Consider the following 57,481-nt stretch of genomic DNA (forward strand, 5'->3'; position numbering starts at 1 on the left):
GGGGTATATTACTGCCCCCCTAACCCCCCTTTGTTCCGGCGGGGGCCCATTCCCCCCCCCCCCACGGCGTGTGCCGCCTTACTTCACGTACTTGCGGAACTCGGGCTTGCGCTTCTCGCGGAAGGCGTTGCCGCCCTCGGCAGATTCCGGGGTCTCGTAGTACAGCTTGAGGGCGTGCATGGCCAGGCCGCCCATGCCGCGGATCATCTCGGTATCCACGTTGAAGGATTTCTTGGCCAGCGCGATGGCGGTCGGGCTCTTCTCGACGATCTCGTCGCACCATTTCTTCACTTCGGCGTCGAGCTGGTCCTGGGGCACCACGGCGTTGACCAAGCCCATCTGCAGGGCTTCCTGGGCGGTGTAGCGGCGGCACAGGTACCAGATCTCGCGGGCCTTCTTCTCGCCGACCACGCGGGCGAGCAGGGCGGTGCCGAAGCCGGGATCGACGGAGCCGACGCGTGGGCCGGCCTGGCCGAGCTGGGCGTTGTCGGAGGCTATGGCCAGGTCACAGATGGTGACCAGCACGTTGCCGCCACCGATGGCGTAGCCATTGACGCGGGCGATGACCGGCTTGTTGCAGTCGCGGATCGCGCTCTGCACTTCCTCAATGGGCAGGCCGATGGTGCCGCGGCCGCCGTAGCCGCCATCCTGGGTGCCCTGGTCGCCGCCGGTGCAGAAGGCTTTCTCACCCGCGCCGGTGAGGACAACCACGCCGATGCTGCGGTCGTAGTCGGCGTCCTTGAAGGCGTGGATCATCTCCTCGCAGGTGTTGGCGGTGAAGGCGTTGAACTGCTTCGGCCGGTTGATGGTGATGGTCGCGATGCCGTCGGCCTTGGTGTAGAGGATGTCGCGGTATTCCATGTCGTGTCTCCTGATGTGTGGAATGTGGATTCGTATTTCTGTTGGGATTGGAGGGGGCGAAGAAATCGTTGCGAGCAGGCCTGAGGTCGCGACGAGGACCGGAATCGCGAGATCAGGACGCGCAGTAGATTTATTCGCGCCTCCTAGCCGGCCATCGTCAGGCCGCCGGACACGCTGATGACCTGGCCGGTGATGAAGGTCGCGTCCTCGCTGGCGAGGAACAGCACTGCGCCGGGCAGGTCTTCCGGCTGGCCGAGGCGGCCGAAGGGGATCGCCTTGGCCAGCGCGCCCTTGAGCTTCTCGCCCTGTTCGCCTTCGCCGGCGAAGTCGCGGAACAGCGCGGTGTCGGTGGGGCCGGGGCACACCACGTTGACGTTGATCTGCTTGCGGGCCAGCTCGCGGGCCATGGTCTTGGAGTAGGACAGCAGGCCGCCCTTGCAGTATGCGTACACCGCTTCGCCGGAGGAGCCGACGCGGGCGGCGTCGGAGGCCACGTTCACCACCTTGCCGGCGCCGCGTTCGTACATCCCCGGCAGCACCGCGTGATGCATGTAGAGCGGACCGTAGAGATTCACGGCGACGATCTTGTCCCACAGGGCCTTGTCGGTCTTCAGGAAGGGCGCGGCGTGGTCCCAGCCAGCGTTGTTCACCAGGATGTGGGTTGGGCCGAGTTGCTGCTCGGCGGCCTTGACGGCGGCGACCACCGACTCCTGGCTGGTCAGATCCACCCCGAAGGCCGCTGCGCTGCCGCCCTTGGCGCGGATGTCGGCGACCAGCGTCTCGGCGGCGTCCTTGTTGATGTCGAACACCGCCACCAGCGCGCCTTCTTCCGCGAAGCGCCGGCAGATTGCGGCGCCGATGCCGCCCGCGCCGCCGGTGACGATGGTGACTTTCCCTTTGATGCCTCGCATGTTGTTCTCCTTTGTTGAATGTGTGTCTTGGGTGTTTGTGTTTCGGGGGCGCCCCCGTTGCGTTTTCGTGCTGCTTTGCGCTTCAATGCGGCATCCACCGCACCGTCTTGCATCGATGACCGACCTCACCACCGAAAAGAGCCTTGCCGGCATTGAGATCAACAACCGCTTGTTTTTCCGGCTTTTTCAGGCTGCCAACACGCTGCACACCAAGGGCACGCAAGCCCTTGAGGACTTCGGCGTGACGACGCAGCAGTGGTCGGTGCTGGGCGCGCTGTCGCGTCCGCAGGCGGCGGAAGGGATGAGCGTCAATGAGTTGTCCCGCTACCTGTTGGTGAGCCGACAGAACCTCACTGGCCTGCTCAACCGCCTCGAGCGCGACGGCCTGATCGAGCGAATTACCGGCGCCGAAGACCGGCGTGAGCGGAAGGTGCGCCTGAGCGCCAAGGGCACCGAGCTGTGGAAGTCCCTCGCCGACCCCATCCATACCTTCTACGACGAGGCTCTGAAGGGTTTTTCCTTCGACGATCGGTTGGCGTTCATCCATTACATCAACCTCCTGCAGCGCAACATGTCTCAGCTCTGAGACTGTAGGGGGTCAGATCGCGTATTGGGCGGTCTTCTGGCGCGCGATGATCATCTTCATGATGTTCGCGGTGCCGTCGCCGATCTGCAGGCCGAGTACGTCCCGGTAGCGCTGGCCGAAGTGGTAGTCGGCGCCGTAGCCGCCGTGGCCATGGGTGAGCAGGCACTGGTGGATGATTTCGCAGGCCAGCTTCGGCGCCCACCACTTGCACATCGCCGCTTCGGCGGTGTGGGGCAGGTGCTGGTCCTTCAGCCACAGGGTGCGCAGGCACAGGTTGCGGCAGGCTTCGTAGTAGGTTTCCGCCTCGGCCAGCGGGAAGCTGACACCCTGGAATTCACCGATCGGCTTGCCGAAGGCCTCCCGTTCCTGGCTGTAGCGCCAGGCCTCATCGAGTGAGGCGCGGGCCACGCCCATGCATTGCAGGCCGATCAGCGCGCGGCTGTAGTCGAAGCCCTGCATCACCTGAATGAAGCCCTGGCCTTCATCGCCGAGCATCATGTCTTCCGACACGCGCACCCCGTCGAAGAAGATCGAGCCGCGCCCGACCGGGCGGGTGCCGATGTCGTCGAAAGTGGTGCGGGATACGCCGGGCAGGTCCATCGGCACCAGGAAGGCGCTGATCCCGCGGGCCTTGTCGGCCTCGCTGCCGGTGCGGGCGAAGACCACCGCCACGTCGGCCTGGGTGGCCATCGAGATCGAGGTCTTCTCGCCGCTGAGGATGAAGTCCTTGCCGTCGCGCACCGCCTTCAGCTTGAGGCGGGCCGCGTCGGAGCCGGCGCTGGGCTCGGTGAGGGCGATGGCAATGAGCTTCTTGCCGGTGACGACCAGGTCCATCCATTCCTTCGCCACTGCCGGCCTGGCGTGGGACGACACAATCTGCCCACACAGGGACGTGAGCAGATTGACGTAGGACACGTTGAAGTCGCCGTAGGCGATCTGCTCCAGCAGCAGGCCGCTGGTAACGCAATCGACGCCGAGCCCGCCGAACTGTTCCGGTAGCTCAGGGCCGAGAAAGCCCAGTTCCCCCATCTCCACGACGAGCTCCCGCTCGACACATTCGGCTTTTTCCCGCGCCCGGTAATCCGGTGCCAGGCGATTGCGGGCGAACCGGCTGGCCGATTCGACGAGCGCCTTCTGTTCTTCGCTGAGGCTGAAGTCCATCTTCTCCGTCCTTTGTTGTGGGTCTGGACGGATTCTAAAAATCCGCCGCTCAATCTGTCAATATATTTACACAAATAGCAGATTGAATTTTTGGATTGAATTTCAATGTGCAATAGCGAAACATGAAAAACCCACAAATAAAGCCGATTTAATGGGTTTTAATTGTGCGGCGCATGAAAGCAGAACCCGATGGGTAACTTGTAAAAAGTAAATATGTTGACTTAAATCTGTCGTATCGATACGTTTCACGCCATCGAGCAGCAAGTAGTTCCGCAAAAGATCACAACAGCGACACACCACTCAAGGAGCGAGACATGCAGGAGAGGATTAAGGGCGCACCAAGCGCCGTCGGCCTGGATCAGCAAGGGAAGCCGCAGGCGATCCGGGGAGGACGCCAATGAAGTTCGACCCGGTACTGCTGGCCCCCAGGATGGAGCCGATGAAGGCCGCCGGGTTGTGGCGGGACGAGACCGTGGATGTGTACCTGCAGCGGGCGCTGCGGGACTGCCCGGACAAAGCCGCGGTGGTGGCCTACGCGGCGGAGCGGGGTGCGCCGCAGCGGCTCAGCTATCGGGAGCTCGACGCGCGCGTCGACCGCATCGCCCGCGGGCTGGTCCGGCTGGGCGTCGGACGGCAGGACGTGGTGAGTTTCCAGCTGCCCAACTGCTGGGAGTTCATCGCGCTGTCCCTGGCCTGCGTGCGCATTGGCGCGGTGGCCAACCCGCTGATGCCGATCTTCCGTCAGCACGAGCTCAACTTCATGCTCGGCTTTGGCGAGTCCAAGGTCTTCGTCGTGCCCAAGCTGTTCCGCGGCTTCGACTATGAGGCGATGGCCCGCGGCCTGACCGGCAGCCGGCAGCTCGTGGTAATTGGTGGCGACGGGCCCGACAGCTTCGACACGCTGCTGCTGCGCGACGACACGCCGCCGCTGCAGGGCTCAGGTCTAGAACCGGACGACGTGCTGTTGCTGATGTACACCTCCGGCACCACCGGTGAGCCGAAGGGGGTGATGCACACCTCCAACACCTTGTTCTCCAACCTGCACGCCTACATCGAGCGCATGGAGCTGGGGCCGGACGACATCGTGCTGGGCGCGTCGCCGATGGCACACCTGACCGGTTACGGCTACCTGGCGATGCTGCCGATCATCCTCAACTCGACGACCGTGCTGCAGGACATCTGGGACGCACGGCGGGCGCTGCAGATCGTCCGTGACGAGGGCGTCACCTTCAGCATGGCGTCCACGCCCTTTGTCGCCGATCTCTGCAACGCGGTGGATGCGGGTGATACCACGACGCAGGCCTTCAACAAATTCTGCTGCGCCGGCGCGCCGATTCCGCCGGTGCTGATCGAGCGTGCCCAGGTGCTGCTCGGCATGCGCCTGTGTTCCGCGTGGGGCATGACCGAGAACGGTGCGGTGACGGTCACCGAGCCGGCGCGGGCGCTGGAGATGTCCGGCATCTCCGACGGCCGCCCGCTGCCGGGCATGGAGCTCAAGGTAGTGGACGCCAACGGGCAGGCGCTGCCGGCCGGCGAGTGCGGCTCACTGCTGGTGCGCGGCGCGTCCCTGTTCGGCGGCTACCTGAAGCGGCCGCAGCTCAACAGCGTGTCCGCCGACGGCTGGTTCGATACCGGCGATGTGGCGACCATCGACGCGGACGGCTACATCCGCATCACCGGGCGCACCAAGGACGTGGTGATCCGCGGTGGCGAGAACATCCCCGTCGTGGAGATCGAGAACCTGCTCTACAAGCACCCGGCAATCTCTGCGGTGGCCATCGTCGGCTATCCGGACAAGCGCCTCGGCGAACGGGTATGCGCCTTCGTGTCGGTGAAGCCCGGTGCGCATTTCGACTTTGCCGGGATGACCGCCTATCTCGAGCACCAGCAGATGGCCAAACAGTACTTCCCCGAGCGCCTCGAGATCGTCGAGGACCTGCCACGCACGCCCAGCGGCAAGCTGCAGAAGTTCAAGCTGCGCAACGTCGCCAAGGCCTTTGGCGACGCCGACTGACCCACAGCGGAGAACCCTATGAGTGACGTCATTCTGGCCGAGGTGCTCGGCAACGTCGGCCTGATCCGCCTGTGCCGGCCGCAGGTTTACAACGCTCTCAACGACGAGGTGATGGACGCCCTTGGCGCCGCGCTGGACCTCTTCGAGGCCAACGAGGAGGTCCGCTGTGTCGTGCTGACCGGCTCCGAGAAGGCCTTTGCCGCCGGTGCCGACATCACGGCGATCCGTGCCATGGACTACATGGACGCCTACAAGGGCAACTTCATCACCCGCAACTGGGAGCGCCTGAAGACCTTCCGCAAGCCAGTCATCGCCGCGGTGTCGGGGCTGGCCCTGGGCGGCGGCTGCGAGCTGGCGATGATGTGCGACATCGTGCTGGCTGCGGAAACCGCGCGCTTCGCGCTGCCCGAAATCAAGATCGGCACCATTCCGGGGGCCGGTGGCACCCAGCGCCTGCCACGGGCGGTGGGCAAGGCCAAGGCGATGGACCTGTGCCTGAGCGGACGCATGATGGACGCCCAGGAGGCCGAGCGCTGCGGTCTGGTGTCCCGCGTGATTCCCGCCGAGCGCCTGCTCGACGAGGCGCTGGAGACTGCCCGCGTTATCGCCGGTTATTCCCTGCCGGTGCTGATGATGATGAAGGAGGCAGTCAGCCGTGCCTTCGAGAGCCCGCTCAACGAAGGCCTCCTCTTCGAGCGACGCACCCTGCACGCCACCTTCGCGCTGGCCGACCAGAAGGAAGGCATGGCGGCCTTCGCCGAGAAACGCCAACCCGTCTTCCGGGACTGCTGAACGCCGCCTGCGCGTAGTCCATTTCCTGCAACACCCATAACAAACATCCACATGATGGAGGAGCACCCATGACCACGACGTCCACAAACCTGCGCCGCAGCGGCCTGGCCTGCCTGATCGCCAGCCTGTTCGCCGCCGCACCGGCTTTCGCCGAAAGCGAGATCGACGCGCTCAAGCGTGAGCTGGCCGAACAGCGCCAGCTGATCCAGCAACTGCTGAAGAACCAGGAAGAACAGAAGAAGACCGAGATCCAGACCGGCGGTCCGGCCCGTGGCGCCGGCCTGCAGATGGGGGTGCCGACGGGGCCGTCTGGCACGCTGACGATCTACGGGGTGGCCGATGTCAGCGCCTCGACGGTGAACAGCGGCTACGGGCAGAAATCGACGATCGGCTCCGGCGGCATGACGTCCTCCCGCCTCGGTTTCAAGGGTGAGAAGGAGCTGGGCGATGAGGTGAAAGCGGTCTACCTGATGGAGGCCGGCATCCTCTTCGACACCGGCTCGGTCGGCACCGGCGCGATCACGCCGGGCATCAACAACACGGCCGTCTCCAGTGGCGGCCAGACCAGCAACGGCAGCCAGATCTTCTCGCGGCAGATCTACGCCGGTCTCTCGACCCGCTTTGGTACCGTGACGGCTGGCCGTCAGTACGCCGGTTCCTACACTTCGTCGGTGATGTCCGCAGCGATGGGCGCCGGCTTCTTCGGTTCCTCGGCGGGATTCCTGCCGGTGATCGGCGGCATGCCGACCCGGCTCAACAACTCGCTGGTCTATGCCTCACCGAAAGTCGCCGGCTTCTCTGGCCAGCTGACGCTGACCAGCGGTAGCGAGAACAACGTGAACATGGTCACCCCGACGGCGGCCGGCGCAACGACGGTCACCACCGACAAGGCCGGTCGTGGCGGCGATCTGGCGCTGTATTACGCGGGTGGCCCGGTAAATGCGACCTTCACCGCCTGGAGCCTGGATAACGGCAGCTACGTCGCCCAGGCGACCGGCGCGCAGGAGACCGGTCTCGCCAAGCGGCGCGGCTGGCAGGTCGGCGGCAGCTACAACCTGGGCTTTGCGACCCTGTACGGCAACTATGTGGCGGGCCGGATCAGCGGCGGCAACTACGAGAACGTGACGGGCACCCTGTCCAAGGCCGAAGGCTGGAGCGTCAGCGCCGGCATTCCGGTGTGGCGTGGCAAGGCTTTCGTGAGCTACAGCCAGCTCGACGACAAGTCGATCAAGAACCGCGACGCCAACCTGCTGGGCCTTGCCTACGCCTACAAGCTGCAGGACAGCACGACGCTGTACGGCACCTGGGGCAAGGTGCTCAACAAGGCCAACGGCACCTACAGCCTGACCGACGGCGGCAACCTGGTCGGCACCGTCGCCAAGCCGGGCTACGACCCGAACGGCTACATGGTCGGTGTGAACCACGTGTTCTAAGCCGGAGCATCCCTGCGGGGCCAGGCTGGGAAACCGCCTGACCTGCAGGGGCTTGTACCTGTGGGGGCGAATTCATTCGCCCGCGGACTTCGTTTAGCCGACTGAGGGCGAATGAACTCGCCCCCACGGCCGCTCTTCAGCGATGTCTTTTCATCTGCTGGAATAGGGGAGAAAACCCCCGCATTGTCGGCGACATGGCGATACCGGCCAATGCTAAGGTAACGCCATGAGTACGCTGACCAACCCTGCCGCGCCGCTGAGCCTGTTGCAGCCCAATCCTACGCCGATTACCGGGCGGAGCATGGCGGGTAGCGACGAGGCGGGCTCGTCATTTGCCGAGTTGGTGTCCCAGAACATCAAACGGACTACGGTCAATGGCCTGCGCACGGATTCCCGCCACATGGCCTTGCCGCCGCCGGGCAGCACCGACGAAGATTACGACGAGCGGGTGTTCAACATCCTGTCGGAGCGCCAGCAGGTGATCGCCTCCAATATCGCCAACGCCGACACCCCCAACTTCAAGGCCCGCGATGTGGACCTGCGCGATGCGCTGCAGGCGGCGCTGACGCCACCGGTGGCGCAGCTCAAGATGGCGTCCACCACGGGCGGGCATCTGCCCGGCCGCACAGAACGCATGGCCCAGGCACTCGCTCTCAAATACCAGGTGCCGGGCCAGGGCGCGGTGGACGGCAACACCGTCGAGATGGATTCCGAACGGGCCAAGTTCGCGGAGAATGTGCTGCGGCTGGAATTCTCTCTGAACCAGGTGCAGGGAGAATTCCGGGACAAGACCAAGCTGTTGAACAGCCTGAAGGACTGAGTGTCTGCGGGCCGATGTGCCGCGGCATCGTCCTGCCGCGGTGCTGAGGCTTTGTCAGCAGTTGCCCTTCTTGGCCTGGCCCGGTGGGCAGAAGCCGCCGCCACCATTGCCGGCAGGACGGGAGCCGGGATCGACGATCACCGAGCCAGCAGGCGTATAGACGGCGCAGGCGGACAGCAGCGACGTGGCAGCGAGGATTGCGATGAGGGTCTTCATGCCGAAAATTCCAAAACTGAAAAAAGTGAGCCCGGATTGTACGTGGCGGGGACTTCCGACGACAACGGGCGCACTTTTCAGGGATTTCTCCGCTCGGCCAGCGACATCGCCGGCCCTGATTGGCCCGGCGATGTCGAGGCTGCGACGGGATCAGCCGGCCAGCGTGGGATAGTCGGTGTAGCCCTCGGCACCGCCGCCGTATAGTTTGTCGGCGCGGAGTTCGTTGAGCGGTGCGTCTTCCTTCAGGCGGCGGACCAGGTCGGGGTTGCTGATGAAGGCGCGGCCGTAGGCGATCAGGTCGGCTTCGCCATTGGCCACGGCCTCGAAGGCGGTGCTGCGGTTGAAGCCGTTGTTGACCATCCAGGGGCCGCCGAAGGCGCGGCGCAGCGCGGCGTAGTCGAAGGCCGGCGCGCCTTCAGGAGCCCGTGCGCCGCCGGTTTCGCCCTCGATGATGTGCAGGAAGGCCAGGCCTTTCGGTGCCAGCTGGCCGATCAGGTAGTCGTAGAGGGCCTGCGGGTTGCTGTCTACCGGTGAGCTGTCGCCGAAGGTCATCAGTGGGCTGAGGCGGATGCCGGTGCGGGCGGCGCCGATTTCCGCGGTGATCGCTTCCACCACTTCGAGCAGCAGGCGGGCCCGGTTGGGGATGCTGCCACCGTAGGGGCCGCTGCGGTCGTTCACGCTGTCGCGCAGGAACTGGTCGAGGAGATAGGTGTTGGCGGCGTGGATTTCGACGCCGTCGAAGCCGGCTTCGATGGCGCAGCGGGCGGCGTGGCGGTAGTCCGCGACGATGCCCGGCAGCTCGTCGTCACGCAGCGCACGCGGCGTGGACGTGGGTACAAAGCCTTCGCGGGTGAAGGTGACCGTCTCGGCACGGCGGGCGGTTGACGACACCGGCGCGGCACCGTCGGGCAGCAGGGAGGTGTGGGAGATGCGGCCCACGTGCCACAGCTGGATCGCGATGCGGCCGCCGGCGGCGTGCACCGCGTCGGTGACCTTGCGCCAGCCGGCGACCTGCTCGGGCGTGTAGATGCCCGGGGTGTCGAGGTAGCCGTGGGCCATGGGGCTGATCGGGCTGGCTTCGGTGATGATCAGGCCGGCGCTGGCGCGCTGGCGGTAGTACTCCACCATCAGCTCGTTGGGGACGCCGCCGGTGGCGCGGTTGCGGGTCAGAGGCGCCATCACGATGCGGTTGGCGAGTTCGATGTCGCCGATGCGGACGGGGTCGAAGAGAGTCGTCATGGTCAGGTTCCTTGTGCTTGAGGGGGCTTGCTGAGGGGAAATCAAAGGGCGGCTTCGAGGACGCGGCGGCTGAGGGCCAGGTCCACGTCCTGGCGTTCGCCAAGGGCGGTCATGCCGTGGGCTTCCAGCTGGGCGACGAGGCGTGGCACCGCGTCGGCGCCGATGCCGTAGTCGCCGAGGCGGGTCTTCACGCCGAGGGATTCGAAGAAGGCGCGGGTCTGGGCGATGGCCGTATCGATGCGCTCATCGGCGCCGCCGGAATGGATGTTCCACACGCGGGCGGCGTATTGCAGCAGCTTGTCGCGCTTGGCTTCGCGGCGCAGTTCGAGCATGGCCGGCAGCACGACGGCGAGGGTCTGGGCGTGGTCGAGGCCGAACATCGCGGTGATCTCGTGGCCGATCATGTGGGTGGCCCAGTCTTGCGGCACGCCAGCGCCGATCAGGCCGTTGAGGGCCTGGGTGGCGGCCCACATCAGGTTGGCGCGGACGTCGTAATCCTGCGGCGTGGCCAGTGCCTGCGGGCCGACCTCGACGAGGGTCTGCAGCAGGCCTTCGGCGTAGCGGTCCTGTACCGGCGCGTTGGCGGGGTAGGTGAGGTATTGCTCGACGACGTGCACGAAGGCGTCCACCGCACCGTTGGCGATCTGACGGGCGGGCAGCGTGTAGGTCTTGACCGGATCAAGGACAGAGAACTGCGGGAAGACGTGGGGGCTGGCGAAGGGCAGCTTGGCGTGCAGCGATTTGCGGCTCACCACCGAGAAGTTGTTCATCTCCGAGCCGGTGGCCGGTAGCGTCAGCACGGCGCCCATCGGCAGCGCGTCGGCGATGTGGGCGCCGAAGGTTTCCAGGATGTGCCACGGATCGTCGCTGGCGCTGTAATTGACGGCGGCGGCGACGAACTTGGTGCCGTCGATCACGGAGCCGCCACCGACGGCCAGCAGGAAGTCCAGCTTTTCTGCGCGGATCAGCGCGACGGCTTCCATCAGCGTCTCGTAGGCCGGGTTGGGCTCGATGCCGCCGAAGCGCTTGACGATACGGCCAACGAGGGCTGCTTCTACTTCAGCCAGGGTGCCGTTGCGCTCGGCGCTGCCGCCGCCGTACAGCACCAGCACGCGGGCATCGGCGGGGACCAGTTCATTGAGGCGGGCAATGCTGCCTTCGCCAAACACGATGCGGGTCGGATTGAAGTAATCGAAGTTCAGCATAGGTATTCCTTTTGTATGAATAGACCGGTCGTCTAGTTTTCTGGTAAATGATGTCTCGGAGCGATCGTCTGCGCAAAGGTTCAAAGGGACAGGATTTTCTTTGTCGCGCCCATCGCGTGTTCGAGTGGGCATTCGGTGCGATGCAACTTGGCCAGCAGGCTGGCGCCCAACCACAACTGGTACAACGTCCGCGCGGTATCGAGCGGGTCGAGGGTGGGCAGGGAGCCATCGGCGGCGCCGGCGGCGATGCAATCAGCCAGGCGACCGATGATGCGCTCGGTGCCGTCGCGCAAGGTAAGGCGCATGGGTTCCGACAGATCGGCGACTTCCGCGCTGAGCTTGACCACCATGCACTTCTGCTCGTCGCAGCCCTCACACTGGGTATCCCGCCATTGCTGCCAGTAGCGCAGCAGGCGCTCCCGGGCAGGAAGTGCGGTATTGGCGAACAGGCTGTCGATGAAGCCCAGGTAGCGGTTGAAGAAGTCTTCCAGCAAGGCCTGGCCGAACTGCTCCTTGGACTTGAAGTAGTGGTAGAAGGAGCCCTTCGGCACTTCTGCCGCTTGCAGCACTTCGTTGAGACCCACGCAGGAAAAGCCCTTCGCCGCGATCAGATGGGCGGCGGTATCGAGGATGTGCTGGCGGGTGTCGGCGTAGGGCTGCTTCATGGGTTTGAATGCTAGAACGGATTAGACCAGTCGTCTAGAGATTTTTGTTTGCGATGAAAAATGCTAACTCCAGACGAAAAGAAGCCCGAGGAACCGGGGAGGTTGCTCGGGCTTAAATCCACACCAAAGGAGGAGGGTGGAGGAGACAGGTTCCATATTAATCATTTTGATGGTGCACTGCAACATCAAATCATGTAACTGGTCGTAACAGACTTCACATCCGCCTTCCGGTCTTTCATCGTTGCACTGCAAACAGACCTTGCAGCCATTCGATGAACACTCTGACACGCGGTGACAGGTGCCGGTTCTGGGGGTAAAGCACGGTCAGCGGCAGGGACGGCGGGCGATGGTCAGGCAAGACTTCAACCAGCGTGCCGGCTGCGAGTTGGCGGGTGACGTGGTAGGCGGGCGCCTGGATGATCCCGAAGCCGGCCTCGCAGGCCGCTACGTAGGAGTCGCCACTATTGACGGCCACAGTGGACGGAAGCGAACGTGTCACGACAGCGGTGCCGTTGGTGAACTCCAGCGGAATGGACTTGCCGGATGAGGCAGACAAGTAGTCCACCATCCGGTGGGCGTCGAGATCGTCCAGTGTGCGCGGCGTGCCGTGGCGGGCCAGATAATCGGCGCTGGCGCAGCTGAGTTGTCCGAGACGCCCCAGCGGCCGGGCGACCAGGTTCGAGTCGCGCAGCTCGCCGATCCGCAGCACACAGTCCACGCCTTCCCGCACAAGGTCGATCTGCCGGTCGCTGACGCTGATCTCCAGGCCGATCAGCGGATAGCGTGCGCAGAAAGCCGGTAGCTCGGGCATTAGCACCAACCGGCACAGGGAGCCGGACATGTCCACCTTGAGGCGTCCGCGTGGGTCGCGGGCGGCCTGGGAGAAAGAGGCCTCCATGTCGTCGATATCGGCCAGGACCGCCACGCAGCGCTGGTAGTAGGCGTCGCCGTCGAGGGTCGGCCGGACCTGGCGGGTGGTGCGCAGCAAAAGACGTGTGCCGAGGTGGGCTTCGAGCTGCTTGATGATCTGCGTGGCCGAAGCCCGCGGTAGGTCGAGCTGTTCCGAGGCGCGGCTGAAGCTGCCCAGTTCGACGATGCGGGTGTATAGCCGCATGGCTTGCAAGTGGTCCACGGCAGATAGATTGTTTGTTTAAAACAAATAGTGTTGCCGTTTGCAGCACATTTATCAATCCTGGGCCAATATTCATAATCCTTCCCAAGATCCTCATTGCATCAACAGGAGATATGGCATGGATTACGTACGATTCGGCTCCACCGGCCTCAAGGTGTCGCCCCTGTGCCTGGGCTGCATGACTTACGGCAAGTCCAGCTGGCGCGAATGGGTGCTTGACGAAGAGTCGAGCCGCGGCTTCATCCGCCAAGCGCTCGACGCTGGCATTAACTTCTTCGACACCGCCGACATGTATTCCCTCGGCGCCAGCGAGGAGATCCTCGGCCGCGCGCTGCGTGACTTTGCGTCGCGGGACGACATGGTGATCGCCACCAAGGTCTTCTACCCGATGAGCCAGCGACCGAACGACCGCGGCCTGTCGCGCAAGCACATCATGGCCAGCATCGATGCGTCCCTGAAGCGGCTGGGTACGGACTACGTGGACCTCTACATCGCCCATCGCTTCGATCCGGAAACGCCCATCGAGGAGACGTTGCAGGCCTTCGACGACATCGTCCGCGCCGGCAAGGCCCGCTACATCGGTGCGTCGTCCATGTATTCCTGGCAGTTCATGAAGATGCTGACCTTCCAGGAGCGTCATGGCTTGGTTCGCTTCGTGTCGATGCAGAACCACTACAACCTAATCTACCGGGAAGAGGAGCGCGAGATGCTACCCCTGTGCCGGGAGGAAGGCATTGCCGTGACGCCGTGGTCGCCGCTGGCTCGTGGCCTGCTCGCCGGTTCGCGCAAGACGCAGACGACGCGGGCGAATACCGACAACCTGGCCCATGCGTGGTACGACCAGCAGGCTACCGAAGATGCAATCGTTGCTGCCGTCGAGGCGGTCGCGCAGGAGCGTGGCGTGCCGGCGGCGCAGGTGGCGATCGCCTGGGTGGCGAGCCGGACCGGCATCACCGCGCCCATCGTCGGTGCGTCCAAGCCCCATCACCTGCAGGATGCGCTGGCGGGCATCTCGTTGAAATTGACGGCGGAGGAGGTGGCCCGCCTCGAGGCGCCGTACCGGCCGCGCGGAGTGGCTGGCCATGACTGAGCGTGTGTTGCAGGGCTGGCGTGCCGGTGAAGACACTGGCGACCAGCCCAATCAGAGTACGGAGAAAACCATGCTGAGCAAGGACTGGTCGGTCTCGTCCGTCACGGCGGGCTTCCTGGCAGTACTGATCTCCTATTCGGGGCCGATGATCATCTTCTTCCAGGCGGCCCAGTCAGCCCATGTGTCGCCAGACATGATCTCCTCGTGGGTGTGGGCGGTGTCCATCGGCGCAGCGCTGTCGGGGATCTTCCTGAGCTGGGTGCTGAAGGTGCCGGTCGTCACCGCCTGGTCGGCACCGGGCACGGCGCTGTTGGTGACGCTGTTTCCCGGCCTGTCCCTCAACGAGGCGGTCGGGGCCTATATCAGTGCTGCCTTGGTGATCTTCGTAATCGGCATCACCGGCTACTTCGACCGGGTGCTGAAGCATGTGCCGAAGGGCATCGCCGCCGGCATGATGGCGGGCATCCTGTTCCAGTTCGGCAGTAACGCGTTTAAATCAGCCGGCTCGATGCCGCTGCTGACCTTCAGCATGGTGGCTGCGTACGTGATCCTCAAGCGCCTGCTGCCGCGCTACTGCATGGTGCTGGTGCTGGTGCTCGGCGTCGCGCTGGCCGTGGGCATCGGTGGAGCGGACCTGAGCAAGGTGCAGCTGAGCTTCGCCACGCCGACCTTCATCCGGCCGGAGTGGAGCTGGAGTTCTACGTTGAGCCTTGCCTTGCCGCTGGTACTCGTCAGCATCACCGGACAGTTCCTGCCGGGCATGGCAATCCTGCGCAGCTCGGGCTATTCGACGCCGGCGCGGCCGATCCTGGCGATCACCAGCATTGCGTCCCTCGTCGTGGCCTTTTTCGGCGGCATCACCATCGTCATCGCGGCGATCACCGCGGCGCTGTGCACGGGCAAGGACGCCCACGACGATCCGGCCAAGCGCTATGTGGCGGGAATCTCCAATGGGGTGTTCTACCTGATCGGCGGCTGTTTCGGGGCGACCATCGTGTCCCTGTTCGCGGTGTTGCCGAAGGAGTTCGTCGCGCTGCTGGCCGGTCTGGCGCTGATCGGAGCAATCACCGCCAATATCATGGGAGCGATCAACGAGGCGGACCATCGGGAAGCGTCGATCATCACCTTCCTGGCGACGGCCTCGGGGATGAGCTTCCTCGGCCTCGGCTCCGCTTTCTGGGGCGTGGTTATCGGCTCCTTCGCCTACCTGGTGCTGCACCGGCCGTGGCCGGTACGCAAGACGTCTTGAGCGGCGGCTGGGGATCAGCAGAGCATGCTGATCCCCGCTGCTCAGGGCTTATTGCAGTTCTGCGAAAAGGTCGGGCCCGAAGACCTCGTAGTGGATACGGTCGCGGGAAACGCCCTGATCCAGCAGTTTGCGACGCTGTTCCTGCATGAAGGGCAGCGGGCCGCACAGGTAGAAGTCGCCATCGGTGGGCAGCTCGACGGCGTCCAGGCTCATGCGGCCTGGCAGCGCCTGGGGGTCGGCGCCGGCCTCTTCCAGCCACAGGTGGTAGCGGGCATCTTTCAGCGCCTCGACACAGGCTTCCACCTCGTCGCGGTGGGGGTAGCGATCGGCCGCTGCGGTGGCGTAAGCGAACAGCACCGGTCGTGCGGGTTGCGTTGCCGTCAGGTGACGCAGCATCGAGACCATCGGGGTGATGCCGACACCAGCACTGATCAGGGCGACCGGGCGCGTGTCGCCTTGCAGGCGGAAATCGCCGGCCGGCGGGCCGACGCGGATCTGATCGCCAACCTCGATGTCGCCGTGGATGCGGCTCGACACCGCGCCGGCCGGCGCGGCATCGCCCTCGGCGACGCGCTTCACTGTGATCCGCCACGCGTCCTTGCCCGGCGCATCGGACAGGCTGTACTGGCGCACCTGGGTCAGCCCGGCCTCGGGGATTGGCAAAGCCACGCTGAGGTACTGGCCAGGCACGAAATCCGGCAGCGCCGCGCCGTCGCGGGGCTTCAGTGTCAGGGCCACGGTGTCGGCGCTGGTGACTTCCTTGTGGGCGACGTCCATCACCGGCCAGGACTGGCCTGCCTGCCAGTCGCGCTCCTGGTAAAGGCGGGCTTCGCGGGCCACCAGTTCGGTGGCCATCAGCCAGTAGACCTCGTCCCAGGCGGCGGCGATTTCCGGGGTGATCGCCGCGCCAAGCACTTCGCCAAGGGAAGCCATCAGGTGGCGGCCGACGATGGTGTACTGCGCCGGCGTGATGCCCAGGCTGACGTGCTTGTGGGCGATGCGGTCGAGCACCGGGCCGATGATTTCCGGCTTGTCCATGTGCTTGGCAAACGCATACACAGCACCGGCCAGAGCCTGGGCCTGATTGCCGCTGGCTTGGTTGCCCATATTGAAGAGGTTCTTCAGCTCCGGGTGGTGGCCGAACATGCGGGCGTAGAAATGGCGCGTGATCGCTTCGCCGTTGGCCAGCAGGACGGGGACGGTCGCCTCGATGAGCGGGCGTGCGGTGGTGGACAGCATGGGGGAGGAATCCTCTCTGTTGGGATTGTTTTGTCGAACTGCAGGGGGCGATGGGGAGCGCCCCCGTTAAGGGAAATCAGTAAGTGCGGGTCTGCTCGGAATGGACGGCCGTGGCCGGCTGGCCGGCGGTCAGCGCGATACGGCAGATGTGTTCCAGTCGTTCCACGTGCTCGAAGGCCTCCCAAGGAGTCCGGCCGACGGCGACGACGCCATGGCGATCCAGGCCGACGATATGCGGCGCCGGTCCCAGCGCTGGCTGGAAGGCGGCTTCGCAGGCTTCTGCCAGCTCCAGGCTGGTGGCAGGCAGGGCCGGTACGTCCTGGCCGACGCGGGTGTAGCGGGTGACTTCAGGGAAGCCGGCCGACAGTTCGGCGAGTTGGTGACCGGCATACAGCGCGGCGACGGTATGAGTCGGATGCAGGTGGAGGACGGTCAGCTTGCGGCCGCCAAGGCGTACCTGCAGGCGGCGGTGGAGTTCCAGCTCGCCCGACGGCTGGGGATAGGCGTCGGCCGCCAGCGTGCCGTCGGCAGGGACGTAGACGAACTGGGTCGGCACCAGCGCATGTTTGATGACGCCGCTGGCCGACACCAGAAAGCCGCGCCCGTCGGTCATCGCCACGGAGATGTTGCCGTCGCGGGTGCTGATCCAACCGAGCTTGTAGGCGCGCCGCATCACGGCGCAGGCTTGTTCCAGTGTCGGGTGTTCCGGGGGCGTGTTGCGCTGGGGCTTCATGCGGGTCTCTCCGTGGTTGTTGGGTATTGGTTTAAGTTGACTCTAAAATGCATCTTTAAAAGAGTCAACGAAAATGAATCTTTAAAGGAATCCCCTATAATCGGAGCAATCAATGCCCGGAACGGGCGTGTTTCAGAGTCGATCGCCGGCCATGCACATCACCCAGCACACCGATTACGCCTTGCGCGTCCTGATTTTTCTGGCTTCCAACGAGCATCGCTTGCCGACGATCCAGGAGATCTCCGAGCGTTTCGAGATCTCCCGCAGTCACCTGATGAAGGTCGTCAATCAATTGATCCGCAACGGTTTTGTCGAAGGTATCCGCGGCAAGGGCGGCGGTCTGCGCCTGGCTCGGCCGCCGGCGGAGATCTGGATTGGCGAAGTGGTGCGCAAGATGGAGGTAGATCTGGCCCTGGTGGAGTGCTTCACCGAAGGCAGCCGCTGTCTGCTGACTTCGCGCTGCCGCCTGAAGGGCGTGTTCGACGTCGCGCTGGAGGCCTTCTTCAAGTCCCTCGACACAGTGAGCCTGGCCGAGGTGCTAGGGCCTACCCAGCGCGAGATCCTGCATGTGCTGACTCGCGTGGAGTAAGCACCCGCAATGGGAGGAGGGTAGCGCGCCCCGGTCGGAGCGCGCAGCAGTCGGGCTTACTCGCCCTCGTTGATGATGCCCCGGCTCTTCAGGCGATAGACCATCTGCGGCCGGGTGATGCCGAGCAGGCGCGCAGCGGCGGCAACATTGCCCTGGGCGCGTTCGATGGCGCGCTTGAGGAGGAGGGTTTCGATCTCGTCCAGCGACACCTTGTCGCAGTCGTCGTGATCGTCGAGGAGCAGGTTGCTGACGCGCCGGCTGACGCGTTCGACTTCCCGGTCCTGGGTCAATTCGGTGACGAAGACCGACGGGTCCATGGCCACCAGCTTGCCGTCCTTGTTGATCGTGAAGCGCTGTTCGGTGAAGCGCTCGCCGCTGGTGAACAGGTGGGGGGCGTCGATGGCACCGCCCTCCGGCGCGAGGATCACGCCGCGCTCGATGACGTTCTCCATCTCGCGAATGTTGCCCGGCCAGTTGTAGGACAGCATGGCGTCCACCGCCCGCTGCGTGAAGCCGGTCAGGCGGCGCCCGTGGCGGGCGTTGAACTTGGATAGGAAATGGGTCATCAGCAGCGGGATGTCCTCGCGGCGCTCGCGCAGCGGGGTGATGCGCACCGGGAAGACGTTGAGGCGGAAGAACAGATCCTCGCGGAAGCGCCCGGCCTTCACCTCGTCGCGCAGGTCCACGTTGGTTGCGGCGATCACGCGCACGTCTACCTTGCGGGTCTGGGAGTCGCCGAGGCGTTCGATCTCGCCCTCCTGCAGCGCCCGCAGCAGCTTGCCCTGGGCGCTGGCGCTGAGGGTGCCGATTTCATCCAGAAACAGGGTGCCGCCGTCGGCCCGCTCGAAGCGGCCCAGGCGGCTCTGCAGCGCACCGGTGTAGGCGCCGCGTTCGACGCCGAACAGTTCGGACTCGATCAGCTGTTCCGGGATCGCCGCGCAGTTAACCGCAACGAAGGGCTTGTCGGCGCGGGAGCTGAGGCGGTGCAGTGTGCGCGAGAAGACTTCCTTGCCGACGCCGCTCTCGCCGAGGAACAGTACCGTCGCCTGGGTCGGCGCGACGCGGCGTACCAAGTGCATTACCGAATTGAAGCTGGGCGACATGCCTACAGGCATGTCGGTAGGGATCTGTTCTGCGCCGGGCTGACCGACCCCACAGGCCGGCCGCACGACATTCGGCGGCACGCCCATCTGCAGGGTCTCGGGCATCATGTAGCGCAGATCCTCGGCGGCCTCCGGGCCCCATTCCTCGACTAGCTTGCCGATGATGCGGCAGACGGAGTGGCCCATCGACTGGCACTCCACCTCCCTGTACAGCACCTGGCGGCCCATGAACTCGGAAGAGAAGCCCGACGCGTAGCCGATCTGCATCCAGCAGGCCGGCTCGGTGCCGATGGAGAAATGGCGGATGTGCTCCTCGTCCTCGACGGGGCTGGTCCAGATGAACTCGCCGTAATGAATGCCGCGCTCCACGTCGCATTCGATGCGTACCGCCTCGGAGATGCCGATGCCTTCCAGGCAGTGCATCTGCGGGCCGACCACAAACATGTCGCGGATCGAGGTCTTGGGGCGCACCTTGCGGGCCAACTGCGCGTCGGCAACGCCGGCGTAGTAGCCCATGCGGGTCATGAAACCACGGGCCACGTCGAGACCCAGCAGTTCGATCATGTCCCGGCGCAGCATGCCCAGCGCCTTGGCGTGGACCAGCAGCATGCGCTGGTCGTCCAGCCAGATGCGGCCGTCGCTGGTGGAGAAGTGCAGCCGCCCCATCAGGTCGTTGACCTCGGGGAACAGCACCTTCTCGGCTTCAACCTGCTCGGGCGGCACGACCGGCAGATGACCTTGCGGAATCACGGGTGGACGGCTGGCCGATTTCACAGGCGAACCTCCCGGGCATTGCGGGTTCTGGCGTGCATTGTCTCTCCCTCCTCAATGCTTATAGGTCTGAATCAGAGTCGCGGGTTGTAGCACGCGGCGTGCCTGAAGCCGATTCGATGTCGGCAATACCGAAGATACGCCGGTTGGCGGGTGGCGAACAACTCCAAATGACCCTGCCGCTTGCAGGGGCGTGAATGCATTGATTCATTGTGCAGTGCATTATTAATGAATGGATTAAAGCATTTGATTCATTTGCTCAGGTGCTTCGATGCCCGGCGAAGCATACCTGTGCCCCTCCAAAAAATCTCGAGAATTAACCTAAATCCCGCGCCAGCTCTGGGTTGCGCCGATTATGCTAATTGACTTTACGCAAGAGCTGGCACGCCTTTCGCTATCAGGTCTCCCGCAAGGCCAGACTCAACGTAATGCTCGATCAGCCAACGAATTGAGCAAATCCGGAGTCCGGTGAACAGGACAGAGCCTCGCAGACAAGCAGGCCAGGAACGGAGACGAGAATCATGCCGCAGATGCTTTCCCCCCGCGATCCGCCCTAGGCGGTCGCTACCCCGGCCGCCATTCGGCGGCGCCCTTACCGAAGCCCGTTTTGCCCTTTGTGCGTGTCGACCTGCCAGGTCGGCGGCAGGGCAGGGCTCGGCCCGAAGAAATCGTTTTGCACCAGCGCCCGTGGGCGATTTTTGATTCAGACCGCGAATAGGAGACCAGCGTGACCCAGATCCGCCACGACACCCAGACCCGTCTCGACAAGCTCGATGCCCTGCTTGAAGAGGATCCCGTCAATCATATCTACCGCCTGGATCGCTCTGCCTTCACCGATGAGGAATGGTTCGAGCTCGAGATGAAGTACGTCTTCGAGGGCAACTGGGTCTATCTCGCCCACGAAAGCCAGATCGCCAACGTCAATGACTACATGACCGTCTACGTCGGCCGTCAGCCGGTGGTGCTGACCCGCGACAAGACCGGCAACCTGAATGCGCTGCTCAACACCTGCACGCACCGCGGCGCGCAGCTGGCCCGCCACAAGAAGGGCAACAAGTCGAGCTTCACCTGCCCGTTCCACGGCTGGACCTTCAACAACGCCGGCAAGCTGCTGAAGGTGAAGGACCAGACCCCGGACGCGGGTTACCCCGACAGCTTCAACTGCAACGGCAGCCACGATCTCGTCAAGCTGGGCGCTTTCGAAAACTACCGTGGTTTCCTGTTCGGCAGCATCAACCCGGACGTCAAGCCGCTGGTCGAGCATCTGGGCGAAGCCGCCAAGATCATCGACATGATCGTGGATCAGGCACCGGAAGGCATCGAGGTGCTGCGCGGTTCCGGCTCCTACGTCTTTGACGCCAACTGGAAGCTGCAGGCCGAAAATGGCGCCGACGGCTACCACGTCACCGCCACCCACTGGAACTACGCCGCCACGCAAGGGCGCCGTACCACCGACGGCAAGGTCGACACCATCAAGGCCATGAGCGCCGGCGGCTGGGCGCGCAAGGGCGGCGGCTCCTACTCATTCAAGAATGGCCACCTGGTGTTGTGGACCAACTGGGCCAACCCGGAAGACCGCCCGCTGTGGGCCAAGCGCGACGAGTGGGTTGAGAAGTTCGGTGAAGCCAAGGCCGACTGGATGCTCAGCAAGTCCCGCAACCTGTGCCTGTACCCCAACGTGTATCTGATGGACCAGTTCAGCTCGCAGATCCGCGTGCTGCGCCCGATCTCCGTCGATAAGACCGAAGCCACCATCTACTGCATCGCCCCCAAGGGCGAAGCCCCCGAAGCCCGTGCCCGCCGCCTGCGTCAGTACGAGGACTTCTTCAACGCCACCGGCATGGCCACCCCGGACGACCTGGAAGAGTTCCGCTCCTGCCAGCAGGGCTTCAACGCCCGCGCTGTGAAGTGGAACGACATGACCCGCGGCTCGGTGCACTGGGTTGAAGGCGCCGACGACAACGCCAAGGCGATCGGCCTCAAGCCGGAACTGTCCGGCGTCAAGACCGAAGACGAAGGCCTGTACACCGTGCAGCACAAGTACTGGGTCGAAGCCATGAAGAAAGCCATCCACGCTGAAGAAAACAACGGAGACAAGTGATGCTGTCCTACGAAGCCATTCAAACCTACCTGTACCAGGAAGCCCGTGCCCTCGACGAACGCCGCTGGAACGACTGGCTGGCCTTCTACGCTGAAGACGTGGAGTTCTGGATGCCGTCCTGGGATGACGACGGCACGCTGACCACCAATCCGCAGAACGAAGTCTCGTTGATCTACTACGCCAACAAGCAGGGTCTGGAAGACCGCGTGTTCCGCATCGAGACCGAACGCTCGAGCGCCACCATTCCGGACACCCGCACCGGCCACGCGATCAACAACCTGGAGATCCTCTCCCAGGACGACAGCACGATCCGGCTGCGCTTCAACTGGACCACCCATAGCTACCGCTACCAGATCGTCGATACCTACTTCGGCACGTCCGAATACACCCTCGACGTTACCGGTCCGAAGCCGCTGATCAAGCGCAAGTACGTGGTCCTCAAGAACGACCACATCCATCACGTGCTGGACATCTACCACATCTGATGTATCGGGCCCGCCGGAGGGCGGGCCCTTGTTTTACTCCACGACAGAGGGGCGCTCACCATGACCTACAACATTGCGCTGCAGTTCGAAGATGGGGTCACCCGCATCATTCCCTGCGAAGCCGACGAGCTGGTGGCGGATGCCGCCTACCGGGCCAAGATCAACATTCCGCTGGACTGCCGTGACGGCGCCTGCGGAACCTGCAAGTGCCACTGCGAAAGTGGCCGCTACACCCAGGGCGTGTACATCGAAGACGCCCTGACCGACGACGAAGCTGCGCAGGGCTACATCCTCACCTGCCAGATGCGCCCGGAATCCGACTGCGTGATCCGCGTGCCGGCCTCGTCCGCCGCCTGCAAGACCGAAGTGGCGACCCACGGCGGCAAGCTGTCGAAGATCGACCGCGACTCCGCGACCACCGTGTCTTTCTCCCTGCAGGCCGACAAGCCGCTGTCCTTCCTGCCGGGCCAGTACGTCAACCTGAACGTGCCGGGCACGCAGGAAACCCGCGCCTATTCCTTCAGTTCCGCGCCCAACCGCAATGAGCTGTCCTTCCTGATTCGCGACGTCCCCAACGGCCTGATGAGCACCTTCATGCGCAGCAAGGCCAACACCGGCGACGCGATGACCTTCACCGGCCCCTACGGCAGCTTCTACCTGCGCCCGGCGCAGCGCCCGATCCTGATGCTCGCCGGCGGCACCGGCCTGGCGCCGTTCCTGTCCATGCTGCGCTGGCTGCAGGACAACCCGACCACCCAGCCCATCCTGTTGGCTTACGGCGTCAATACCAACGACGACCTCGTCGAACTGGACACCCTGGAAGCCCTGAAGGCGGCGATGCCGAACTTCGACTACTTCACCTGTGTGGTGGATGGCGCCAGCGGCCACCCGCGCCTCGGTTATGTGACCGATCACCTGACACCGGCCAACCTCAATGAAGGTAACGCGGATGTGTACGTCTGCGGGCCTCCCCCGATGGTCGAAGGCGTGCGCAAGTGGATGGCGGGCGCAGGCGTGGCCCCGGCCAACTTCTACTTCGAGAAGTTCTCCGCCTCCAGCGAAGGAGCCGCAGCATGAGCCGTGCCGATCGCTTTACCGACAAGGTCGTCATCGTCACCGGCGCGGCCCAGGGCATCGGCCGCGGCGTGGCCCTGAACGTAGCCGCCGAGGGCGGCCTGGTACTGGCGGTGGATCGCTCGCCGCTCGTTGAAGAAGTCGTTGCCGAGATCACCCAGGCCGGCGGCAAGGCGGCGGCCTTCCAGGCCGACCTGGAAACCTTCGCCGGCGCCGAGTCGGTGGTGGCCGAGGCGCTGGCCCGTTTTGGGCGCGTCGATGTGCTGATCAACAACGTCGGCGGCACGATCTGGGCCAAGCCCTTCGAGCATTACGAAGAGGCGCAGATCGAGGCGGAGATCCGCCGCTCCCTGTTCCCGACCCTGTGGTGCTGCCGCGCCGTGCTGCCGCCGATGCTGGCGCAGAAGAAGGGCGTCATCGTCAATGTGTCGTCCATCGCCACCCGTGGCGTCCATCGCGTGCCGTATTCGGCCGCGAAGGGCGGCGTCAATGCGCTGACCGCCTCCATCGCCATGGAGCACACCAAGGACGGCATCCGCATCAACGCCACCGCGCCCGGCGGCACCGAGGCGCCGCCACGCCGCATCCCGCGCAATCAGGCCCAGCCGACCGAGCAGGAGCAGGCCTGGTACCAGGGCGTCATCGACCAGACCATCGATTCGAGCCTGATGCACCGCTACGGCACGATCGACGAGCAGGTGGCCCCGATCCTCTTCCTGGCTTCTGACGAGTCCTCCTACATCACCGGCTCGATCGTGCCGGTCGGTGGCGGCGACCTCGGCTGAGGCCGTCGGCTTCGTCCCTCCCCATTTTTCATAACAACTAAATAAGCGAGACAACATGGCACAGATCGACGTACACAAGCTCACCGATCACGCACGTTTTGGCGGCTTTCATGGCCTCGTGCTGTTCTGGTGCGCCCTCATCATCATCTTCGACGGCTACGACCTGGCGGTAGCGGGCATTGCGCTGCCGTCGATCATGAAGGAAATGGGCGTTTCCCCGACCAACGCTGGCTTCATGGTTAGTTCGGCATTGTTCGGCATGATGTTCGGCGCCATCTTCCTCGGCACCATCGCCGACAAGATCGGCCGCCGTTGGGCCATCGCGATCTGCATGCTGTTGTTCAGCGTGTTCACGGCCGCTGCCGGCTTCACCTCCGACCCGGTGAGCTTCAGCATCACCCGCTTCCTGGCGGGGCTGGGCATCGGCGGCGTGATGCCGAACGTGGTCGCCCAGATGACCGAGTACTCGCCGCGCAAGATGCGCAGCACGCTGGTGACGCTGATGTTCAGCGGCTACTCGGTGGGCGGCATGCTGGCGGCGCTGCTCGGCAAGGGGTTGATCGAGAGCTACGGCTGGCAGTCGGTGTTCGTTGCTGCCGGCCTGCCGGTGCTGCTGATCCCGCTGATCCTCAAGTCGCTGCCGGAATCGATGGCCTTCCTGATTAAGCACGGTCGTGCCGAAGAGGTGAAGCGCATCCTGCCGCGCATCGAGCCGTCCTACGTGCCGGCCGCCGGTGACGAGTTCATGCTGCCCCACGCTCACCATGCCCATGGCGCGCCGATCGGCAAGCTGTTCCAGGATGGCCGTGGCTTCAGCACCACGATGTTCTGGGTCGCCTTCTTCATGTGCCTGTTCATGGTGTACGCCCTCAGCTCCTGGCTCGCCAAGCTGATGGCCGGTGCCGGCTACAGCCTCGGCTCGGCGCTGACCTTCGTGCTGGTGCTCAACTTCGGCGCGATGATCGGGGCCATCGGTGGCGGCTGGCTGGCCGACCGCTTCCACATCAAGTACGTGCTGGTTGGCTTCTACGCGCTGGCGGCGGTGTCGATCACGCTGCTCGGCTACAAGGTTCCGACCGAAGTGCTGTACGTGCTGGTCGGTCTGGCCGGTGCCTCCACCATCGGCACGCAAATTCTCACCTACGCCTATGTCGGCCAGTACTACCCGATGGCGGTGCGCTCCACCGGCATCGGCTGGGCGTCCGGCGTCGGCCGCAGCGGCGCGATCCTGGCACCGATTGTTATCGGCACCCTGGTCGGCATGTCTCTCCCGCTGCAACACAACTTCATGGCCATCGCGATCCCCGCAGTGATCGCCACCCTGGCCGTTTCGATGATCAACCACGGTCGTTCCGCATCCGCCCATCACTGAGCGGAGCAGGGCCGAACCGACATATCCAACCAGGAGATAAATCAAATGGCAATTACCGGCGTATTGCGCCCCGGCCACATTTCCCTGCGTGTGCTTGAGCTGGAACCCGCGCTCAAGCACTACAAGGACGTGCTGGGGCTGATCGAAGTGGAGCGCGATGCCCAAGGCCGCGTGTTCCTCAAGGCGTGGGACGAACACGACCACCACAGCATCGTGCTGCGCGAGGCGGACAACGCGGGCATGGACTACATGGGCTGGAAGGTCGACTCCGTCGAGACCCTCCACAAGCTGGCTGCCGACCTGGAAGCCTGCGGCCTGTGCTCCGACCTCGGCTGGATCGAGGCGGGCGAGCACCCCAAGACCGGCAAGCGCTTCCGCTTCACGGTGCCCACCGGCCACGTGATGGAGCTGTTCGCCGAGAAGGAACAAATCGGCAACAACTGCGGCACCGATGGCCCGGACGTCAACCCGAACCCGTGGCCGGACGGCCTGGTCGGCATCTCCCCGTCGCGCTTCGACCATTGCTTGCTGTATGGCGATGACCTTGATGGCTCGGTGAAGGTCTTCACCGAGGTACTCGGCTTCTACATCACCGAGAAGGTGGTGCTGAAGAACCAGCCGGAGTTCATGATCGGCACCTTCCTGACCTGCGCCAACAAGGCCCACGACGTGGCCTTCATCCGCCAGCCGGTGAAGGGCAAGCTGCACCACGTGTCCTTCGAGCTGGGCAGCTGGGAGAAGGTACTGCACGCCGGTGATGTGCTGTCCCGCACCCACACCTCGATCGACATCGGGCCGACCCGCCACGGCATCACCCGCGGCGAGACGATCTACTTCTTCGACCCGTCCGGCAACCGCAACGAGGTGTTCTCCGGCGGCTACATCGCCTATCCGGACAAGCCTGTCATCACGTGGTACGACGAAACCCTCGGGCCTGCGATCTTCTATCACGACCGCAAGCTCAACGAGGCTTTCCTGAGCGTGTTCACCTGATTCTTGCAGCATCCACGGCGACGCCCGCAAGGGCGTCGCAATGGGACAACTACCGAATAAAAAAATATCGAGATTTTAATTAAATCTCGCTAAACTAGATTCAGTCGATCGACCGAGGCCGAGAACAGCGCCCCCGCCGAGCGATCAATCCGGAAGAAGTGTCCAGCTCCCGTCGGGCCGTGCCCGCCCAGGTGCCGTGACCAGCCGGGCCTACGAGACCTCAGACAGTGAGAAAGACATGAAAGAATTCAAGAACTTCATCAACGGCGAGTACGTCACCAACGTCAGCGGCAAGACCTACGAAAACCGCAACCCGGTGGACAACTCCCTGATCGGCTTGGTCCATGAGGCCGGCAAGGCTGAAGTGGATGCCGCCGTGGCCGCCGCGAAGGCCGCGCTGCACGGCCCCTGGGGCAAGCTGTCGGTGGTCGAGCGCTGCAAGATGCTCGATGGCATCGTCGCCGAGATCAACAACCGCTTCGATGACTTCCTTCAGGCCGAAATCGCCGACACCGGCAAGCCGGCCCACTTGGCGTCCCACATTGATATTCCCCGCGGCGCGGCCAACTTCCAGATCTTCACCGACACCATCAAGAACGTCTCTACCGAGTCCTTCGAGATGCGCACCCCCGATGGCAAGACCGCGCGCAGCTACGGCGTGCGCACGCCGCGCGGCGTGATCGCGGTGATCAGCCCGTGGAACCTGCCGCTGCTGCTGATGACCTGGAAGGTTGGCCCGGCGCTGGCCTGCGGCAACACCGTGGTCGTCAAGCCCTCCGAGGTCACCCCGGCCACCGCGACCCTGCTCGGCGAAGTGATGAACAAGGTCGGCGTGCCCGCCGGTGTGTACAACGTGGTCAACGGCTATGGCGTGGATTCCGCTGGCGCGTTGCTGACCGCCCATCCCGACGTGGACGGCATCACCTTCACCGGCGAGACCAAGACCGGCACCGCCATCATGAAGGCCGGCGCTGATGGCATCCGCCCGGTGTCCCTGGAGCTGGGCGGAAAGAACGCCGCCGTGGTGTTCGCCGACTGCGACTTCGAGAACGCGGTCAATACCGTCACCCGTTCGGTCTTCGAGAACTGTGGCCAGGTCTGCCTGGGCACCGAGCGCGTGTATGTCGAGCGCCCGATTTTCGACAAATTTGTGAATGCACTGAAGGCCAAGGCCGAGGCCATGAAGCCGGGTCTTCCCTTCGATCCGGATACCAAGATCGGCCCCCTGGTCAGCAAGGTGCACCAGAAGAAGGTGCTGTCCTACTACGAGAAGGCCAAGGCCGAAGGCGCTACCATCGTCACCGGCGGTGGCGTGCCCAACATGCCGGACGCGCTGAAGGACGGCTGCTGGGTCGAGCCGACCATCTGGACTGGCCTGCCGGAAACCGCCTCCGTCGTGCGTGAGGAGATCTTCGGACCGTGCTGCCACATTCAGCCCTTCGACACCGAAGAAGAAGCGGTGCGTATGGCCAACGACACCAAGTACGGTCTCGCTACCTCCATCTACACCCAGGACATCAGCCGCGCCAGCCGCCTGGCCACGCAGATCGAAGTCGGTCTGTGCTGGATCAACAGCTGGTTCCTGCGTGACCTGCGCACGCCTTTCGGTGGCTCCAAGCAGTCCGGCATCGGCCGTGAAGGCGGCCTGCACTCGCTGGAGTTCTACACCGAGCTGCGCAACGTGATGATCAAGTACTGACCTGACTCCGCTCCCACGGCGCACTGTCCCCATGGTGCGCCCGCCGGCCCTGGCTCCCTCCCTCTGGGGCCGGCACCTACACCTAACAGACTGACGGAAGCCTTCCATGAATCAGAACAAGATCGAGCAATACGGTGACGAGCTCTACAACGCGCTGATCACCCGCACCGCGGTGGACCCGCTGACCGACCGCGAACCCGAGATCACCATCGAAGACGCCTACAAGATCCAGCTGCGCATGATCCAGCGTCGCCTGGACGCCGGCGAGACCATCATCGGCAAGAAAATCGGCGTCACCAGCAAGGTGGTGATGGACATGCTCAAGGTGAATCAGCCGGACTTCGGCCAGATGACCTCCGGCATGATCTACAACGAGGGCGAAGCGATCCCCGTTGATTCCATGATCGCCCCCAAGGCCGAAGCCGAAGTGGCCTTCATCCTCAAGCGCGACCTGCAGGGCCCCGGCGTTACCGCGGCCGACGTGCTGCGCGCCACCGAATGCGTGGTGCCGTGCTTCGAAATCGTCGATTCCCGCATCCGCGACTGGAAGATCAAGATCCAGGACACCGTCGCCGACAATGCCTCCTGCGGCGTGCTGGTGCTCGGCGGCGTGCGCAAGAGCCCGCGTGACCTCGACCTGGCGCTGGCCGGCATGGTCCTCGAGAAGAATGGCGAGATCATCAGCACCTCCACCGGCGCTGCCGTGCAGGGCTCTCCGGTCAATGCCGTGGTGTGGCTGGCCAACACCCTTGGCCGCCTGGGCATCGCCCTGAAGGCCGGCGAGGTGATCCTGTCCGGCTCCCAATCCCCGCTCGTCCCGGTCAAGGCCGGCGACAGCCTCACCTGCAGCGTCGGCGGCCTGGGCGGCACGTCGGTGCGCTTCATCTGATTCCAGCAAGGGCATTCCCATGAAACTCGATCAAGCCACCATCCTCTCCCTCGCCGAGCACCTGGAAAGCGCCGAGCTGCAGGCACGTGACGTCACCAAGATCACCGACGACCATCCGGACATGGACTGGGACGACGCCTACGCGATCCAGGACGAAATCCGCCGCCGCAAGGAAGCCCGCGGCAACAAGGTGGCCGGTCTCAAGTGCGGCCTCACGTCCTTCGCCAAGATGAAGCAGATGGGCGTCGACGTGCCGGTGTTCGGCTTCGTCGCCGACTACATGGCCCGCCCGGACGGCGGCGACATCAAGCACAGCGAGCTGATCCACCCGAAGGTCGAAGCCGAGATCTGCATCGTCACCAAGGCTCCGCTGAAGGGTCCCGGCTGCCACGTGGGCGCCGTGATGGCAGCGGTGGACTTCGTGCTGCCGGCAGTGGAAGTCATCGACTCCCGCTACCGCGACTTCAAGTTCGACCTGAAGAGCGTCATCGCCGACAACACTTCGTCGGCCCGCTTCGTGGTCGGCAACACCATGCGCGACCTTGAAGGCCTGGACCTGCGCACCCTCGGCGTGGTCATGGAAATCAACGGCGAGATCAAGGCGATGGCCGCCGGCGCGGCCGTTCTCGGCCACCCGCTGACCGCCGTCGCGATGCTCGCCAACCACCTGGGCGCCCGCGGCCAGGAGATCCCGGCTGGCACCTTCATCATGACCGGCGGCGTCACCGAAGCCATCGCGGTGAATCCGGGCGACCACGTGAACGTGCGCTTCCAGGATCTCGGCTCCGTCTCGATGCGCTTCGTCTAAAGCACGGCCCGGCGGACTCGAGTCCGCCGGCCGCGAATCTCGCCCCGAATCCCGGCCTGCGCCGACGCCTGGCGACGCTCCCCGCGAGCGTGGCCGGGACTCGCTCGGCCTGCAGTACCGGTTGGAGGAGGGTGGGGCGACCGGAAGAGGACTTTTCCATGTCATCCAAGCAAGACCTTTCGAACATCTTCACGCAGGAACAGGGCAGCATCAATCTGGGCGGTATCGACGCGCTGGTGCGTCTCAGCCTGGACCAAGTGCGCACAGACGCCCGTCGCGGCCTCAAGACCGGCATGTTCATCTCGGGCTACCGCGGTTCGCCGGTCGGCATGCTCGACGCCGCGCTGATCAAGCAGCAGAAGCTGCTCCTCGAGAACCACATCCATTTCGTCGACGGACTCAATGAGGACCTGGCCGCCACCGCCGTGTGGGGCACGCAGATGATGCACACCGTCGGCAAGCCCAAGTTCGATGGCGTGACCGGCATGTGGTACGGCAAGGCGCCGGGTGTGGACCGCAGCGGCGATGCGCTGAAGCACGCCAACTACACGGGCATCGGCAAGAACGGCGGCGTGCTGGCGATTGCCGGTGACGATCCGAGCTGCAAGAGCTCGTCCCTGTGCAGCCAGTCGGAGCCGATGCTCTACCACGTGGGCATCCCGTCCCTGTTCCCCGGCAACGTGCAGGAGATCCTCGACCTGGGTCTGCACGGTTACAACATGTCCCGCCTGTCCGGCCTGTGGATCGGCATGAAGATCGTCACCAACGTGGCGGACGGCAGCGGCACGGCCAATGTGGACCCGGCGCGCCTCAACTTCGTGACGCCGGATCTCAACTTCGACGGCAAGCCCTTCTTCCCCAACATGAACCTGGGGATGAACGTGCGCGTCGAGGCGCTGGAGATGGAACAGTCCTTGTACACCCGGCGCCTTGAAGTGGCGCGTCGCTACGCCCGCGCCAACAAGCTCAACAACATCGTCTTCGAGAACAAGGACGCCTGGCTCGGCATCGTCACCGCCGGCAAGACCTACAACGACGTGCGCCAGGCCTTCCTCGAGATGGGCCTGGACGACGAGGCGCTGCGCCGCTACGGCATCCGCATCCTCAAGATGGGCATGCTGTTCCCGATGGAACCGACCATCGTGCGCGAGTTCGCCGAGGGGCTGGAAGAGATCTTCGTCATCGAGGAAAAGCGTCCCTTCCTCGAGATGTTCGCCAAGGAAGTGCTCTACGGCCGTGCCAACGCGCCGCGCATCGTCGGCAAGTTCGACGACGAGGGCAAGGAGCTGCTGCCGCACTACGGCGAGTTCGAGTCCGACGTGATCGCCCGTGCGCTGCTCAAGCGCCTGTCGCGCAAGGCCCGTGTCGAATCGGCCGAGGCCTGGATCAAGCGTCTCGACGAGATCCATGCGCGCAACAAGCTGCCGACCATGAACCGTACCGCCTGGTACTGCTCCGGCTGCCCGCACAACAGCTCGACCGTCGCGCCGGAAGGCAGCATCGTGTCGGCTGGCATCGGCTGCCACACGATGGCCATGTGGATGGACCGCAACGTGGTGATGGGCACCCACATGGGCGGCGAAGGCGCCCAGTGGATCGGCATGGCGCCTTTCACCGACACCCAGCACATCTTCCAGAACATGGGCGACGGTACCTACGCCCACTCCGGCAGCCTGGCGGTGCGCTACGCGGCCTCCACCGGCGCCAACATCACCTTCAAGCTGCTGGTTAATGCGCACACCTCGATGACCGGCGGCCAGGAGATCATGGGCGCCCACCCGGTGGCGGCGATGGTCTCCGACCTGCTCGCCAACGGCGTACGCCGCGTCATCGTGACGACCGACGACCTGTCCGACTACTCCGGCGTCCAGCTGCCTGGCCACACCGAAGTGTGGCACCGCGACCGCCTCGACGAGGCCCAGCGCGAGCTGGCCGCCACGCCGGGCACCACCGTGCTGTTGCACGACCAGGAGTGCGCCGCCGAGCTGCGCCGCGCCCGCAGCCGTGGCAAGGCCGCCGAGCCGGCGGAAGTCACCATCATCAACGAGCGGGTCTGTGAAGGCTGCGGCGATTGCGGCGAGAAGTCTAACTGCATGAGCGTGGAGCCGGTCGAGACCGAGTTCGGCCGCAAGACGCGCATCCACCAGTCGTCCTGCAACAAGGATTTCTCCTGCGTGAAGGGCTTTTGCCCGTCCTTCGTGACGGTCACGCCGAACCCCGAGCCGGCCGCCGGCGACGCGCCGAAGAAAAAGAAGAAGGGCCGCATTCCGGCCTTGGAGCGGGACATCCCGCAGCCCGAGTTCAAGATCACCGGCGATTTCGGTGTGCACGTGATGGGCATCGGCGGCACCGGCTCCGTGACTGTCGTGGCGACCCTCGCCAACGCCGCGCGGATGGAAGGCAAGCACGTGGTCGGCCTCGACCAGACCGGCCTGGCCCAGAAGGGCGGGGCGGTGATCTCGGACATCAAGGTGAGCGCGCAGCCCTTTGTCGGCGCCAACAAGATCTCCGACGGCAGCGCCGATCTGTATCTGGGCTTCGACATCCTCAACGCGACGGATCCGAAGAACCTGGACAAGTGCCACCCGGAACGCACCATCGCCATCGTGTCCACCACCGAGACGCCGACCGGCCACATGGTCTCCGACCGCCATGTACAGTTCCCGGCGGTGACTGGGCTGACTGCCGGCCTCAACCGCGTCACCCGCAAGGCCGACAACGTCTTCCTCGACGGCCAGGCGCTGGCCGAGGGCCTGTTCGGTGACAGCATGGCGACCAACCTGTTCATGGTTGGCGTGGCCTACCAGGCCGGCACGCTGCCGCTGGCTGCCGAGTCCATCGAAACGGCGATCCGCCAGTCCGGCGTCGGCGTGGAGATGAGCCTTGCAGCCTTCAAGTGGGGCCGCATGGCGGTGGTGGACCGGGCCTTCGTCGAGGCCGAGGTCGCCCGCGGCAATGCCCCGGTGATCGCGCTGCGTGCCGTGCCGGCCCTGACGCCGGCAGCCCGCGCCATTCTCGACACGGTAGGGGCCCAGGGCGAACTCAAGCGCCTGCTGGAGGTACGCATCCCCGAGCTGATCGCCTATCAGGACGAGGCCTATGCCAAGCGCTACGCCGATGTGGTGAAGAAGGTGCACGGCGCCGAATCCCGTCTGCTGCCCGGCCAGACCGCGCTCGCCGAGGCGGCCGCCCGCTACCTCTACAAGCTGATGGCCTACAAGGACGAGTACGAGGTGGCCCGCCTGCACAGCGATCCGGCCTTCCTGGCCCAGCTCGATGCCCAGTTCAAGCACGGCTACACGCTCAAGTACCACCTGGCGCCGCCGCTGCTGGCCGACCGAGATCCGAAGACCGGCGAGTTGCAGAAGAAGGTGTACGGCCCGTGGGTGCAGAAGGCCTTCCGCCTGCTGTCCCGCTTCAAGAGCCTGCGCGGCGGCAGTCTGGACGTTTTCGGCAAGAGCGCAGAGCGCCGCGAGGAACGCCAGGCCATCGAGGATTACATCGTGCTGCTGGATGACATCGTCGCCCGGCTCGACGCCGCCAATCACGCGGCGGCGGTGGACCTGGCCAGCGTGCCCGACGAGATCCGCGGCTACGGCCACGTGAAGGAGAAGAACGTGGCCGCCGCCAAGGCCCTGCAGGCCGAACGCCTGGAGGCCTTCCGCAACGCCCAGCCGCTGCAGATGCGGGCCTGAGCCAAGGGCCCCGGGGGTCTGGGCAGAGGGCTGTGGGGGCGAATTCATTCGCCCTCCATCGCCCGCATTCCTTGACCAAGCTCCGCGGGCGAATGAATTCGCCCCCACGGGAAATCGCTCCCACCAGTAGAACACCGGGCCGGCGGCTCTATTGCCGGCCCGACATACAGCCCCCACAGAGGGGCCAACCCATCCCGGCTAATCACCGGACCAAGGAAGAGACTGACCATGCAGAACAACAAGCCCGCCACCCTCCGTCGCCCGCTGAGCCTGCTCTTGCTGGCTGCCTTCGGCAGCGCCGCCGCCCCGGCCTTCGCTGAAAGCGAGATCGACGCGCTCAAGCGCGAACTGGCCGAACAGCGCCAGCTGATCCAGCAGCTCATGAAGAACCAGGAAGAGCAGAAGAAGACCGAGATTCAGACCGGCGGCCCGGCCCGTGGCGCCGGCCTGCAGATGGGTGTACCGACCGGCCCGTCCGGCACGCTGACGATCTACGGCGTGGCCGATGTCAGCGCCTCGACGGTGAACAGCGGCTACGGCCAGAAGTCCACCATCGGCTCCGGCGGCATGTCCTCGTCGCGGATCGGCTTCAAGGGCGAGAAGGAACTCGGCGACGACGTGAAGGCGGTGTACCTGATGGAAGCCGGCCTGCTGTTCGACACGGGCTCGGTCGGCACCGGCGCGATCACGCCGGGCATCAACAACACCGCGGTGTCCAGTGGCGGCCAGACCAGCAACGGCAGCCAGATCTTCTCGCGCCAGATCTACGCCGGTCTCTCGACCCGTTTCGGCACCGTCACCGCCGGCCGTCAGTATGCCGGCTCCTACACCTCGTCGGTGATGTCCGCGGCGATGGGCGCCGGCTTCTTCGGTTCGTCCGCTGGCCTGCTGCCGGTGATCGGTGGCATGCCGACGCGCCTGAACAATTCCCTCGTCTACGCCTCGCCGAAGGTCGCCGGCTTCTCCGGTCAGCTGACGCTGAGCAGTGGTAGCGAGAACAACGTGAACATGGTGACGCCGGTCGCTGCGGGTTCGACGACGGTGACCACCGACAAGGCCGGCCGTGGCGGCGACCTGGCGTTGTTCTACAGCGGCGGCCCGCTGAACGCGACCTTCACCACCTGGAGCCTGGATAACGGCAGCTACGTGGCCCCGGCGACCGGCGCGCAGGAGACCGGTCTCGCCAAGCGGCGCGGCTGGCAGGTCGGCGGCAGCTACAACCTGGGCTTTGCGACCCTGTACGGCAACTATGTGGCGGGCCGGATCAGCGGCGGCAACTACGAGAACGTGACGGGCACCCTGTCCAAGGCCGAAGGCTGGAGCGTCAGCGCCGGCATTCCGGTGTGGCGTGGCAAGGCTTTCGTGAGCTACAGCCAGCTCGACGACAAGTCGATCAAGAACCGCGACGCCAACCTGCTGGGCCTTGCCTACGCCTACAAGCTGCAGGACAGCACGACGCTGTACGGCACCTGGGGCAAGGTGCTCAACAAGGCCAACGGCACCTACAGCCTGACCGACGGCGGCAACCTGGTCGGCACCGTCGCCAAGCCGGGCTACGACCCGAACGGCTACATGGTCGGTGTGAACCACGTGTTCTAAAGCCGCAGCGGCCTTGCGTAGCAAGGCCTGAAGCAAGAGAAAGAACTGCGGGGGCGATTCACATTCGCCCCCGCAGCCACGTTGAAGGTGGAAGAACCCTGCGCCAGGGCGCTGGATCAGCTTGTTGAGTCCTTGCCCGCCCGGATGTTGGCCAACAGGCCGCCCAGTTGGGAATCGAAATCCAGCCCTCTGTCGAATGCCGTCATGGTCTGCTCGATGCCACGGGACAGCATGGACAGCATCTGCTCTTCCTGGATCTCTGAAAGGCCGAGGTAAATCAGCTCCTTGGCAAAAAACTGGTTGAGTTCATGCAGGCTCAGGCGGGTTTCTGCCTGCAGCGCACGGTACTGCTCGCGCAAGCTCAATATGGCGTTCTCCACCCCCGCCGCGGTGTCTTGCAGAAGCGTGGTGCGGGCCTGGATCTCGCTGTCGCGCAGCAGGGCCAGCATGCTCGCCTCGCAGCCTTCGGCGATGATGGCCAGGTGGTCGCGCAGGCGGCCGCAACGATCCTCGTCCTCGATCGGGAAATTATTGACGAGGATGGAAACGTGCGGGTAGTTGATGACGATCTTGCGGCGGAACTGGAAGATGCGCTCCATCTTGCGGACCTGCTCGAACACCGACTCCTCCAGCGGCGCCGCGCTTCCTGAGGGGACGAAGGTCTTGGCGCGGCCGGGCGCACCGAGCTGCACATGGGCATCCAGACCGTAGTCGCGCAGGGCGGCGATGGTCAGACGGGCCAGTTCGGCCATGTCAGTACAGGCCAGGCCACTGCGCAGGAACTGCAGCGCCACGCCGCTCTCGCCCAGGTTGGTGAGAAAGGACATGGCCATCTTCTGCATTGAGTCCTTTTCGGACTGCATGCGCTTCCGCTCGGCGACCAGCGTGACCAGCGCCCGTACCTTGCTCAGCACTTCTTCCGGTGCCGGCGGCTTGGCGATGAAGTCGTCGCCACCCGACTCATAGGCCTGGAGGCGTTCTTCCAGCGTGTCGTGGCCGGAGAAGAAGATGACGACCGGCTGTTCCGTGGGTGAAGACCACTCCTCGAGCGAACGCAGGCGACGGCAGGTCTCATAGCCGTCGATGCCGCTCATCTGGATGTCCAGCAGCACAACGTCGGGGGCGAAACGGATGATGTGGTCGAGGCAGGCTTCGCCGGAGGGCAGGGTGCAGGTCTCGAATTCGTCCTCGAGCAGGGTCTCGAGCAGGCTGGCGGAAATATCGTCGTCATCGACGATCATCACGCGCGCTCGCTGTGCTGAATTGTCTTCGAACAGGTCCTCACTCATTTTTGCTTTTCCGTGGCGTTTTCTCGTGCATCCCACAACGCCTTGATCTCGAGGAGTTGTGGGATGATTTTGGTGAATATCCCGACCAGACGCGGCTCGAAGTGGGTCCCGGCGTTTTCCTCGACGAACCTTATCACGCGCTCTATTGGCCACGCATCCTTGTATGGCCGCTTCATGGTCAGGGCATCAAAGACGTCGGCCAACGCGACTATCCGAGCCGATTCGGGGATCGCAGTGCCGGCGAGGCCATCGGGGTAGCCGCCGCCGTCCCATTTCTCGTGGTGGCGCAGGGCGAGTTCGGCCGCTAGCTGGAAGACCGGCGCCTTGCTCTTGGCAAGGATCTCGTGGCCGATGGTGGTGTGGGTGCGCATGATGACCCATTCGTCGGCGTCGAGCTTGCCGGGCTTGCGCAGGATGGCCCCGGGAATGCCGATCTTGCCGGTGTCGTGCAGGCGCAGCGAGTTCCAGCAGCATGCAGGCTTCCTCGTTCCAGCCGGCAGCGGCGGCAATTGCCCGGGCGTAAGCAGCCATCCGCCAGATGTGCAAACCGGTATCGGTGTCGTTGAAGTGCCCGGCCTCGCCGAGCATGCTGATGGCGTCTCGATGGCTCTGTTCGAGCTCGGAGGCGCGTACCAGGTTGAGCTGATTCGCGACCCGTACCTGGACGATCGCCGGGTGGATGGGTTTGGTGATGTAATCCACCGCTCCGACCTGGAAGCCGTAGGTTTCGTCCGGGGTTTCCGACAGGCTGGTGACGAAGATGACCGGGATTGCCGCGGTCTGCGGATCGGCCTTCAGCTGGCGGCAGGCTTCGTAGCCGTCCATGCCGGGCATCTGGATGTCCAGGAGGATCAGGGCGGGATTGTGGCGGCGGGCAGCGGCAAGCGCATCGCTGCCGCAGTTGGCGAACACCAGCTTGTAGTTGGCTTTCAGCGCCTGGCGCATGGCGTCCAGGTTCAGTGGCTCGTCGTCGACGACGAGGATGGGTCCGATGGTCATCCGCGGCCTCCATGGATCATGCCGAGACCTTGGGCCAGTGCGCTGAGCGCCTTTTCCGCACCGCGGAAGTCGTAGTTGGACAGGGCGTCGGTCAGAGCCTTCAACTGGTCCTCCGCTACTTGAGACTTGAGTTGGGTGATGAAAGGTTCCACCTCGTCCGGATCGTCGCTTTGCAGCGCCTGCCGTATCTGCTCCAGTAGGGGGCTCAGATTGACCGTCTGGACCGGCGGCTTGCCGGTCGAGCCTGTGCTGACCGGGGCCGCAGCGGCGATCTGTGCCAGGGTGAGTGCCAGTGCTTCCCTGAAAGCCTCGAAGGCCGTGTCGCAGTCTTCACGCTGCTTGAGCTGGAGTTCGAGTGTCCGGGCCGCATCGGCCAGCATTTCGAGCCCGATGTTGGCGGCGGCGCCCCGGAGCTTATGGACCAGCGCAGTCCTGTCGGCAATGTCGGCGGCTTCCAGTCGCGTCATGGCGTCGCCAAACTGGTCGACGAATTTCTGCAGGAAGCGCTGGTGTTTCTCCCGGCTTCCCCACAGGGATGCGCCGCGCTCGAAGGAAATGACGGGCAGTGCCCGATCTGCCGGGACTTGGCTGCTTGGGCTGGCGAGTGAGGGTACAGGCTCGGGCGCTGTGACGGTGGGTGCATCTTGAGCAGGAGATGGCGTGGTTGCGGCGGCGCCCAGCCAGCGGAGCAGGGTCCGGTGAAGAATCGGAGGCTCCACCGGCTTGGAGACGAAGTCGCTCATGCCGGCTTCTTCGCAGCGCTTGCGGTCGTCCTCGAAGGCGTTGGCGGTCATCGCGATGATGGGAACGGCATCGAGGCCCTGAATCGCGCGTATCCGCTGCGTTGCTTCCAGGCCGTCCATGACCGGCATCTGCATGTCCATCAGGATCAGGTCGTAGGCCTTGCGCTGAGCCATTTCAACGGCTTCCACGCCGTTGTTGGCGACGTCCGCGGTAAGTCCGAAATCGGCCAGGATCTCCCGTGCCACGTCCTGATTGAGCTCATTGTCCTCGACGACGAGAATCCGTGCGTCGGAGCGGAAGGGGGCATTGTCGGGTGGCTCGGTCGTCGCGCGCAGCATGTCCGGCGAGCCAACCGCCAGCCGCGCGGTAAACCAGAAGGCGCTGCCGACACCCGGCTGGCTGCGCACGCCGGCGTCGCCGTTCATCAGCATCGCCAGCTTGCGCGAGATGACCAGCCCGAGCCCTGTGCCACCGTATTTTCGCGAGGTTGAGGTGTCGGCCTGGCTGAAGGCCTGAAAGAGGCGCGATTGCTGCTCGGAAGAAATGCCGATGCCCTCATCTTCGACCTCGAAACGCAGGGTGGCGTGCTCGTCCTGCAGGGCGTCGAGGCCGGCCCTGATGACGATGCTGCCGCGGTCGCTGAACTTCACCGCGTTGTTGATGAAGTTGATGAGAATCTGCCCAAGCCGCAGCGCATCGCCCATGACGATCATGTCGTTCAGGCGGTCATCGATCTCCTGGCGCAGGCTCAGGCCCTTCTCCTCGGCCAGCATGACCAGCATGCTGTGGGCGCGGTCGACCACCGTCGGTACGCGGAAGGCTTGGCTTTGCAGGTGTATCTGCTCGGCCTCGATCTTCGAGAGGTCCAGAATGTCGTTGATGATGGCCAGCAGGTGACGCCCGGAGGTGATGACCTCATCCAGCTTGGCAGCATGCTCGGTGCCGGCAAAGGGCTTCTTCAGCAGCTGGGAGAAGCCGATGATCACGTTGAGCGGTGTCCGTATCTCATGGGACATGTTGGCGAGGAAGGTGCTTTTTGCGCGGTTGGCGTCCTCTGCCTCCTCGACCCGCTTTTCAAGCTGCAGGTTGAGTTCCTTGATGGTCCGCGAACGCTCTTCAACCAGGTTCTCCAGGTGGTCGCGATAACTGGCCAGCGATATCTCGGCGTACTTGCGCTCGATCGCCAGGGAGACCAGGGTGGATACATGGCCTATCAGCTGGATGTCGTTGGCGCTCGGCAGGGAAGGGCTGCGGTGATAGATGGCGAAGGTGCCGAGCACCTGATGGCCTGAGTCCTTGATGGGCTCGGACCAGCATGAGGCGAGCCCGGCCTGGGCCGCGATGTCCCGATATTTCGGCCAGAAAGGATGGGTCTGGATATTTTCGATGATGACCCGCTCTCCGGAATGGGCGGCCGTGCCGCACGCACCTTCGCCGGGGGCTATAGGCAGGCCGTCGATGGCATTCATGTAGAACGCGGGCAGATTGGCGGCGGCGCAGTGCAACAGCCGACCGCCGTCCGGGCCTATCAGCAGGATGCTGCACAGGGCGGTGGGATCAATCTTTTCGATCCCCCGCACGATGGCGTCGAGGATCTTTTCCAATGGCGCGCCCTCGATGAGGAGCTGGAGCGCATTGCTGCGGAATTTCTCGAGCTCCTCCGCCCGATTGCGTTCAGTGAAGTCCGCGATGTTGGCGAGCGCAAAATCCCGGTTGTTGTCACGGAAATGGCTCAGGCCGACCTCGATGGGGAACAGGTCGCCACTCTTGCGCTTGCCATGCAGGGCGGTGCCCCGGCCCATCTTGCGGTTGAAGGGATGGCTGAAATAGGCGGCCAGAAAGGCGGCGTGAGCGTCGCGCCGGTCGTCGGGCAGCAGCACGGAGAGGGATTGCCCTATCAGCTCGTCGTGGGTATAGCCGAAGATGCGGCCCAGCTCCCGGTTGGCCATGACGATCCTGCTGTTCACGTCCACCACCGCGAGGCCGTTGGAATTGGCTTCGAAGACGACCTTGAAGTTCTGCTGGGCCTGGTAAAGCAGCTGGGTGGCACGGGCCTCCTCGCGGGCGATCTGTTCCGCGTTGTAGGATGCATTGCGCAGGGCGTTCGAAATGACGAGCCGGCGGCAGCCGAGCGCAAAAAGGATCAACAGCAGCAGGCTGCTGACACCGATCTGCGACCACACCTCCCACCGCACCTGGGCAAGATCGTCTTGTGGCAGGCGGCTCACGACTTTCCAGGCATTGCGGGTCTCGACCCGGCCATCATAGGTTTTGGAGAGGGCACTGGTGGACCAGGTCCAGACGTCGTCGCCGATGAACTGCTGCCCGCTTTCCGCAGCGGCAATGGCGCGCCACGCTTCCGGGTAACGGCTGTTGAACGTGTACGGGCGCTTCAGGATGAAGCCCCATTCTTCGGACGGATCGGGGCTGCGCAGCCAGTGGCCCTCGCTGTTCAGCAGCTGCAGGCGTGACGCGAGCGGTGCAGCGCTCTTGACGAAGGCCTCGATATTGCTGCCGGCAGCCAGGTTGATCATCAGGAAGCCACGCGCCTTGCCGTGCTCGTCGAATACGCGCTGAGCCACCCGCAGGGTTGGGGTGTAGGGTTCGGCGATGCGCGAGCCGTCCATCAGCAGGTCCAGCGGGGAGATGTAAATCAGGTTGCCCTGCATCTCCATGATGTCTTTGAAGAAATAACGGTTCCGCTTGTTCTGCAGTTGCGTGCGCGGAATGGGCCTGCCTTCCAGACCGTTCAGGTCGACGCGAACCTGCTCCTGTCCATCCTGATCGATCCAGCGCACCGAGCTGTAGCCTGGGTTGCGGGCGAGCAGGGTCACGAACGCCTCCTGCATCTGCGCGAGGCTTGCCTGGGACGGCGCCAGGTAGGCATCGCGGATCGGCGCCTCGGTCACCAGGCTCTGGATATGGCCCAGGGGAACCACAAGGTCGTCTTCGAGGCGGCGACGGGCGACGGAAACGTGTTCCTGCTCGTTGGCAAGAAGCGGCGTTATCGCAACCCGTTCCGACGAGCGGCCGAGTAACCAGGCGCCACCGATAACAATCAACGCCGCCGGCAGAAACATGTACAGGAACTGGATCAACAGATCCCGCCTGCCTATTTCGCCAATATCCTTGAGGTCACCAGGAATGAAAAGATTGAAACTAATGCGGGCCTCCTGATTCATTCGAAGAATATCGATGAATTCTGCTGTTCATGATATTCCCCGGCTGTGCTGGAGGATAGTGAAACGGCGCACATCTTTAAAGAAGGTGCGCCGCCTTGTGTCTATTGCCCGTGAATTGTGTGACTAAGGGATTTCCCTTGCGTATGAAGGGTTTTCACCGACTCGGCCACTCCGGCGAAATTCCCGCTTTATGAATAGTGTTATTAGCGGCCCAATAATAATCTCAGCTCGAAATGCCGCTGCCATGAATGGCGGTGCTGTGGCTTAGTGGCCGTTGCCGGCGGATCGGAGCAGACGGCCGACAAGCTCGCGGAATTCCAGGTCGATATCGGCGGCCCGGTCGAAATACCGGTGCAGATCGTCTTGGGCAGCCTTGAACAGATCGTCCAGATAGGCACGCTGGATGTCTGTCAGGCTCATGCTGTCGAGGGCGCGCTCCAGGTTCTCCAGGGGCTCGACGAGCAGGTGCTGAGCCTGGGCCAAGTTGTCGCGGCCCTGTTCTGCGATCTGTGCCAGCGTTTGCCCCAGCGTGGCGAGCGGGTTGCCGCCATCGCTTGCCGGGCCCTGCGGGGTGTTCAGGGCATCCAGGTCGCGGATGCGCAGGTCGGCGCATTCGGCCAAGGTGGACAGATGCTCGCGCAGACTGGCGCGGCGGTCCGGTTCGTCCGTCGGCAGGTTGTGAATCAGGATCGCAATGCGCGGATAGGTAACCAGGGCGCGGCTGCCGAACTCGAAGAGGTGCCCGGTATCCCGCCGTGTGGCGAGCACGGAGGCCGCGAGCGGCGAGAGGGGGCCGTCGGTGGTGCGATCAATCTGCCCTTTGGGTGTGATGACGCGGACCGCACCGTTCAGATCCCAGGCATTGAGGATGCCGATAAACAGCTCGGTGACGCCTTCGTGGCTACCCTGGGCGGCGAGCTTGCGCAGCGCGTCGACGACCAAGCCCAGGTCGCCGACCTTGCTGAAAGCTCTTTGCACCAGCACCCGCGCGCTGTTCGACTGGAGGGACAAGGTGCGGATGGCCTGCCGGTGAGCAACGATGCCGCCCAGTTTGTGACGCAGTTCGTGTGCCGCCACCGGCTTCAGCAGATAGTCGTCGCCACCCGCCTCGTAGGCCGCGATGCGGTCTTCGGCGGTGTCGTGGGCCGACACGAAGACGACGGTCATGGCGTCGCCACCTGGCTGCTGGCGTAAGGCCCTGCAGGTATCGTAGCCGTCCAGGCCAGGCATGCCGATGTCGAGAAGGGCGATATCGAAGCCACCCGTGCTTGCCAGGAAAGCATCGCCACTCTCAAAGGTCTCGACGCTGTAGTCCTTCTCTAACAGCTTGCTCAGAATGAAGCGTTGCGGAGCATTGTCGTCGACAACCGCGATGCGAATCTTGTCATCCATGGCGCTACCTGGCTCCTCAAGCCTTGTTTTCAGATTGACGGACATCGGCCGTGTCGGCAGCGCCCGATCAGCGATATCTGCGGAGCCGGAAGGTTAGCACGTCGAGCCACCGGGCCGGGGCGGCGGGAGTCGATTTCATGAGATAACTCCAATCTGAGAAAAAGCTTAGGGATGAATAAGGCCGGGTCGGGTGTGCATTCGAAAGAAACATGATTGCCGGTCACCAGCGCCGAAATGAAAGTGTGAAATTGGCGCTTTACGCCTTGAGCCGGTTGACCGGGGGCCGTTCAGGAATGCACATTTGTCATGTCCATGGGCCGAAACGCGGCGGCAGCCATTGATCTGCGTGATGTAGAGGGTCTTTCTGCAATGCACCAACCGGCGAGAAGTATTTAACGGCGGACGCGATTGACGACGGAGATCGGCATGGTGCTCTTTGACGTCGATCAAACGGCGGGAGTTTGGCGGACATCTAGAATCCGGGGTGGCGAAATGGCGCGATCAGCTGTGTCTTTCGCTTTTTTCATTTTTGGGGCTGCGCGGGTCTGATCGATGCAAATGAAGTTGAATCAGTGGTTCGAACTCCTTTCTGTTGATGAAAGTGTTGCGGACGTCCTTCGGGAGTTTCTCCCCCTGATCGAAACGCACATCGACCGGATTCTGGATGTGCTTTACACACGTCTGCGCGCCTGTTCGGCGTCGGCTCCGGCCTTTCGCAGCGACGAAGCGCTTGTCCGGGCCCGCCGAAGCCAGAAGGAGCACTGGCTGAAGCATGTCTTTGCCGGCAACTTCGACGACAACTACCTGGAAGCCGCCCGGCGGATAGGCCGTACCCATCACCAACTGGGCGTCGATCTTCGGCTTTACATGGGGGCTTATGCGATCGTTCTCAACGAACTGACCCGCATCGTCGAGGAGGTTATTCCCGGCGGCAAGGATGCACGGCTGCGCTATCTGGAGGCCGTGACCAACGTGGTCTTCACTGACATGGGGCTCGCCACCTATGGGTACTACGACACCATGCTGTCCCACGTGGAGGAGATGGCCCACCAGTTGAACATGAGCCTGGCACGTGCTGGCGAATACCGGGACAACGAGACCGGTGAGCATATCGTCCGCATGAGCCGCATGTGCGAGGCGGTTGCGCTGTCCTATGGCAAGGATGCCCGTTGGGCGGAAATGCTGCGGGTGGCAAGCCCGCTGCACGACGTGGGCAAGATCGGCGTGCCCGACAGTATCCTCTTGAAGCCGGGGCGCCTGACTTCCGACGAACTGGTCGTGATGCGTCAGCATCCGGAAATTGGCGGAGACATCATCCCCGAGCATCCGGCCGAGGTGATCGGGATGGCCCGCCGGATTGCCCTTACGCACCACGAAAAATGGGACGGCACGGGCTATCCCGTCGGCCTGCGGGGCAGTGAGATTCCCCTTGAGGGACGGATCGCCGCGATCTGCGATGTTTACGATGCGCTGATTTCCAGGCGTCCCTACAAGCCGGCCTGGTCCACCGAGGAAGCCCTTGGACACATCCTGTCCAATAGCGGCACGCATTTCGATCCGGACGTGGTGCGCAGCTTCCTGGCCTGCTTGCCTCGCATCGATGAAATCCAGCGCCTGCACGCCGACATGGAAGGGGCCGGCACGCGGCTCGAGATGGGACCGGTGTGCTGTTGACCTCGCCCGGGTAGGGCACGCCCATTTGCCGGCTGGAGAATAGCCGTTGCATATCGCCAGCATCAGGCAAAGCAAATGGTATCTCCATGAGCCGCTGCTAAGCTGACCATCAGGCGGAACTTGTCCGTTATAGCGCGAGTCCTTTGTGTGTTTCGACCAGGAGGAGACAATCATGAGCGAACAACAAAAGTGCCCGTTTGCCGGCATGCACGGTACCCCGGCGACGGCGGGGGCACGTTCCAACCGGGACTGGTGGCCGAAGCAAATCAACCTGGGCATCCTGCACCAGCACGCCCCGGCCTCGAACCCGATGGACCCAGGCTTCAACTACGCCGAAGCCTTCAAGAAACTTGACCTGGCCGCCGTCAAGCGGGACCTCACCGCGCTGATGACTGATTCGCAGGATTGGTGGCCGGCGGATTGGGGGCACTACGGCGGCCTGTTCATCCGGATGGCCTGGCATAGCGCCGGCACCTATCGCACCGCGGACGGGCGCGGTGGTGGCGGCACCGGCAACCAGCGCTTCGCACCGGTCAATAGCTGGCCCGACAACGGCAACCTGGACAAGGCCCGCCGCCTACTATGGCCGATCAAACAGAAATACGGCAACGCACTCTCCTGGGCCGACCTGATTATTTTGGCGGGCAATGTGGCGCTGGAGTCCATGGGCTTCAAGACCTTCGGGTTTGGAGGTGGCCGCGTGGATATCTGGCAACCCGAAGAAGACATCTACTGGGGACCGGAAACCGAATGGCTGGGGGACAAGCGCTACAGCGGCGAACGCGATCTCGCCAACCCGTTGGCCGCAGTCCAGATGGGCCTCATCTACGTTAACCCGGAAGGCCCCAACGGCAATCCGGACCCGGTTGCCTCGGGCCGGGACGTGCGCGAGACCTTTGCCCGGATGGCGATGAACGACGAGGAAACCGTGGCGCTGGTGGCCGGTGGCCACACCTTCGGCAAGGCCCATGGCGCAGGCGACCCGAAACTGGTCGGACCTGAGCCGGAAGGCGCACCGCTGCAGCAGATGGGCTTGGGCTGGAAGAACGACTTTGGCTCCGGCAAGGGCATCCACACCACCACCAGCGGTATCGAAGGTGCCTGGAAGCCCAATCCCACGACCTGGGACAATGGCTATTTCGACACGCTGTTCGGTTACGAGTGGGAACTCGTCAAGAGCCCGGCGGGTGCCTCGCAATGGCTGGCCAAGGACGTCAGGGACGAGGATCTGATCCCGGATGCCCACGACCCGTCGATCAAGCACCGGCCGATGATGACCACCGCCGACCTGTCGCTGCGCTTCGACCCGATATACGAGCCGATTGCCCGACGCTTCCACAAGGATCCCCAGGCCTTCGCCGACGCTTTTGCGCGCGCCTGGTTCAAGCTCACGCACCGGGACATGGGGCCGAAAGTGCGCTACCTCGGCCCGGAAGTGCCGGCGGAAGACCTGATCTGGCAGGATCCGATCCCAGCCGTTGATCACCCGCTGATCGATGCGGCCGATATCGCCGCACTCAAGGCGAAGGTGCTCGCCTCCGGGCTGTCAGTCGGAGAACTCGTCTCCACCGCCTGGGCCTCCGCGTCCACCTTCCGTGGCTCCGACAAGCGCGGCGGCGCAAACGGCGCCCGCATCCGCCTGGCCCCTCAGAAAGACTGGGAGGCCAACGAACCCGCAAAGCTCGCCAAGGTGCTGGCGAAGCTGGAGGAGATTCAGCACGGCTTCAACGGCGCACAGAGTGATGGCAAGAAGGTATCCCTCGCCGACCTGATCGTGCTCGGCGGCTGCGTGGCCGTCGAGAGCGCCGCCAGGGCCGCCGGGCATGCAATCGAGGTGCCGTTCACGCCGGGTCGTGGTGACGCCCTGGCCGAGCAGACCGACGCGGAGTCCTTCGCGGTGCTGGAGCCGCAGGCCGATGGTTTCCGCAATTACCAGAAGCAGGTCTTCCGCGTACCGGCGGAGACGCTGCTGGTGGACAAGGCCCAGCTGCTGAAGCTCAGCGCACCCGAAATGACCGTGCTGGTCGGTGGCCTGCGCGTGCTGGGAGCCAACGTCGGTGGCGTGAAGCATGGCGTTTTCACAAGCCGGGTCGGCCAGTTGAGCAACGACTTCTTTGTCAATCTGGTGGATATGGGCACGGAGTGGAGGCCGGAGTCGGAAGCGGCGGATGTCTTCGAAGGCCGAGACCGAAAGAGCGGTGAACTCAAATGGACCGGTACGCGCGTCGACCTGGTTTTTGGCTCCAACTCGCAGTTGCGGGCGCTGACCGAGGTGTATGCGCAGAGCGACGTACAGGGCAAGTTCGTGCGCGACTTCGTGGCTGCGTGGAATAAGGTGATGAATCTGGATCGCTTCGATCTCGTGTAAGGACGGTAGGGCAGGCCATTGGCACGCGCATGGCCTGCCCCGCGGGACCGGGGACATGAAGGCGTGCATCCCCCCCCCGGGACTTGAAGATCAATTCATTGCGATACCGGGATCAACAATCAGCCCACTGCCTTGCGTAATCCGGGATGACCTGATCCTGCCCGAGCCTGAACAAATGGGCGGCTTGCGCGTTGTTGCGAGCGGCAATATGCCGGCCCAGACAGGAAAGTCGACGTCGTCATCCTTGTCAGTCGGGCTTGTATTGCGGATTTTGACCGCGGCTTCGTCCAGCGTTGTCTCGAGCGAGCTTCGTCTGTTCGGCGTTGCTAATGTTCGAGGCGACACCTATGGTGATTGATGGTCGGGTCACAGGGCAGCCAGGTTGCCGGCCGACCATTTCCGCCCGCGCCTAATTCCATTGGGGCTGCAGGCAGAACACCAACCTGTTCTATGCGGCAAGGAGGTCGTCATGAGCAGCTACAAGGTCGGCTATTTCGTCGGCAGCCTTTCGAGCACGTCGATCAACCGGCTGCTGGCCAAGGCGCTGGTGCGTCTGGCGCCGCCGGAACTGGAACTCACCGAGGTTCCGATTCGTGATCTACCGCTCTACAGCCAGGACTACGATGCGGATTTCCCACCGATCGCCTGCAGTTTCAAGAAGGTCATCACCGATTCCGATGCCATCCTCTTCGTGACGCCGGAGTTCAACCGTTCGATCCCGGGAGGCCTGAAGAACGCCATCGATTGGGCGAGCCGCCCGTGGGGCAATAATTCCTTTGCGCTTAAGCCCGCCGCGGTGATCGGTACCTCGCCTGGCGCCATCGGCACCGCGGTGGCGCAGCAGAGCCTGCGTGGGGTGCTGTGCTTCTGCAACGCACCGCTGATGAATACCGTCGAGGCCTACATCCAGTTCAAGCCAGGGCTCATCACCGAAGACGGGCAGGTGACAGACCCGTTCACCGAACAGTTCCTAAGCAACTACATGAAGGAGTTCCACGCCTTCATCGTACGGGTGTTGACGGTATTGCCGCGAAGCAGTTGATCTACCCCGTTTCGCCGGGCGAGGCGGTCGCTTGCGATCTACCTCCCCCGGCTGCCAGCGCGTTCCTGAGCCAACGCATGAGGCGGCCGATCAGCGGCACTTTCATGTACAACTCCTCGGCCGCATCCCAGTAGTCCCGGTGGTAGTCGATCTTGCCGTCGCTACCGAGCTTGAGATGCGACACGCCGCGAATGGTCTGCGCCTCACCCCGGCCCCACAGGCGCGCGCGGTAGGAGAATTCCCAGACCAGCATGACGCCGTGCGCGTCACGTATATGTTCGGTAACGACGAAGCGCGGTTCATCCACCTGCCGGAACATGTGGGTAAAGATCTGTTCAATCGCCTCGATGCCGCGCACCTCGTTGAACGGATCCTTGAAATAGGCACCGGCTCCGTAGAACTCGGCGAAGCGTCCGATGCTCTCCGGTGTCAGCGTTTGGTAGAAGGCGATCAGTCGATCGATATCCATTTCAGGTTCCAGTGAGACGGCGGATCAGTGGGAAGTACCACCGATAGGGCAGCAGCGACAGGAGCTTCAGCACGCGGGTGAAGCGCTTGGGAAAATGGATTTCGAAGCGCCCCGTCCTGAAGCCGTCCAGTGCCGCGGTGGCTGCCTGCTCAGGCGTCAGCAGCGCCGGCATGGTGAAATCGTTGCGCGCGGTCAGGCGGGTTTGCACGAAGCCGGGGTTGATGAGCCACACGCCGATGCCTTGCGGCGCCAGGTCAAGATGCAGGCATTCGGCAAAATGGATCAGCGCCGCCTTGCCCGGCCCGTAGCACAGGGCCTTGGGCAGACCGCGATAGCCCGCCACGCTGGCCACGAAGGCGATGCCGCCGCCCGCGCTCAGAGTGGGAAGGACGCAGGCGGCCAGACGCATCGCCCCGTTGAAATTGACTGCGATGACCTGCTCGGCGCGCGTCAGATCAAAGTCGCTGGCGCGCATCGGAACATAGTCGCCGGCCAGGTAAACCACCAGGTCGATGCCGCCCCAGGCTGCCATCAAGGTCCGATGCGCGTCGGCCAGGCTGCTCGTATCGGTTGCGTCGCAGGGAAGCAGCAGGGCCGCGTTGATCTGGAGCGATCGCAACTTGTCCGCCGAACGGGCTGACACTGCCAGCCGCGCGCCGCGCCGGGCGAGCTCTCTGGCCATGGCTGCACCGATGCCGCTTGAAGCACCGACCAGCCATACGCGCCGACCTCGCCAGTTCGAGATTGCTGGGTTCATCGTGCTCTTGGCTCCGGCAGCCTCAACGCTTGGCGAAGCTCAGCGTCACCTCGCCGAGCCTGAAGCCCCACTTCGACATGTAGGAGCGGTTGAGCATCACCTTGTCGTCCATCAGGAACATCCAGTCGTCGAAGTCGACGTGATAAGTCCTGCCGTCCACCGGCAGCGCCAGCACGTAGCGCCAGCGCAGTGCGTTGCCGGCCACTTCGCCTACCGCCTCGCCGATCACGTCGTCGGCGGTACCCCGATAGCTGCCGTCCGGCTGGCGCTTGAGCGTCCACACCCTCCGTGACGTGGTGCCGTCGGACCACTTGAAATGCTCGTCGAGGACACCGGTGTCGCCCTCCCAGCTGGCTTCGATGACAGCGTGGAAGCGCTTCTTCACCTCGCCGGAGCGCCCCTGGAAGACGCCCCAGGCATCCAGCGTGCCGTTCAGGTAGTGCCGCAGATCGAGCACCGGTTGCTCGCCCTTGTATTGTTCGACACCGTTTGATGCGCAGGCCGTGAGGCCGACGGAGAGCAGGGCAGCGGTGAGCAGTTTCATCATCGAATCTCCAGTGAGTCGCGCCAGCGCCACAGCAGGCTGGCCGCCAGCAACTTGAAGCCGAGTGGCAGCATGGCGTAGGTAAAGCTCAACGCCTCGAGTCCGCCGGGGCCACCCGGCCGGTAATCGAGCAGATCCAGCAGCGGCAAGGCCAGTCCGGCGGCCAGGGCCAGGTTGAGCTTGGCAATCAGATTCCATAGCCCGAAGCAGGCGCCGGCCTGCCCCTGGCGCTCGCCCAGATCGGCGGCAATGGCGGCTGGCAAGGCCAGGTCGGCGCCCAGCGCGAGGCCGGATACAAGGCAGATTCCGGCGAAGGTCCCGATATCGCCGCTGCCGAGCGATGCGGTGCCGGCGAAGGCACCCACGGCAAGCACCATCGCCAGTGCCCAGGCCCGCACCCGTCCGTAACGGGCGGCGAGCCTGACCCACACTGGCAGGGACGCGGCCCCCGCGACGAAATACAGGGCCAGCAATGGACCGGCTGCGTTGGCTGTACCGAGCACATCGGCAACGAAAAACAGGAACAGCGTTGCAGGCAGCGCAGCGGCGATGCCGTTGACGATGAAGACACCGAGCAAACGACGAAAGGCCGCATCGCCCAGCGCTCGCCCAATGCTCTCGCCCAAGGGCGTATCCGATGTGGCCGTCGGCACCCCCACCCCAGCCTGGGAGAAGGCCACGGCGGCAGCAAGCAGCAGCAAGGGCGGCAGGACCCAGGACAGACGTTCGGTGCCGGCGTTCAGGTCGTTTGCCAGCAAGCCGGGCAACGCGGCCGCAAGCATCACGCCGGCCAGGCCGAAGCCCTCCCGCGCGGCCGTCAGCCGTGTTCGCAGCGTCGAGTCGCCGCCGAGCGTAGCCCCCCAGGCTTGGTAGGCCACTGAGGCTGCGGAGAAGCCCAGATAGGTTAGCGCCAGCGAGCCGAGCAACCAGAGCGCGGGTGAAGCGGAGGGTGGATTGAGCAGGGCGACAAAGCCGAGTGTGAAGGGAAGCAGGGCGAAGGCCAGCATGCGCCGGCGCGGCCAGCGGTCGGCCAGCCAGCCCAGCCATGGGTCGATGAAGGCGTCGAGCAGGCGTGCGCCGAGCAGAATGGCGCCGAGTAGCGCCAGATCCATCCCGGTCGCGTCGGCGTAATAGCGCGGAACATGGACGTAGATCGGCAGTGCGGCGAAAGCCAGCGGGAGACCAAGTGCTCCATAGGCCAAGACCCCGGAATTCGACACTTCAGCCTCCCTTGCGCCGAAGCAGGGCGGCACGCAGGTCAGGGGCGCTTGTCCGCGTATCGAGCCAGATGGCAAAGAAGGCTTCTGCGAAGCCCGGCATGCTGATGGCGCCGAGCAGGCGATCATCGTGGTAGAAGCGTGCTCCGTCTGCACGGTAGAGGCCGAGGATGTGATCGCCCGGCTTCACGTCGGGGAAGATGCGCTGCATCTGCTCGCCCCAGCGCGCCAGCAAGGCCTCGTCATTGACGAAGCGACGCATCTCCTTGACGCTGGCTTCGGCGATGGCCTTGCCTTCGATATTCCGCTTGTAGTCGAGGCGCAGGGCGAGTGGCGGGCGTTGTGGGTCATCGCCGGCCCACAGGGTGGCCTCATAGACGAGGAAGCCGAAACGGCGGAATTCACCGCTACCCCAGCGCTTTAGGCCGGCAATGGCTTCGATGGCGGCATGGGGCTCAGTGTGCACGCCGAGCAGGGTGCTTGCCACCAAGGCGAGCAGCCGGCGGCGTGCCATGGCGGCCGGACTGCCGGCGCGTGGCAAAGTGGGATCAGCGATGGGCGAGTTCGAACTGGACGACATCGATGTTCCCAGCCAGGAAGCCGGCCTCGCAGTAGTGGAGGTAGAAGCGCCACAGCCGGCGGAAATTCTCGTCAAAGCCCAGCGTAGCGATTTGCGTCCAGTTGTCCTCGAAGGCAGCGCGCCACTCGGCCAGCGTGCGGGCGTAATCGAGGCCGAAGGCGAATTCGTCCGTCACCTGCAGGCCCTGCCGTTCAGCCGTCTTCCTGAAGACGCGGCGGGACGGAAGCATGCCGCCCGGAAATATGTATTGCTGGATGAAGTCGGTTCCGCGCCGGTAGGTTGCGAACAGGTCGTCGCGGATGGTGATGCTCTGGATCATGGCGCGGCCGCCCGGCTCGAGCGCTTTGGCGACGGTGGCGAAGTAGCTCGGCCACCACCGCTCGCCGACAGCTTCGAACATTTCGATGGAAACGATGTGGTCGAAGCGCTCCCGGGTGTCGCGGTAGTCCTGCAGGCGCAGATCCGCTTCAGGCACGCGTTTCTTTGCCCACTCGAGCTGGGCCGGAGACAGGGTCAGGCCGGTGACGTGCAGACCTTTGTGTGTGGCCATCTCTGCGAATCCCCCCCAGCCACAGCCGATTTCCAGCACGCTCTCGCCCTGCCTGGCTTGGAGCTGGTCGAGAATCCGGCGGTACTTGGCCTGCTGGGCGGCGAGCAAGGAACCGTCGTCCTGGGCCTGGTAGAGGGCCGACGAGTAGCTCATGCTCGGGTCGAGCCACAAGCGGTAAAAATCATTGCCCAAGTCGTAGTGGGCCATGATGTTGCGCTTGCTACCGGCGCGGCTGTTGCGGTTGAACCAGTGGCGCATGCGTGCGGCCAGCAATTGCCGCCAGGAGCCATAGATGGCCTTGGCGAGCGCGCCCCGGTTGCGGGCGAGCAGCGTCAGCAGGGCGGTGACGTCCGGTGAGTCCCACTGGCCGTCCAGGTAAGCCTCGGCAAGCCCGATGTCGCCGCGGGCGAGCACCCGCCCGAACATGGCTTCGTCGTGCACCTGCAGGCTCAGGCTGCTGGCACCCTCGCCGAACAGGGTGCGCGAGCCGTCCGCCAGGCGGACCTCGAGCATGCCATCCGTCAGTTTTTCCAGCAGTTTGAAGACAGTACGGGTATCGCGGGCCAATGTTTGGGTACCGCGCACGGGGAGGGCGTAGTCGAAGGTCTGGGTCATTTGGATGATTCCTGTACGGATCGGGGAGCGGGCTTCGACCCGCGGAATGGCACCCCCTTGAGCCACAGCTTGAGCGCCTGCCAATGGATGCGGGCGATGACGCCGAGGGTCAGGAAAGGCATGCGCAGGAAGCTCGTGAGCAGTGCGCCAGCCGACCAGGGGGCGGGTTTGCCGGAGAGCGTGGTGAGCAGCAATTCGCCTTCCGCGTCGTCGTAATCGATGCGGGCGACTTGAACGGCGCGCTGATGCAGGAAGCGGAAGCGGTAGGCGCCCTCGATCTCATTGAAGGGAGAGACGTGGAAGCACTTTTCGGCGTGCAACACCTCGCCGTCGCGCAGTGCGTCGCCGTGGCGATGCAGCAGGTAGCTGTGGGTGCCGCCGAAGGTGTTGTTGACCTCCGCAAGGACGGCGATCAGCCGGCCGCCGCGATCGTGGCAAAACCAGAAACTGACTGGATTGAATACGTAGCCCATCACCCGCGGGAAGGTCTGCAGCACGATCTCGCCATCGTTGGGCAGGCCGTGTTGTGCCAATAAGCCTTCTATCCACGGCAGCAGTGGGCCACCGTCACGGGGGCCATGGTCCTTGCTGTGAAAGCTCAGCAGGTTGGGTCGGTCCACGGAGAAGATGGCGCATTGCGCCGCGGCCAGGTCACGTACCGGCAACTGCACGTAGAACACCGGATAGACGAAAGCATTGACCGCCGGACGCAGGCGGCGATGCATCACGTGGCCAAGGCAGATTTGCGGATGTGTGTTCATCGGCGAGTTCGGCAAGCTTTTCCTAGACCGCTTCTGCTTCTCGGTGCAGGTGGCTTGCCACGTCTTGCCAGGGCGCCAGGACCCCCAGGCCGTTGGCGACTCGCAGCGCGGACTTCAGGCCGTCCTCGTGGAAGCCGTAACTGCCCCAGGCGCCGGCCAGCCAGATGCCACCTTCGCCCTGCACCCTGCCCAACCGTTGCTGTGCGGCGATGGCCGGACCATCGAAGATCGGGTGCGCGTAATCGAATTCGGCGATCACTTTGCTGGGGTCCGGCTCGCGGACCGGATTCAGGGTTACCACCACCGGGGCCGAGAACGGCAACGGCTGCAGTTTGTTGATCAGGTAGGACACGCCAACAGGCTGCGCATTTGCGTCGGCGCCCGGCGCCGCCTTGCCGCCGAAGTAATTCCACGCCGACCACAGCTTGCGATCGCGCGGCAGCAGGGCCGGGTCCGTGTGCAGTACGGCGCGGTTTGGCTGGTAGCCGATGGCGGACAGCACCTCGCGCTGCCCGTCGCTCGCCGTCATGCCGAGGATGGAGCGCGCCTGATCGCTGTGGCAGGCCAGTACCACCTGATCGAACCTTTCGCTGCCGCCTGCATGCACGACACTCAGGCCGTCCGCTGTACGCGTGACGGCATGGACCGGGCAGGCGATGCGCAGATCACCGAGCTGGGTGGCGATCTTCCTGACGTACTCGCGTCCGCCACCCTTGACTGTGCGCCACATTGGACGGTCGAAGATCTGCAGCAGGCCGTGGTTCTGGCAGAAGTGGATGAAGGTAGCGAGAGGCATGTCGAGCATCTGGCCGGTCGGGCAGGACCAGATCGCAGCGGCCATGGGCAGCAGGTACCAGTTGGAAAAAGCGTCCGAATACCGACCATCGCGCAGGAAGTCGCGCAGGCTCTGCGTGGTGTCCGGACGGGTTGCCAGCCAAGCGGTGCTCTCGCGGTTGAAACGGAGGATGTCCGATAGCATCGACCAGAACTGGGGGCGCACGAGGTTGCGCTTCTGCCCGAAGAGGGTCGCCAGACTGCTGCCAGCCCATTCCAGATCCGGCGTTTCCAGGCTGACCGAGAAGGACATTTCGGTCTCTACACTATCGACACCAAGGAACTCGAACAGGGCGATCAGGTTAGGGTAGGTTTTCTCGTTGAATACCAGAAAGCCCGTGTCGACCGGATGTGTCTTGCCTTCGAGCTTCACATCGACCGTGTTGGTGTGGCCGCCAAGATAGGAGCCCGCTTCGAACACCGTGACGTCGTAGCGGCGGGACAGCAACCACGCCGTGGCCAGGCCGGAGATCCCGGCGCCGACTACCGCGATACGTTGCCTCGGGTTGATTCTGGCGTTCACGCTTTTCTCCTGATGACACGCGTTTAGCGCGAGACTCGAGGCGGGGGCTTGTCCTTGCGCTCCTGCATTCAAGTCGTTTGTTTGTCCTAGACAAATATGTTTTTTGTTCGTAAGGTAGTGAGCCAAAGCTGTTATGTCAACGGTTTGTCTAATATTTGTTTAGGACAAATTATGAATACCCCGGGCTTCACCATTGCGGCTGTCGAGCGCGACACTGGGCTCTCCAAAGATGTCCTGCGCATGTGGGAGCGGCGTTACGGTTTTCCTGTCCCGGAGCGCGACGCACACGGCGAGCGCGTCTATCCGGCCGCGCAGGTCGAGCGCCTGCGTGCGATAAAACGCCTGATGGATCAGGGATATAGACCCGGAAAGCTGATTGCCACGCCGATTGATGAGCTCAGTCTGCTGGCGCCGCGCCGCGGTCGACCTGCGGTCGTGGAGGGACGGGGAGTCGATCATCCGGAGCATGGCGAGCTGCTCGCGTTGCTCAGGCAGCATGACGCCAACGCTTTTGTCCAGGCTCTGCAACAGCGGTTGGCCCGCCAGGGATTGCAGCGTTTTGTTCAGGACATCGTCGCACCGCTGACGCAGCAGGTCGGGGACGCCTGGGAGGACGGACATTTCGAGGTGTTCGAGGAACACCTGTTCACCGAGCTGACCAAGCGGGTACTACGACAGGCCATCGCCGGCCTGCCACAGGGCGGCGCCTCGCCGCGCGTGCTGCTCACCAGCGTGCCGGACGAGCAGCACATGCTTGGCCTGTTGATGGTTGAAGCCCTGCTGGCGCTTGAAGGAGCGGAGTGCATTCCGCTCGGTACGCAAATGCCCTTGCTGGAAATCAGCCGGGCTGCGGCAGCGCACCGAGCCGACATCGTGGCCCTGTCGTTCTCGGTGGCCTTTCCAGCCCGTCAGCTCCCTCGGCTGCTTGAGCAATTGCGGGCGGCGCTGTCAGCCGACGTCGAGTTGTGGGTGGGGGGGCGCGGGGTCTCACGCCTCAATCCGCCGGCCGGGGTCCGCTGCTTTGCCAGTCTGGACCAGGGCGTCGAGGCTCTGGCGGCATGGCGGAGCGCGCACGCCGGATAGCAGTTCCTTGCCCCTCTCCGTCGGTGAGGGCAGGCATGTTTCAGCCTTCGGGCCGTTTGGCGTTGTCATCCAGCAGGCCGACGAGCGTTTCGCGCAACCAGGCTACTGCAGGGTCGGCGTGGTTGCGCGGGTGCCAGGCCAGACGCAGGCCGAACCCGCGGTCGTCGAAGGGTAGGTCGAACATGTCGAGCACGCTGGCGAAGCGGCTCCGCAACATCGACGGCAGGGTGCACACGTAATCCGAATTACGCAGGATTTCGGGCACCAGCATGAACTTCTCGACGGATACCACCACGGTGCGATGGCGCCCCCGTTCGGCCAGCGTTTCGTCGATGTACCCGCTGAAGTGCCCGCCGAATTCCGTGACCAGCACATGCTGCAGGGCGCAGTAAGCGTCCATGTCGAGGCTTGCCGTGCCACGCGGATGGCCTTTTCGTTGCGCCATTACGAAGGAGCCGTGGAGCAGGGGCCTGACTTTCATCGAGGCTGGCAGGAGACGTTCCGAGGCGATCAGCAGATCGACCTCCCCGCCTTCCATCTGCGCCGCGATCAAGCCGGCATCGGGGTTGCGGAAGGCGATACGCACGCCGGGCCCGGCGCAGGAGGCCAGCTTCTCGATGAGCGGCAGTCCGAGCACTACCATGGCGGTATCGTTGGCGGCGATCTGGAAGGTGCGCTCGTCCGTCAGTGGGTTGAAGCTCGGCCGGTACTGCACGACTGATTCGAGGTCCTTGAGCACGGAATGAAGGATCGGCCCCAGGGCCAGCGCGCGGGCGGTGGGTGTCATCCCGCGGCCAGCCTCGGCGGGAAGCAGTAGTGGATCACCGAAGATCTGGCGCAGGCGCGCCAACTGCGCCGACAGTGCTGGCTGGCTCAGGTGCAGGCGACGGGCAGCCCGCGTTACGTTGCATTCGGCCAGCAGCGCGTCCAGGGAAACCAGCAGGTTCAGGTCAATCTGGCGTAGATCCACGATGGGGTATCTTCTTGGTGGATTGGTCGAATACGGATAATCGATTTCAACTATATATCCGTGGCCTCCATACTCCAATCAACGCGTTCAACGCGACGCACATAAAAGGAGAAAACCATGGAAGCCAACGCCACCAAGACCCAGCCGGGTAGCGCGAACCCCGTCATCCGCATCGCCCGCCGCCACATCCGGCCGGGGAACGAGGCTGCATACGAAGCCTTGGTTGGTGAGATGTTCCAGCAGATGCAGGCCTGCAAGGGCTTCCTCGGTGCGGAACTGATCCCGGCCAACGCGCCGGACGGTGAGCATCAGGTCATCATCCGCTTCTCGTCGGAAGACGCGCTCGCCAACTGGGACGGCAGTGCGGCGCGTTCCGAGCTGCTCGCCCGGATGGCCAAGCTGGCCGACACCGACCCGGAGTATCGCCGTCTTTCCGGACTTGAGGCCTGGTTTACGCCCGCCGTCGTGCCCGCCACGATGCATCCGCCACGGGCGCGCATGGCGCTGGTGACCTGGATGGGCATCTTTCCGACGGTATCGCTGGTCCTGTGGTTGATCGAACCGCTGCTGCGTCCGTAC

The 57,481-nt window shown here is 64.1% G+C and carries 48 protein-coding genes and 1 pseudogene (1 of these 49 only partly in view); 24 read left to right on the forward strand and 25 right to left on the reverse strand.

All coding sequences use genetic code 11. The annotated features are described in order from the left end of the window. Window positions 1-78: 78 nt before the first annotated feature. Together badI and badH are read right to left on the reverse strand one after the other, a co-directional pair. On the reverse strand, window positions 79-861 hold the full coding sequence (badI, locus tag ACE3RX_RS12240) for a 2-ketocyclohexanecarboxyl-CoA hydrolase (protein WP_374483827.1): 783 nt from the start codon (window positions 859-861) through the stop codon (window positions 79-81). 143 nt (window positions 862-1,004) lie between these two features. Continuing rightward, window positions 1,005-1,772: a 2-hydroxycyclohexanecarboxyl-CoA dehydrogenase gene (gene badH, locus ACE3RX_RS12245; RefSeq protein ID WP_374483829.1), complete on the reverse strand. Its 768-nt coding sequence runs from the start codon at window positions 1,770-1,772 to the stop codon at window positions 1,005-1,007. Window positions 1,773-1,887: 115 nt separating this feature from the next. Here badH and ACE3RX_RS12250 point away from each other — a divergent pair, with 115 nt between their 5' ends. Next, window positions 1,888-2,358 (forward strand): MarR family winged helix-turn-helix transcriptional regulator, encoded by a 471-nt coding sequence (locus ACE3RX_RS12250; protein ID WP_374483832.1) that lies wholly within the window; start codon window positions 1,888-1,890, stop codon window positions 2,356-2,358. 12 nt (window positions 2,359-2,370) lie between these two features. Here the strand turns inward: ACE3RX_RS12250 and aliB are convergent, their stop codons facing one another. Continuing rightward, on the reverse strand, window positions 2,371-3,519 hold the full coding sequence (aliB, locus tag ACE3RX_RS12255) for a cyclohexanecarboxyl-CoA dehydrogenase (protein ID WP_374483834.1): 1,149 nt from the start codon (window positions 3,517-3,519) through the stop codon (window positions 2,371-2,373). Between the two features lie 397 nt (window positions 3,520-3,916). Here aliB and aliA point away from each other — a divergent pair, with 397 nt between their 5' ends. From aliA to flgB, 4 genes are all read left to right on the forward strand, one after another. After that, on the forward strand, window positions 3,917-5,533 hold the full coding sequence (gene aliA, locus ACE3RX_RS12260; RefSeq protein ID WP_374483836.1) for a cyclohexanecarboxylate-CoA ligase: 1,617 nt from the start codon (window positions 3,917-3,919) through the stop codon (window positions 5,531-5,533). An 18-nt stretch (window positions 5,534-5,551) separates the two neighbouring features. Continuing rightward, entirely contained in the window at window positions 5,552-6,325 is a 774-nt protein-coding gene (locus tag ACE3RX_RS12265; RefSeq protein WP_374483838.1) for an enoyl-CoA hydratase, read from the forward strand. Window positions 6,326-6,393: 68 nt separating this feature from the next. Beyond that, entirely contained in the window at window positions 6,394-7,758 is a 1,365-nt protein-coding gene (locus ACE3RX_RS12270; protein WP_374483841.1) for a porin, read from the forward strand. A 226-nt stretch (window positions 7,759-7,984) separates the two neighbouring features. Continuing rightward, the gene (gene flgB, locus ACE3RX_RS12275) at window positions 7,985-8,578 is read left to right on the forward strand and encodes a flagellar basal body rod protein FlgB (RefSeq protein ID WP_374483843.1); all 594 of its coding nucleotides are present in this window, start codon (window positions 7,985-7,987) and stop codon (window positions 8,576-8,578) included. Window positions 8,579-8,632: 54 nt separating this feature from the next. On the opposite strand, the gene ACE3RX_RS12280 is transcribed toward flgB, so the two are convergent. The 5 genes from ACE3RX_RS12280 to ACE3RX_RS12300 all read right to left on the reverse strand — a co-directional run bounded on the left by ACE3RX_RS12280 (window position 8,633) and on the right by ACE3RX_RS12300 (window position 13,017). After that, complete coding sequence (locus ACE3RX_RS12280; RefSeq protein WP_088179541.1) at window positions 8,633-8,794, reverse strand: hypothetical protein; 162 nt, start codon at window positions 8,792-8,794, stop codon at window positions 8,633-8,635. Window positions 8,795-8,944: 150 nt separating this feature from the next. Then, the gene (locus ACE3RX_RS12285) at window positions 8,945-10,033 is read right to left on the reverse strand and encodes an alkene reductase (RefSeq protein WP_374483845.1); all 1,089 of its coding nucleotides are present in this window, start codon (window positions 10,031-10,033) and stop codon (window positions 8,945-8,947) included. 41 nt (window positions 10,034-10,074) lie between these two features. Further along, the gene (locus ACE3RX_RS12290; protein ID WP_374483848.1) at window positions 10,075-11,238 is read right to left on the reverse strand and encodes an iron-containing alcohol dehydrogenase; all 1,164 of its coding nucleotides are present in this window, start codon (window positions 11,236-11,238) and stop codon (window positions 10,075-10,077) included. Window positions 11,239-11,318: 80 nt separating this feature from the next. Then, complete coding sequence (locus ACE3RX_RS12295) at window positions 11,319-11,903, reverse strand: TetR/AcrR family transcriptional regulator (RefSeq protein ID WP_374483851.1); 585 nt, start codon at window positions 11,901-11,903, stop codon at window positions 11,319-11,321. Window positions 11,904-12,138: 235 nt separating this feature from the next. Then, the gene (locus tag ACE3RX_RS12300; protein WP_374483853.1) at window positions 12,139-13,017 is read right to left on the reverse strand and encodes a LysR family transcriptional regulator; all 879 of its coding nucleotides are present in this window, start codon (window positions 13,015-13,017) and stop codon (window positions 12,139-12,141) included. Between the two features lie 136 nt (window positions 13,018-13,153). Between ACE3RX_RS12300 and ACE3RX_RS12305 the strand changes: the two genes are divergently transcribed. Together ACE3RX_RS12305 and ACE3RX_RS12310 are read left to right on the forward strand one after the other, a co-directional pair. Next, a complete protein-coding gene (locus ACE3RX_RS12305; RefSeq protein WP_374483855.1) occupies window positions 13,154-14,125 on the forward strand; it encodes an aldo/keto reductase in 972 nt (323 codons plus the stop codon). Next, on the forward strand, window positions 14,118-15,374 hold the full coding sequence (locus ACE3RX_RS12310; protein WP_374483857.1) for a benzoate/H(+) symporter BenE family transporter: 1,257 nt from the start codon (window positions 14,118-14,120) through the stop codon (window positions 15,372-15,374). Before ACE3RX_RS12305 ends, ACE3RX_RS12310 begins: the two co-directional genes overlap by 8 nt. A gap of 48 nt (window positions 15,375-15,422) precedes the next feature. Here the strand turns inward: ACE3RX_RS12310 and ACE3RX_RS12315 are convergent, their stop codons facing one another. Together ACE3RX_RS12315 and ACE3RX_RS12320 are read right to left on the reverse strand one after the other, a co-directional pair. After that, entirely contained in the window at window positions 15,423-16,613 is a 1,191-nt protein-coding gene (locus ACE3RX_RS12315; protein ID WP_374483859.1) for a globin domain-containing protein, read from the reverse strand. Window positions 16,614-16,689: 76 nt separating this feature from the next. Further along, complete coding sequence (locus ACE3RX_RS12320; protein WP_374483861.1) at window positions 16,690-17,346, reverse strand: class II aldolase/adducin family protein; 657 nt, start codon at window positions 17,344-17,346, stop codon at window positions 16,690-16,692. A gap of 127 nt (window positions 17,347-17,473) precedes the next feature. Here ACE3RX_RS12320 and ACE3RX_RS12325 point away from each other — a divergent pair, with 127 nt between their 5' ends. After that, entirely contained in the window at window positions 17,474-17,935 is a 462-nt protein-coding gene (locus tag ACE3RX_RS12325) for an Rrf2 family transcriptional regulator (protein WP_374483864.1), read from the forward strand. Between the two features lie 56 nt (window positions 17,936-17,991). On the opposite strand, the gene ACE3RX_RS12330 is transcribed toward ACE3RX_RS12325, so the two are convergent. Then, window positions 17,992-19,788: a sigma 54-interacting transcriptional regulator gene (locus tag ACE3RX_RS12330; RefSeq protein ID WP_374483866.1), complete on the reverse strand. Its 1,797-nt coding sequence runs from the start codon at window positions 19,786-19,788 to the stop codon at window positions 17,992-17,994. Window positions 19,789-20,536: 748 nt separating this feature from the next. On the opposite strand from ACE3RX_RS12330, the gene benA reads away from it, so the two are divergent. From benA to ACE3RX_RS12385, 11 genes are all read left to right on the forward strand, one after another. Continuing rightward, window positions 20,537-21,910 (forward strand): benzoate 1,2-dioxygenase large subunit, encoded by a 1,374-nt coding sequence (gene benA / locus ACE3RX_RS12335; protein ID WP_374483869.1) that lies wholly within the window; start codon window positions 20,537-20,539, stop codon window positions 21,908-21,910. Then, window positions 21,910-22,395, forward strand: coding sequence for a benzoate 1,2-dioxygenase small subunit (benB, locus tag ACE3RX_RS12340; protein WP_374483871.1), 486 nt, complete (start codon window positions 21,910-21,912; stop codon window positions 22,393-22,395). Before benA ends, benB begins: the two co-directional genes overlap by 1 nt. Before the next feature lie 60 nt (window positions 22,396-22,455). Further along, entirely contained in the window at window positions 22,456-23,472 is a 1,017-nt protein-coding gene (gene benC / locus ACE3RX_RS12345; protein ID WP_079437424.1) for a benzoate 1,2-dioxygenase electron transfer component BenC, read from the forward strand. Beyond that, the gene (gene benD, locus ACE3RX_RS12350) at window positions 23,469-24,254 is read left to right on the forward strand and encodes a benzoate diol dehydrogenase BenD (protein ID WP_374483874.1); all 786 of its coding nucleotides are present in this window, start codon (window positions 23,469-23,471) and stop codon (window positions 24,252-24,254) included. The genes benC and benD overlap by 4 nt, the downstream gene beginning before the upstream one ends. Window positions 24,255-24,309: 55 nt before the next feature. After that, entirely contained in the window at window positions 24,310-25,626 is a 1,317-nt protein-coding gene (locus ACE3RX_RS12355; protein WP_374483876.1) for an MFS transporter, read from the forward strand. Between the two features lie 45 nt (window positions 25,627-25,671). After that, entirely contained in the window at window positions 25,672-26,619 is a 948-nt protein-coding gene (locus ACE3RX_RS12360; protein ID WP_374483878.1) for a catechol 2,3-dioxygenase, read from the forward strand. A 238-nt stretch (window positions 26,620-26,857) separates the two neighbouring features. After that, on the forward strand, window positions 26,858-28,318 hold the full coding sequence (locus ACE3RX_RS12365; RefSeq protein WP_374483880.1) for a 2-hydroxymuconic semialdehyde dehydrogenase: 1,461 nt from the start codon (window positions 26,858-26,860) through the stop codon (window positions 28,316-28,318). A gap of 106 nt (window positions 28,319-28,424) precedes the next feature. Beyond that, window positions 28,425-29,207, forward strand: coding sequence for a 2-oxopent-4-enoate hydratase (gene dmpE / locus ACE3RX_RS12370; protein ID WP_374483882.1), 783 nt, complete (start codon window positions 28,425-28,427; stop codon window positions 29,205-29,207). A 19-nt stretch (window positions 29,208-29,226) separates the two neighbouring features. Further along, complete coding sequence (gene dmpH, locus ACE3RX_RS12375; protein ID WP_374483884.1) at window positions 29,227-30,015, forward strand: 2-oxo-3-hexenedioate decarboxylase; 789 nt, start codon at window positions 29,227-29,229, stop codon at window positions 30,013-30,015. A gap of 158 nt (window positions 30,016-30,173) precedes the next feature. Further along, complete coding sequence (locus ACE3RX_RS12380) at window positions 30,174-33,710, forward strand: indolepyruvate ferredoxin oxidoreductase family protein (RefSeq protein WP_374483887.1); 3,537 nt, start codon at window positions 30,174-30,176, stop codon at window positions 33,708-33,710. A gap of 228 nt (window positions 33,711-33,938) precedes the next feature. Beyond that, entirely contained in the window at window positions 33,939-35,309 is a 1,371-nt protein-coding gene (locus ACE3RX_RS12385) for a porin (protein WP_374483889.1), read from the forward strand. Window positions 35,310-35,425: 116 nt separating this feature from the next. On the opposite strand, the gene ACE3RX_RS12390 is transcribed toward ACE3RX_RS12385, so the two are convergent. The 5 genes and pseudogenes from ACE3RX_RS12390 to ACE3RX_RS12410 all read right to left on the reverse strand — a co-directional run bounded on the left by ACE3RX_RS12390 (window position 35,426) and on the right by ACE3RX_RS12410 (window position 42,915). After that, a complete protein-coding gene (locus ACE3RX_RS12390; protein WP_374483891.1) occupies window positions 35,426-36,598 on the reverse strand; it encodes a PleD family two-component system response regulator in 1,173 nt (390 codons plus the stop codon). Continuing rightward, complete coding sequence (locus ACE3RX_RS12395; RefSeq protein ID WP_374483893.1) at window positions 36,595-37,107, reverse strand: HD-GYP domain-containing protein; 513 nt, start codon at window positions 37,105-37,107, stop codon at window positions 36,595-36,597. The genes ACE3RX_RS12390 and ACE3RX_RS12395 overlap by 4 nt, the downstream gene beginning before the upstream one ends. Window positions 37,108-37,327: 220 nt before the next feature. Beyond that, window positions 37,328-37,597 (reverse strand): annotated as a pseudogene (locus ACE3RX_RS12400) (response regulator); the annotation flags it as partial. Then, window positions 37,594-41,439 carry a response regulator gene (locus ACE3RX_RS12405; RefSeq protein ID WP_374483895.1) on the reverse strand — a complete coding sequence of 1,282 codons (3,846 nt, stop codon included), beginning with the start codon at window positions 41,437-41,439 and terminating at the stop codon, window positions 37,594-37,596. The gene ACE3RX_RS12405 and the pseudogene ACE3RX_RS12400, both read right to left, overlap by 4 nt. A gap of 348 nt (window positions 41,440-41,787) precedes the next feature. Further along, window positions 41,788-42,915 (reverse strand): response regulator, encoded by a 1,128-nt coding sequence (locus ACE3RX_RS12410; RefSeq protein WP_374483897.1) that lies wholly within the window; start codon window positions 42,913-42,915, stop codon window positions 41,788-41,790. Window positions 42,916-43,473: 558 nt separating this feature from the next. Between ACE3RX_RS12410 and ACE3RX_RS12415 the strand changes: the two genes are divergently transcribed. From ACE3RX_RS12415 to ACE3RX_RS12425, 3 genes are all read left to right on the forward strand, one after another. Then, window positions 43,474-44,589 carry an HD domain-containing phosphohydrolase gene (locus ACE3RX_RS12415; protein WP_374483900.1) on the forward strand — a complete coding sequence of 372 codons (1,116 nt, stop codon included), beginning with the start codon at window positions 43,474-43,476 and terminating at the stop codon, window positions 44,587-44,589. 172 nt (window positions 44,590-44,761) lie between these two features. Further along, a complete protein-coding gene (gene katG, locus ACE3RX_RS12420) occupies window positions 44,762-46,957 on the forward strand; it encodes a catalase/peroxidase HPI (protein WP_374483902.1) in 2,196 nt (731 codons plus the stop codon). Between the two features lie 469 nt (window positions 46,958-47,426). Further along, window positions 47,427-47,999 (forward strand): NADPH-dependent FMN reductase, encoded by a 573-nt coding sequence (locus ACE3RX_RS12425; protein ID WP_374483905.1) that lies wholly within the window; start codon window positions 47,427-47,429, stop codon window positions 47,997-47,999. Between the two features lies 1 nt (window position 48,000). Here ACE3RX_RS12425 and ACE3RX_RS12430 read toward each other — a convergent pair whose 3' ends face one another. Genes ACE3RX_RS12430 through ACE3RX_RS12465 form a run of 8 tightly spaced genes read right to left on the reverse strand, consistent with a single transcriptional unit; the run spans window position 48,001 to window position 54,849 of the window. Then, a complete protein-coding gene (locus tag ACE3RX_RS12430) occupies window positions 48,001-48,468 on the reverse strand; it encodes a nuclear transport factor 2 family protein (RefSeq protein ID WP_374483907.1) in 468 nt (155 codons plus the stop codon). 1 nt (window position 48,469) lies between these two features. After that, on the reverse strand, window positions 48,470-49,225 hold the full coding sequence (locus tag ACE3RX_RS12435; protein ID WP_374483909.1) for an SDR family NAD(P)-dependent oxidoreductase: 756 nt from the start codon (window positions 49,223-49,225) through the stop codon (window positions 48,470-48,472). Window positions 49,226-49,247: 22 nt separating this feature from the next. Continuing rightward, window positions 49,248-49,769: a DUF3833 domain-containing protein gene (locus ACE3RX_RS12440; protein WP_374484015.1), complete on the reverse strand. Its 522-nt coding sequence runs from the start codon at window positions 49,767-49,769 to the stop codon at window positions 49,248-49,250. Further along, window positions 49,769-50,989 (reverse strand): MFS transporter, encoded by a 1,221-nt coding sequence (locus tag ACE3RX_RS12445; protein ID WP_374483911.1) that lies wholly within the window; start codon window positions 50,987-50,989, stop codon window positions 49,769-49,771. Before ACE3RX_RS12445 ends, ACE3RX_RS12440 begins: the two co-directional genes overlap by 1 nt. Window position 50,990: 1 nt before the next feature. After that, on the reverse strand, window positions 50,991-51,500 hold the full coding sequence (locus ACE3RX_RS12450) for a chalcone isomerase family protein (RefSeq protein ID WP_374483915.1): 510 nt from the start codon (window positions 51,498-51,500) through the stop codon (window positions 50,991-50,993). A gap of 34 nt (window positions 51,501-51,534) precedes the next feature. Continuing rightward, window positions 51,535-52,731 carry a class I SAM-dependent methyltransferase gene (locus tag ACE3RX_RS12455; RefSeq protein ID WP_374483918.1) on the reverse strand — a complete coding sequence of 399 codons (1,197 nt, stop codon included), beginning with the start codon at window positions 52,729-52,731 and terminating at the stop codon, window positions 51,535-51,537. Further along, window positions 52,728-53,492 carry a DUF1365 domain-containing protein gene (locus tag ACE3RX_RS12460; RefSeq protein ID WP_374483920.1) on the reverse strand — a complete coding sequence of 255 codons (765 nt, stop codon included), beginning with the start codon at window positions 53,490-53,492 and terminating at the stop codon, window positions 52,728-52,730. The genes ACE3RX_RS12455 and ACE3RX_RS12460 overlap by 4 nt, the downstream gene beginning before the upstream one ends. A 22-nt stretch (window positions 53,493-53,514) precedes the next feature. Further along, a complete protein-coding gene (locus ACE3RX_RS12465; protein ID WP_374483923.1) occupies window positions 53,515-54,849 on the reverse strand; it encodes an NAD(P)/FAD-dependent oxidoreductase in 1,335 nt (444 codons plus the stop codon). 171 nt (window positions 54,850-55,020) lie between these two features. On the opposite strand from ACE3RX_RS12465, the gene ACE3RX_RS12470 reads away from it, so the two are divergent. Continuing rightward, window positions 55,021-55,932: a MerR family transcriptional regulator gene (locus ACE3RX_RS12470; protein WP_374483926.1), complete on the forward strand. Its 912-nt coding sequence runs from the start codon at window positions 55,021-55,023 to the stop codon at window positions 55,930-55,932. Between the two features lie 40 nt (window positions 55,933-55,972). On the opposite strand, the gene ACE3RX_RS12475 is transcribed toward ACE3RX_RS12470, so the two are convergent. After that, on the reverse strand, window positions 55,973-56,902 hold the full coding sequence (locus tag ACE3RX_RS12475) for a LysR family transcriptional regulator (RefSeq protein WP_374483928.1): 930 nt from the start codon (window positions 56,900-56,902) through the stop codon (window positions 55,973-55,975). Between the two features lie 117 nt (window positions 56,903-57,019). Between ACE3RX_RS12475 and ACE3RX_RS12480 the strand changes: the two genes are divergently transcribed. Beyond that, window positions 57,020-57,481, forward strand: partial view of an antibiotic biosynthesis monooxygenase gene (locus ACE3RX_RS12480; protein WP_374483930.1) — the 5' portion only. The gene runs 114 nt beyond the window's last position; 462 of the gene's 576 nt are visible here — the first part of the coding sequence; its start codon is at window positions 57,020-57,022; the stop codon falls past the right edge of the window.

This window comes from Zoogloea sp. (assembly GCF_041914405.1).
Classification (GTDB): Bacteria; Pseudomonadota; Gammaproteobacteria; order Burkholderiales; family Rhodocyclaceae; genus Zoogloea.

Excerpts from the sequence above, each read along its gene's own strand:
- ACE3RX_RS12410 (WP_374483897.1), bottom strand. The coding sequence starts at position 42,915 with ATGGATGACAAGATTCGCATCGCGGTTGTCGACGACAATGCTCCGCAA.
- ACE3RX_RS12265 (WP_374483838.1), top strand. The coding sequence starts at position 5,552 with ATGAGTGACGTCATTCTGGCCGAGGTGCTCGGCAACGTCGGCCTGATC.
- badH (WP_374483829.1), bottom strand. The coding sequence starts at position 1,772 with ATGCGAGGCATCAAAGGGAAAGTCACCATCGTCACCGGCGGCGCGGGC.
- ACE3RX_RS12250 (WP_374483832.1), top strand. The coding sequence starts at position 1,888 with ATGACCGACCTCACCACCGAAAAGAGCCTTGCCGGCATTGAGATCAAC.
- ACE3RX_RS12385 (WP_374483889.1), top strand. The coding sequence starts at position 33,939 with ATGCAGAACAACAAGCCCGCCACCCTCCGTCGCCCGCTGAGCCTGCTC.
- ACE3RX_RS12460 (WP_374483920.1), bottom strand. The coding sequence starts at position 53,492 with ATGAACACACATCCGCAAATCTGCCTTGGCCACGTGATGCATCGCCGC.
- ACE3RX_RS12270 (WP_374483841.1), top strand. The coding sequence starts at position 6,394 with ATGACCACGACGTCCACAAACCTGCGCCGCAGCGGCCTGGCCTGCCTG.
- ACE3RX_RS12440 (WP_374484015.1), bottom strand. The coding sequence starts at position 49,769 with ATGAAACTGCTCACCGCTGCCCTGCTCTCCGTCGGCCTCACGGCCTGC.
- ACE3RX_RS12365 (WP_374483880.1), top strand. The coding sequence starts at position 26,858 with ATGAAAGAATTCAAGAACTTCATCAACGGCGAGTACGTCACCAACGTC.
- flgB (WP_374483843.1), top strand. The coding sequence starts at position 7,985 with ATGAGTACGCTGACCAACCCTGCCGCGCCGCTGAGCCTGTTGCAGCCC.
- ACE3RX_RS12295 (WP_374483851.1), bottom strand. The coding sequence starts at position 11,903 with ATGAAGCAGCCCTACGCCGACACCCGCCAGCACATCCTCGATACCGCC.
- badI (WP_374483827.1), bottom strand. The coding sequence starts at position 861 with ATGGAATACCGCGACATCCTCTACACCAAGGCCGACGGCATCGCGACC.
- ACE3RX_RS12280 (WP_088179541.1), bottom strand. The coding sequence starts at position 8,794 with ATGAAGACCCTCATCGCAATCCTCGCTGCCACGTCGCTGCTGTCCGCC.
- ACE3RX_RS12435 (WP_374483909.1), bottom strand. The coding sequence starts at position 49,225 with ATGAACCCAGCAATCTCGAACTGGCGAGGTCGGCGCGTATGGCTGGTC.
- ACE3RX_RS12315 (WP_374483859.1), bottom strand. The coding sequence starts at position 16,613 with ATGCTGTCCACCACCGCACGCCCGCTCATCGAGGCGACCGTCCCCGTC.
- ACE3RX_RS12305 (WP_374483855.1), top strand. The coding sequence starts at position 13,154 with ATGGATTACGTACGATTCGGCTCCACCGGCCTCAAGGTGTCGCCCCTG.
- benB (WP_374483871.1), top strand. The coding sequence starts at position 21,910 with ATGCTGTCCTACGAAGCCATTCAAACCTACCTGTACCAGGAAGCCCGT.
- ACE3RX_RS12320 (WP_374483861.1), bottom strand. The coding sequence starts at position 17,346 with ATGAAGCCCCAGCGCAACACGCCCCCGGAACACCCGACACTGGAACAA.
- dmpE (WP_374483882.1), top strand. The coding sequence starts at position 28,425 with ATGAATCAGAACAAGATCGAGCAATACGGTGACGAGCTCTACAACGCG.
- ACE3RX_RS12455 (WP_374483918.1), bottom strand. The coding sequence starts at position 52,731 with ATGACCCAGACCTTCGACTACGCCCTCCCCGTGCGCGGTACCCAAACA.
- ACE3RX_RS12300 (WP_374483853.1), bottom strand. The coding sequence starts at position 13,017 with ATGCGGCTATACACCCGCATCGTCGAACTGGGCAGCTTCAGCCGCGCC.
- katG (WP_374483902.1), top strand. The coding sequence starts at position 44,762 with ATGAGCGAACAACAAAAGTGCCCGTTTGCCGGCATGCACGGTACCCCG.
- dmpH (WP_374483884.1), top strand. The coding sequence starts at position 29,227 with ATGAAACTCGATCAAGCCACCATCCTCTCCCTCGCCGAGCACCTGGAA.
- ACE3RX_RS12425 (WP_374483905.1), top strand. The coding sequence starts at position 47,427 with ATGAGCAGCTACAAGGTCGGCTATTTCGTCGGCAGCCTTTCGAGCACG.
- ACE3RX_RS12355 (WP_374483876.1), top strand. The coding sequence starts at position 24,310 with ATGGCACAGATCGACGTACACAAGCTCACCGATCACGCACGTTTTGGC.
- ACE3RX_RS12390 (WP_374483891.1), bottom strand. The coding sequence starts at position 36,598 with ATGAGTGAGGACCTGTTCGAAGACAATTCAGCACAGCGAGCGCGCGTG.
- aliA (WP_374483836.1), top strand. The coding sequence starts at position 3,917 with ATGAAGTTCGACCCGGTACTGCTGGCCCCCAGGATGGAGCCGATGAAG.
- ACE3RX_RS12360 (WP_374483878.1), top strand. The coding sequence starts at position 25,672 with ATGGCAATTACCGGCGTATTGCGCCCCGGCCACATTTCCCTGCGTGTG.
- ACE3RX_RS12290 (WP_374483848.1), bottom strand. The coding sequence starts at position 11,238 with ATGCTGAACTTCGATTACTTCAATCCGACCCGCATCGTGTTTGGCGAA.
- ACE3RX_RS12415 (WP_374483900.1), top strand. The coding sequence starts at position 43,474 with ATGAAGTTGAATCAGTGGTTCGAACTCCTTTCTGTTGATGAAAGTGTT.
- aliB (WP_374483834.1), bottom strand. The coding sequence starts at position 3,519 with ATGGACTTCAGCCTCAGCGAAGAACAGAAGGCGCTCGTCGAATCGGCC.
- ACE3RX_RS12450 (WP_374483915.1), bottom strand. The coding sequence starts at position 51,500 with ATGGCACGCCGCCGGCTGCTCGCCTTGGTGGCAAGCACCCTGCTCGGC.
- benD (WP_374483874.1), top strand. The coding sequence starts at position 23,469 with ATGAGCCGTGCCGATCGCTTTACCGACAAGGTCGTCATCGTCACCGGC.
- ACE3RX_RS12430 (WP_374483907.1), bottom strand. The coding sequence starts at position 48,468 with ATGGATATCGATCGACTGATCGCCTTCTACCAAACGCTGACACCGGAG.
- benC (WP_079437424.1), top strand. The coding sequence starts at position 22,456 with ATGACCTACAACATTGCGCTGCAGTTCGAAGATGGGGTCACCCGCATC.
- ACE3RX_RS12310 (WP_374483857.1), top strand. The coding sequence starts at position 14,118 with ATGACTGAGCGTGTGTTGCAGGGCTGGCGTGCCGGTGAAGACACTGGC.
- ACE3RX_RS12380 (WP_374483887.1), top strand. The coding sequence starts at position 30,174 with ATGTCATCCAAGCAAGACCTTTCGAACATCTTCACGCAGGAACAGGGC.
- ACE3RX_RS12285 (WP_374483845.1), bottom strand. The coding sequence starts at position 10,033 with ATGACGACTCTCTTCGACCCCGTCCGCATCGGCGACATCGAACTCGCC.
- ACE3RX_RS12470 (WP_374483926.1), top strand. The coding sequence starts at position 55,021 with ATGAATACCCCGGGCTTCACCATTGCGGCTGTCGAGCGCGACACTGGG.